General features: G+C 36.3%; 57 protein-coding genes and 1 pseudogene (1 of these 58 running past the window's edge). 43 read left to right on the forward strand and 15 right to left on the reverse strand.

The genetic code is table 11. The features are described from left to right. The first annotated feature begins 721 nt into the window (after positions 1–721). Together VIG73_RS01255 and VIG73_RS01260 are read left to right on the forward strand one after the other, a co-directional pair. Positions 722–1,591 (forward strand): putative RNA methyltransferase, encoded by an 870-nt coding sequence (locus VIG73_RS01255; RefSeq protein ID WP_331638579.1) that lies wholly within the window; start codon positions 722–724, stop codon positions 1,589–1,591. Positions 1,592–1,660: 69 nt separating this feature from the next. Next, positions 1,661–2,260 carry a ribonuclease H family protein gene (locus tag VIG73_RS01260; RefSeq protein ID WP_331638581.1) on the forward strand — a complete coding sequence of 200 codons (600 nt, stop codon included), beginning with the start codon at positions 1,661–1,663 and terminating at the stop codon, positions 2,258–2,260. 435 nt (positions 2,261–2,695) lie between these two features. On the opposite strand, the gene VIG73_RS01265 is transcribed toward VIG73_RS01260, so the two are convergent. Then, on the reverse strand, positions 2,696–3,568 hold the full coding sequence (locus VIG73_RS01265) for a hypothetical protein (RefSeq protein WP_331638583.1): 873 nt from the start codon (positions 3,566–3,568) through the stop codon (positions 2,696–2,698). A gap of 118 nt (positions 3,569–3,686) precedes the next feature. Further along, the gene (locus VIG73_RS01270; RefSeq protein WP_331638585.1) at positions 3,687–4,361 is read right to left on the reverse strand and encodes a peroxiredoxin; all 675 of its coding nucleotides are present in this window, start codon (positions 4,359–4,361) and stop codon (positions 3,687–3,689) included. Positions 4,362–4,508: 147 nt separating this feature from the next. On the opposite strand from VIG73_RS01270, the gene VIG73_RS01275 reads away from it, so the two are divergent. After that, positions 4,509–5,768, forward strand: coding sequence for a cytochrome P450 (locus tag VIG73_RS01275; RefSeq protein ID WP_331638587.1), 1,260 nt, complete (start codon positions 4,509–4,511; stop codon positions 5,766–5,768). 307 nt (positions 5,769–6,075) lie between these two features. Here the strand turns inward: VIG73_RS01275 and VIG73_RS01280 are convergent, their stop codons facing one another. The 3 genes from VIG73_RS01280 to VIG73_RS01290 form a co-directional block, all read right to left on the reverse strand. Next, positions 6,076–6,306 carry a sulfurtransferase TusA family protein gene (locus tag VIG73_RS01280; RefSeq protein WP_331638589.1) on the reverse strand — a complete coding sequence of 77 codons (231 nt, stop codon included), beginning with the start codon at positions 6,304–6,306 and terminating at the stop codon, positions 6,076–6,078. A gap of 20 nt (positions 6,307–6,326) precedes the next feature. Continuing rightward, the gene (locus tag VIG73_RS01285) at positions 6,327–7,385 is read right to left on the reverse strand and encodes a YeeE/YedE family protein (RefSeq protein WP_331638921.1); all 1,059 of its coding nucleotides are present in this window, start codon (positions 7,383–7,385) and stop codon (positions 6,327–6,329) included. A gap of 874 nt (positions 7,386–8,259) precedes the next feature. Then, positions 8,260–8,430 (reverse strand): YfhD family protein, encoded by a 171-nt coding sequence (locus tag VIG73_RS01290; RefSeq protein WP_331638591.1) that lies wholly within the window; start codon positions 8,428–8,430, stop codon positions 8,260–8,262. A gap of 163 nt (positions 8,431–8,593) precedes the next feature. On the opposite strand from VIG73_RS01290, the gene VIG73_RS01295 reads away from it, so the two are divergent. The 10 genes and pseudogenes from VIG73_RS01295 to VIG73_RS01340 all read left to right on the forward strand — a co-directional run bounded on the left by VIG73_RS01295 (position 8,594) and on the right by VIG73_RS01340 (position 18,998). Continuing rightward, positions 8,594–8,731 (forward strand): RAxF-45 family protein, encoded by a 138-nt coding sequence (locus tag VIG73_RS01295; protein ID WP_331638593.1) that lies wholly within the window; start codon positions 8,594–8,596, stop codon positions 8,729–8,731. Between the two features lie 147 nt (positions 8,732–8,878). Further along, positions 8,879–9,649 (forward strand): annotated as a pseudogene (locus tag VIG73_RS01300) (ATP-binding cassette domain-containing protein). Between the two features lie 260 nt (positions 9,650–9,909). Continuing rightward, positions 9,910–10,371 carry a GNAT family N-acetyltransferase gene (locus VIG73_RS01305; RefSeq protein WP_331638595.1) on the forward strand — a complete coding sequence of 154 codons (462 nt, stop codon included), beginning with the start codon at positions 9,910–9,912 and terminating at the stop codon, positions 10,369–10,371. 96 nt (positions 10,372–10,467) lie between these two features. After that, complete coding sequence (locus tag VIG73_RS01310; protein WP_331638597.1) at positions 10,468–11,082, forward strand: peptidase E; 615 nt, start codon at positions 10,468–10,470, stop codon at positions 11,080–11,082. A 141-nt stretch (positions 11,083–11,223) separates the two neighbouring features. Beyond that, a complete protein-coding gene (locus VIG73_RS01315; protein ID WP_331638599.1) occupies positions 11,224–12,495 on the forward strand; it encodes a hypothetical protein in 1,272 nt (423 codons plus the stop codon). Continuing rightward, positions 12,471–13,868: a hypothetical protein gene (locus VIG73_RS01320; RefSeq protein WP_331638601.1), complete on the forward strand. Its 1,398-nt coding sequence runs from the start codon at positions 12,471–12,473 to the stop codon at positions 13,866–13,868. Before VIG73_RS01315 ends, VIG73_RS01320 begins: the two co-directional genes overlap by 25 nt. Continuing rightward, complete coding sequence (locus tag VIG73_RS01325; protein ID WP_331638604.1) at positions 13,828–14,523, forward strand: hypothetical protein; 696 nt, start codon at positions 13,828–13,830, stop codon at positions 14,521–14,523. Before VIG73_RS01320 ends, VIG73_RS01325 begins: the two co-directional genes overlap by 41 nt. After that, on the forward strand, positions 14,520–17,726 hold the full coding sequence (locus VIG73_RS01330) for an AAA family ATPase (protein ID WP_331638606.1): 3,207 nt from the start codon (positions 14,520–14,522) through the stop codon (positions 17,724–17,726). Before VIG73_RS01325 ends, VIG73_RS01330 begins: the two co-directional genes overlap by 4 nt. A 329-nt stretch (positions 17,727–18,055) precedes the next feature. Beyond that, positions 18,056–18,502, forward strand: a complete 447-nt coding sequence (locus tag VIG73_RS01335; RefSeq protein WP_331638608.1) for a hypothetical protein — start codon at positions 18,056–18,058, stop codon at positions 18,500–18,502. Between the two features lie 337 nt (positions 18,503–18,839). Continuing rightward, a complete protein-coding gene (locus VIG73_RS01340; protein WP_331638610.1) occupies positions 18,840–18,998 on the forward strand; it encodes a hypothetical protein in 159 nt (52 codons plus the stop codon). A 71-nt stretch (positions 18,999–19,069) separates the two neighbouring features. On the opposite strand, the gene VIG73_RS01345 is transcribed toward VIG73_RS01340, so the two are convergent. After that, positions 19,070–19,978: a hypothetical protein gene (locus tag VIG73_RS01345; protein ID WP_331638612.1), complete on the reverse strand. Its 909-nt coding sequence runs from the start codon at positions 19,976–19,978 to the stop codon at positions 19,070–19,072. A 21-nt stretch (positions 19,979–19,999) separates the two neighbouring features. Beyond that, positions 20,000–20,863: an aminoglycoside 6-adenylyltransferase gene (locus tag VIG73_RS01350; protein WP_331638614.1), complete on the reverse strand. Its 864-nt coding sequence runs from the start codon at positions 20,861–20,863 to the stop codon at positions 20,000–20,002. A 316-nt stretch (positions 20,864–21,179) separates the two neighbouring features. Between VIG73_RS01350 and VIG73_RS01355 the strand changes: the two genes are divergently transcribed. The 18 genes from VIG73_RS01355 to VIG73_RS01440 all read left to right on the forward strand — a co-directional run bounded on the left by VIG73_RS01355 (position 21,180) and on the right by VIG73_RS01440 (position 40,548). Continuing rightward, a complete protein-coding gene (locus VIG73_RS01355; RefSeq protein ID WP_331638617.1) occupies positions 21,180–22,559 on the forward strand; it encodes a HAMP domain-containing sensor histidine kinase in 1,380 nt (459 codons plus the stop codon). 1 nt (position 22,560) lies between these two features. Then, positions 22,561–23,235: a response regulator transcription factor gene (locus tag VIG73_RS01360; RefSeq protein ID WP_331638619.1), complete on the forward strand. Its 675-nt coding sequence runs from the start codon at positions 22,561–22,563 to the stop codon at positions 23,233–23,235. 64 nt (positions 23,236–23,299) lie between these two features. Continuing rightward, a complete protein-coding gene (locus tag VIG73_RS01365; protein WP_331638621.1) occupies positions 23,300–23,554 on the forward strand; it encodes an SHOCT domain-containing protein in 255 nt (84 codons plus the stop codon). 142 nt (positions 23,555–23,696) lie between these two features. Continuing rightward, positions 23,697–25,148, forward strand: coding sequence for a multicopper oxidase family protein (locus VIG73_RS01370; RefSeq protein ID WP_331638623.1), 1,452 nt, complete (start codon positions 23,697–23,699; stop codon positions 25,146–25,148). 383 nt (positions 25,149–25,531) lie between these two features. After that, on the forward strand, positions 25,532–26,098 hold the full coding sequence (locus tag VIG73_RS01375) for a tetratricopeptide repeat protein (RefSeq protein WP_331638625.1): 567 nt from the start codon (positions 25,532–25,534) through the stop codon (positions 26,096–26,098). 470 nt (positions 26,099–26,568) lie between these two features. After that, a complete protein-coding gene (locus tag VIG73_RS01380; protein ID WP_331638627.1) occupies positions 26,569–27,591 on the forward strand; it encodes a hypothetical protein in 1,023 nt (340 codons plus the stop codon). Positions 27,592–27,608: 17 nt separating this feature from the next. Further along, on the forward strand, positions 27,609–28,538 hold the full coding sequence (gene yhfZ, locus VIG73_RS01385) for a GntR family transcriptional regulator YhfZ (protein WP_331638628.1): 930 nt from the start codon (positions 27,609–27,611) through the stop codon (positions 28,536–28,538). Between the two features lie 160 nt (positions 28,539–28,698). Next, complete coding sequence (locus VIG73_RS01390; protein ID WP_331638630.1) at positions 28,699–29,076, forward strand: PRD domain-containing protein; 378 nt, start codon at positions 28,699–28,701, stop codon at positions 29,074–29,076. Continuing rightward, the gene (locus VIG73_RS01395; RefSeq protein WP_331638632.1) at positions 29,076–29,435 is read left to right on the forward strand and encodes a DUF2620 domain-containing protein; all 360 of its coding nucleotides are present in this window, start codon (positions 29,076–29,078) and stop codon (positions 29,433–29,435) included. Before VIG73_RS01390 ends, VIG73_RS01395 begins: the two co-directional genes overlap by 1 nt. Before the next feature lie 19 nt (positions 29,436–29,454). Beyond that, positions 29,455–30,747, forward strand: coding sequence for a YhfT family protein (locus tag VIG73_RS01400; protein ID WP_331638634.1), 1,293 nt, complete (start codon positions 29,455–29,457; stop codon positions 30,745–30,747). A 76-nt stretch (positions 30,748–30,823) separates the two neighbouring features. Further along, positions 30,824–31,741 (forward strand): phosphotriesterase, encoded by a 918-nt coding sequence (locus tag VIG73_RS01405; RefSeq protein ID WP_331638636.1) that lies wholly within the window; start codon positions 30,824–30,826, stop codon positions 31,739–31,741. Continuing rightward, positions 31,741–32,865 carry an aminotransferase class V-fold PLP-dependent enzyme gene (locus VIG73_RS01410; protein ID WP_414648352.1) on the forward strand — a complete coding sequence of 375 codons (1,125 nt, stop codon included), beginning with the start codon at positions 31,741–31,743 and terminating at the stop codon, positions 32,863–32,865. The genes VIG73_RS01405 and VIG73_RS01410 overlap by 1 nt, the downstream gene beginning before the upstream one ends. Before the next feature lie 28 nt (positions 32,866–32,893). After that, positions 32,894–34,054 carry a YhfX family PLP-dependent enzyme gene (locus VIG73_RS01415; RefSeq protein WP_331638640.1) on the forward strand — a complete coding sequence of 387 codons (1,161 nt, stop codon included), beginning with the start codon at positions 32,894–32,896 and terminating at the stop codon, positions 34,052–34,054. Between the two features lie 4 nt (positions 34,055–34,058). After that, a complete protein-coding gene (locus VIG73_RS01420; RefSeq protein WP_331638642.1) occupies positions 34,059–35,279 on the forward strand; it encodes a phosphopentomutase in 1,221 nt (406 codons plus the stop codon). An 868-nt stretch (positions 35,280–36,147) separates the two neighbouring features. Continuing rightward, the gene (locus VIG73_RS01425; protein ID WP_331638644.1) at positions 36,148–37,347 is read left to right on the forward strand and encodes a DUF58 domain-containing protein; all 1,200 of its coding nucleotides are present in this window, start codon (positions 36,148–36,150) and stop codon (positions 37,345–37,347) included. A 17-nt stretch (positions 37,348–37,364) separates the two neighbouring features. Then, entirely contained in the window at positions 37,365–38,519 is a 1,155-nt protein-coding gene (locus VIG73_RS01430) for a hypothetical protein (protein ID WP_331638645.1), read from the forward strand. Positions 38,520–38,523: 4 nt separating this feature from the next. After that, positions 38,524–39,462 carry a MoxR family ATPase gene (locus VIG73_RS01435; RefSeq protein WP_331638647.1) on the forward strand — a complete coding sequence of 313 codons (939 nt, stop codon included), beginning with the start codon at positions 38,524–38,526 and terminating at the stop codon, positions 39,460–39,462. A 54-nt stretch (positions 39,463–39,516) separates the two neighbouring features. After that, on the forward strand, positions 39,517–40,548 hold the full coding sequence (locus VIG73_RS01440) for a S66 peptidase family protein (RefSeq protein WP_331638649.1): 1,032 nt from the start codon (positions 39,517–39,519) through the stop codon (positions 40,546–40,548). A 45-nt stretch (positions 40,549–40,593) separates the two neighbouring features. Here VIG73_RS01440 and VIG73_RS01445 read toward each other — a convergent pair whose 3' ends face one another. The 3 genes from VIG73_RS01445 to VIG73_RS01455 all read right to left on the reverse strand — a co-directional run bounded on the left by VIG73_RS01445 (position 40,594) and on the right by VIG73_RS01455 (position 41,914). Beyond that, positions 40,594–40,842, reverse strand: a complete 249-nt coding sequence (locus VIG73_RS01445; RefSeq protein WP_331638651.1) for a hypothetical protein — start codon at positions 40,840–40,842, stop codon at positions 40,594–40,596. Between the two features lie 95 nt (positions 40,843–40,937). After that, a complete protein-coding gene (locus VIG73_RS01450; RefSeq protein WP_331638653.1) occupies positions 40,938–41,702 on the reverse strand; it encodes a DUF3784 domain-containing protein in 765 nt (254 codons plus the stop codon). A gap of 29 nt (positions 41,703–41,731) precedes the next feature. Next, positions 41,732–41,914: a hypothetical protein gene (locus tag VIG73_RS01455; protein ID WP_331638655.1), complete on the reverse strand. Its 183-nt coding sequence runs from the start codon at positions 41,912–41,914 to the stop codon at positions 41,732–41,734. 155 nt (positions 41,915–42,069) lie between these two features. Between VIG73_RS01455 and VIG73_RS01460 the strand changes: the two genes are divergently transcribed. From VIG73_RS01460 to VIG73_RS01495, 8 genes are all read left to right on the forward strand, one after another. Beyond that, positions 42,070–43,857 (forward strand): MotA/TolQ/ExbB proton channel family protein, encoded by a 1,788-nt coding sequence (locus VIG73_RS01460; protein WP_331638657.1) that lies wholly within the window; start codon positions 42,070–42,072, stop codon positions 43,855–43,857. Then, a complete protein-coding gene (locus VIG73_RS01465; protein WP_331638659.1) occupies positions 43,847–44,539 on the forward strand; it encodes an OmpA family protein in 693 nt (230 codons plus the stop codon). The genes VIG73_RS01460 and VIG73_RS01465 overlap by 11 nt, the downstream gene beginning before the upstream one ends. Before the next feature lie 216 nt (positions 44,540–44,755). Then, entirely contained in the window at positions 44,756–45,433 is a 678-nt protein-coding gene (locus VIG73_RS01470; RefSeq protein ID WP_331638661.1) for a DNA alkylation repair protein, read from the forward strand. A gap of 165 nt (positions 45,434–45,598) precedes the next feature. After that, entirely contained in the window at positions 45,599–46,495 is an 897-nt protein-coding gene (locus VIG73_RS01475) for an aminoglycoside phosphotransferase family protein (RefSeq protein ID WP_331638663.1), read from the forward strand. Positions 46,496–46,515: 20 nt separating this feature from the next. Then, complete coding sequence (locus VIG73_RS01480) at positions 46,516–47,136, forward strand: uridine kinase (RefSeq protein WP_331638665.1); 621 nt, start codon at positions 46,516–46,518, stop codon at positions 47,134–47,136. 323 nt (positions 47,137–47,459) lie between these two features. Next, positions 47,460–49,331, forward strand: a complete 1,872-nt coding sequence (locus VIG73_RS01485; RefSeq protein ID WP_331638667.1) for an anaerobic ribonucleoside triphosphate reductase — start codon at positions 47,460–47,462, stop codon at positions 49,329–49,331. Then, positions 49,328–49,777, forward strand: coding sequence for an anaerobic ribonucleoside-triphosphate reductase activating protein (gene nrdG / locus VIG73_RS01490; protein WP_331638669.1), 450 nt, complete (start codon positions 49,328–49,330; stop codon positions 49,775–49,777). The genes VIG73_RS01485 and nrdG overlap by 4 nt, the downstream gene beginning before the upstream one ends. Before the next feature lie 116 nt (positions 49,778–49,893). After that, positions 49,894–50,517, forward strand: coding sequence for a DUF3298 and DUF4163 domain-containing protein (locus VIG73_RS01495; protein WP_331638671.1), 624 nt, complete (start codon positions 49,894–49,896; stop codon positions 50,515–50,517). A 1-nt stretch (position 50,518) separates the two neighbouring features. Here VIG73_RS01495 and VIG73_RS01500 read toward each other — a convergent pair whose 3' ends face one another. Further along, positions 50,519–50,911, reverse strand: a complete 393-nt coding sequence (locus VIG73_RS01500) for a ribonuclease HI family protein (RefSeq protein ID WP_331638673.1) — start codon at positions 50,909–50,911, stop codon at positions 50,519–50,521. A 331-nt stretch (positions 50,912–51,242) separates the two neighbouring features. Between VIG73_RS01500 and VIG73_RS01505 the strand changes: the two genes are divergently transcribed. From VIG73_RS01505 to VIG73_RS01520, 4 genes are all read left to right on the forward strand, one after another. Then, entirely contained in the window at positions 51,243–52,256 is a 1,014-nt protein-coding gene (locus VIG73_RS01505; protein ID WP_331638675.1) for an ABC transporter substrate-binding protein, read from the forward strand. A gap of 78 nt (positions 52,257–52,334) precedes the next feature. Continuing rightward, a complete protein-coding gene (locus VIG73_RS01510) occupies positions 52,335–53,333 on the forward strand; it encodes an ABC transporter permease (protein ID WP_331638677.1) in 999 nt (332 codons plus the stop codon). After that, positions 53,326–54,120, forward strand: a complete 795-nt coding sequence (locus VIG73_RS01515) for an ABC transporter ATP-binding protein (RefSeq protein ID WP_331638679.1) — start codon at positions 53,326–53,328, stop codon at positions 54,118–54,120. Before VIG73_RS01510 ends, VIG73_RS01515 begins: the two co-directional genes overlap by 8 nt. A gap of 75 nt (positions 54,121–54,195) precedes the next feature. Continuing rightward, positions 54,196–54,351 (forward strand): hypothetical protein, encoded by a 156-nt coding sequence (locus tag VIG73_RS01520; protein WP_331638681.1) that lies wholly within the window; start codon positions 54,196–54,198, stop codon positions 54,349–54,351. A gap of 113 nt (positions 54,352–54,464) precedes the next feature. Here VIG73_RS01520 and VIG73_RS01525 read toward each other — a convergent pair whose 3' ends face one another. The 4 genes in view from VIG73_RS01525 to VIG73_RS01540 are tightly spaced (at most 1 nt apart) and all read right to left on the reverse strand, a layout consistent with a single transcriptional unit that may run on beyond the window. Next, positions 54,465–55,538 carry an ABC transporter substrate-binding protein gene (locus VIG73_RS01525; RefSeq protein WP_331638683.1) on the reverse strand — a complete coding sequence of 358 codons (1,074 nt, stop codon included), beginning with the start codon at positions 55,536–55,538 and terminating at the stop codon, positions 54,465–54,467. After that, positions 55,535–56,338: an ABC transporter permease gene (locus tag VIG73_RS01530; protein WP_331638685.1), complete on the reverse strand. Its 804-nt coding sequence runs from the start codon at positions 56,336–56,338 to the stop codon at positions 55,535–55,537. The genes VIG73_RS01525 and VIG73_RS01530 overlap by 4 nt, the downstream gene beginning before the upstream one ends. Position 56,339: 1 nt before the next feature. Further along, positions 56,340–57,143: an ABC transporter permease gene (locus VIG73_RS01535; RefSeq protein ID WP_331638687.1), complete on the reverse strand. Its 804-nt coding sequence runs from the start codon at positions 57,141–57,143 to the stop codon at positions 56,340–56,342. Next, on the reverse strand, positions 57,136–57,671 hold the end of the coding sequence (locus VIG73_RS01540; protein WP_331638689.1) for an ABC transporter ATP-binding protein. It continues 568 nt past the right edge of the window; only the last 536 of its 1,104 coding nucleotides appear in the window; its start codon lies off the right edge, out of view; the stop codon is at positions 57,136–57,138. The genes VIG73_RS01535 and VIG73_RS01540 overlap by 8 nt, the downstream gene beginning before the upstream one ends.

Below are 57,671 nucleotides of genomic sequence, written 5' to 3' on the forward strand. Positions count from 1 at the left end.
ACGACAGTTTAACTGAGAAAGCACTTTTATTGGAACAAGAATATGTCGACTTAGTTAATGAATACCATAAAATAATGGAAGAATTAGCAAAAGAACATAGCGTTGAATATGAAGCGAATCAGAATGAATAGTTTATGATACTCAATATGACAAGCAGGATAAATGTCGATGTGACTTTCTCTGCTTGTTTAGTTGCAAACGATTTTTGGATGAACCTTTCAATCCAGCCTCTCGCAATGAAAACTTTCCACGAGACACCGCGTTGCGATTTCAATACGGCCTCTCGCGGTGAAAACTGTCAACGAGACATCGCGTTGAGCCTTCAATGCAGCCTCTCGCGATGAAAAATCACCACGAGACAACGCGTTGAAGCCTCAATGCAGCCTCTCACGATGAAAAAGCACCACGAGACACCGCGTTGAGCCTTCAATACAGCCTCTCGTGATGAAAAAAGCACCACGAGACAACGCATTGAGCCTTCAAAGCAGCCTCTCGCGATGAAAAATCACCACGAGACACCGCGTTAAGATAGCGACTAATGATGAGGTCACTTTGCCGCTTATCAAACTGTTCTCATCTTTTTATTTTCCCTTTATCATATTAAAGTTGAATAAGAAGATTGTTATTGTGAAGTCTGAAATATTGCTTTGAAATGATATAGTTGATAAGAAGTTTGTTTCCCTTTATTCTAAAACATAGAAGTATGAAAGGAAATGAAACCATGACTACTAAAGAAAAAAGTGCGAAATTAGTTAATCAACATGTCCATATATTCAGATGTCCACTGTGCAAAGAACCGATGCAGGTAGTTGAGCTAGAAAGTCTTATATGCATTAACAAGCATACATTTGATTTTTCCAAACAGGGTTATGTCAATATGCTGACGCGTGCTGTTAAGAGTCAATATGACAAAACGTTGTTTGAATCAAGGCAACAGATCATTATGGATAGTGATTTGTTTGGACAAGTACATAAAGAGATTGCGAATGTTGTAAAACAATATATAAATGACACAAATACACATCTCCATATTCTCGATGCTGGCTGTGGTGAGGGCTCACATTTACAACGAATTTTAGATGAATGCAACAATAAAACAATAATAGGAATTGGTCTCGATATTTCTAAAGAAGGGGTTTTACAGGCAGCGAAGAATTATAAGGAATCGATTTGGTTCGTCGGTGATTTGGCAGCTACTCCATTAGTAGATCAGTCGTGTGATATTATATTAAATATTTTATCTCCAGCCAATTATGAGGAATTCAAACGGATATTAGCGCCGGGAGGGCTAGTTGTAAAAGTTGTTCCGCGGAGGAATTATTTAAAAGAGTTGCGTGAAGTGCGATTTGGTGAAACAGAAAAGACATCCTATAATAATGATGAAGCGGTATCGCTATTTAAAAAGCATTTTGACATCGTGCACCAATTTACATTGAGCTATACAAAAGTGCTTAACAAATCAGAGTTAGAAAATCTTGTTCACATGTCACCACTCGCTTGGAATTTAGAAAAAGAAGATATGAAAGCCTTTGTTAATCAAGAGACTAAAGCAATAACCGTAGATTTAGATATATTGATAGGTGAGCTCTAATAACAAATAGTCAACGTATTTTTAAAAGAGTAAGCACGCACGATATGTGTGAAAAATGGAGGAAAATAAATGGCATCACAAAAATATTATGTTGTATGGTCAGGTAAGAACACAGGGATATATAATTCATGGGAAGAATGTAAAGAGCAAGTTCACGGTGTGAAAAGTGCTCGGTATAAATCATTTAAATCGTTAAAAGAAGCCGAAGAAGCATTTGCAAAAGGAGGTGCTCCAGAAAGGCAATCCAATCGACCTAATTCATCATATATTGAAGAAAGTCTAAGTGTTGATGCAGCATGTAGTGGAAATCCGGGGAAGATGGAGTACCGTGGTGTTGACACAAAAACGGGTGAGGAAATTTTTCATTATGGTCCAGTCGACAATGGGACGAATAATATCGGAGAATTTTTAGCGATTGTTCATGCGTTAGCTTTATTAAAAAATGAAAATAAGACGACACCGATTTATTCAGATTCGCAAACAGCGATCAGTTGGGTTAGAAAAAAAAGCGCAAACACGACGCTTCCAAAAAATAAACAAACGGAACATATTTGGCAAGTGATTAAACGTGCTGAAACGTGGTTAAGAAACAATTCATATTCGAATCAATTACTAAAATGGGATACGAATCATTGGGGCGAAATTAAGGCGGATTTTGGCCGGAAGTGATTTGTTTACCTGCAAGCAAAATGTTGAAGCACAAAAAGTTGAAGGGGATCAAATATGAGTGAACAAAATATATATATAATCATTCATAACACCCGTGATAAAATGAGCAAATCGCAACATAAAATTGCTGATTATATTTCGAACCACACTCAGTCCCATTTTTCACAGGTGCAAAGTTAGCTGAATTAACGGGGGTTAGTGAAGCAATTGACATAGAATTACTGAAGTTAGGAATTTATTTAAAACCATTAAATCGCTATGCAACGTCTACTGCTCATACAATTGAAGATATTGAAAAGGCAGTTTGGCTTCATGAATATGCAATTAATCGAGTCTTTCATCAAAGTGAACTACTCTACGAGATAAAATAAGTGAATCATATGACATAGCCCCCACGATGTGATGGGGGCTTTTTAATGCGAAAAACGCAATAATTTATTTTATCCCTTGAACAAATGCCATGTAGTCACGATAATTTTTATCATTTGTAGAAATCAAGCTATTATGTCTCGTCGTTAATAGCCATTCACCATCATCTTTTTTTAGAAAAATGATGTATTGACCGTTTCGCTTTATTTTGTGTGAAGGAAGGAGTAAATCTTCAACATGAAATTTTCCTTTGTATGTTTCTAAAACAGTATAATCGACCACTGAAACACTTCCTTCATTTTCAATTTTTTCAATGGTGATTTCAGCAACGATGTCTGATTCGTCCATTAGGTCTTGTAGATCATAAATTTCATTTGGGATAGGAACATAAGGTGGTTTTGTTTTTATATTTTCGTGGATGTATTGTTTTAGCCCTGTTAATGTATTGTATTGAGTTTCAACAAATGGCTGTTCATATGTTTTTTCAAAGGCATCTTTAAGCCGTAATAACTGATTATTTTCTTCAAGTTTGATAATAAATTCTGGGTGATTAAGATAGAAGAAGTCATCATATATCGGGGAGTCAAATGGTTCTAAAAAGAAAACATATTTTTCATCTTGCTCAATTAACTCTTCATCGAGATAGACAAGAACGGTGTCATCATCTGTCTCTCCATAAATATGCTCTTGAATCTTGACTGAAAAAGCTGGTTTTTCGCCATTGAGCAATGTTGTTCCAACAACTTTTCCGACGACAACTGCATTCGCGTCTTCCATGAGAGAAGAAAAGGTCAATTCTTTTTCTAAAACACCCATGGTAGAAGAAACCATATTGACTTCTGTTAATATTATCTTATCTTTTTTATTGATGACAAAGAAAACAATGATAAGAGCACTTAAAAATCCGAGACTCGCCAACCATAACCATTTTTTCTTCATTTATGAACCTCCTTTGTATATTGACTTAATTTTATTATAATTTAATTTATATGTCGATATATAATTATAAAGTTGCCTTTATTATACGGGCAACTTTATGCTTTCGGGGTATCGTTTGTTAATTTCCAATATCCTTATAACAAAACCACCAATCGAAGCAGTTTATCTCTCCAGCTTCTGCTTGTTGTATTCGCTTGTTTTTCTCTTGAACATCTGAAGGTGGTGGGATAATTCCTTTATTTCCGATAATGCTATTGTGTGGCCAATCAGCTGGTAGAGCAACATGATATTGATCAGCCGTTTGAAGTGCATATAATGTTCGATAAATTTCATGTAAGTTACGTCCTACTTCAGCAGGATAGAAAAAAATTGCACGAATCATTCCTTTATCATCAATAATATAAACGCCACGTACTGTTTTCGTATGTTGTGCAGTGTGTATCATACCTAATTTGTTAGCAACGGTTCCTAAAGGGTCAGCAATAATAGGAAATGTAATAGGTATACCAAGATGTTGTTCAATCCATTCTGTCCATTTCATATGGGGTTGAACTTGATCAATGGATAATCCTAATAGTTCAGTCTTCCGTTCACGAAATTTGGGATATAGTTGCTCAAATGCGACAAATTCTGTTGTACAGACAGGGGTAAAATCACCAGGATGACTAAATAAAATAAGCCACTTTCCCCGGTAATCGTCTGGAAGAGTTTTTTTCCCGTAGGTCGTTTCAACGGTTATTTTCGGGAAAGTATCACCAATAGATGGTCTCCTTTCAAAATGGTTCTCATTCATTTTTAAAGCCTCCTCATTTTCAATACGTTACATTGTATGATAGGCATAAGTTGATGTGACATGGAGAAGAAATATGTGAAAAGAAATTAGAATAATTTGTGACAGACTGTAAAAAATAGGAAGAACTTAATGGTGGGGTTGATTCTAATGGGAAATTATAACAAAATACCACGCGAAAAAGGAATGGATCATAGTTTGACTTTATTTCGCGAAGGTTATATATACATTTTAAATCGACGGCGAACTTTTCATTCAGATCTGTTCGAAACACGTTTACTTGGGGAAAAGGCTATCTGTATGGGAGGGATTGAAGCAGCACAATTATTTTATGATGCTGAAAAATTTAAAAGGAAGGGCGCAGCACCAAATCGAGTTATTCAAACATTGTTCGGGAAAGGCGGTGTACAAGGATTAGACGGAAAATCTCATCAAGAACGAAAAGAAATGTTTATGTCGATTATGTCTCGCAGTGAGCTTAATCGGTTGACTATTATTGCAGAAAGAGAGTGGGAGCGTGCTATAGAAAGATGGCGCAGAATGAAAAAGGTTATTCTCTATGAAGAAGTGAAAGAAATTCTATGTCGAACAGCTTGCGAATGGGCAGGGGTTACCGTTCAGGAAGATGAAATTAAGAATCTGACTAAAAATTTAGGAGCGATGTTTGAGTCTGCTGGTTCGGTCGGTCCAAATCATTGGCGAGGAAGAAGGGCTCGGAATGTTGTCGAAGCGTGGATGGCTAAGCATGTTGAAAATGTACGGCAGGGGATGATGACACCACCTGAACATACAGCATTCCATAAGTTTGCGTTGCATTCCGACCATGGCGACAATTTGCTTGATATCAAAACAGCAGCAGTTGAAATAATAAATATTTTACGTCCTATTGTAGCAATAGCTATTTATATCAATTTTATTGCTATCGCTCTTTATCATTATCCTGATGAAACGAAGAAAATTCAGACGGGTAATGAAAAATATGTGGAAATGTTTATACATGAAGTTCGTCGTTTTTATCCTTTTTTCCCGTATGCAGTTGCACGAGTAAAGAGAGATTTTATATGGGCAGGTTTCCGTTTTCAAAAAGGAACATTAACACTTCTAGATCTTTACGGTACGAATCATGATCCGAAAATATGGGATAACCCTGAAGTGTTTCATCCTGAACGGTTTCATGATTGGGAAGGGGGGCCTTTTGGATTTATCCCTCAAGGTGGAGGAGATTATTTTTTGGGTCACCGTTGTGCAGGAGAATGGGTGACAATTGAGCTCATGAAAGTAGGTCTCGATTTTCTTGTTAATCGATTCGATTATAATATACCTGATCAAGATTTAAGTTACAGTATGGTTAATATACCAAGTATTCCTCGTAGTCAAGTAGTTATTAGAAATGTTAGGAGAAGAGACTAACTTCTGTCTGATTGCGATAAGTATTAATGTGAACTAATGTAGAGAGAAAAGCTGGGATTGGATTAAGTTAAGTACTTCAAAGTGTCCTAATCAGGTGTAGGTTATCGTTATTAGTTCACGTTAAACAGTTTAATATAGCCTAATCTGAAGGGTTATCACGGGGTTACATTACTTTGCCAGGACGAGTGGAACGCAATGTTCTTTGCAAAAGTAATGCTATAACATATTGACCGTTTAGAAGCGGAGAAAGCTGAAGTCTTCTCCGCTTATTTCATAGACAGTCAATTATCGGATTAAAGACTATATATTAAAGTGCACCTTTTTTAATTGTAATTGTCCATGTTGCATCATCTGTTTGTTCAAAGTTCGTTACCTCGTGTCCAGATTCGGCTGCCCACCGTGGAATGCTTTCTGTCGCTTGTGTGCAGTCGAAATCGATGATTAGTTCATCACCGTCATTCATTTGTTCCATTTCTTTTTTTGCTTCAACTAGTGGGAATGGACAAACTTTCCCTATCACTTCTAATTTTTTCTTCATTTATAATACCTCCATTATATTTATGCTGAATAAGCGCTAGATGTTGCGCTCACTTTTTTCTTCACTTGTGGCCTAATAAAGACAAAATATGAAGCAGTCCAAGTTCCAAGTATGATGAATAATAACGAGAACCAGCCTTGCCATGTCATCATTGCTGTCATAACTAAACCATTACCAATTGAACATCCACCAGCGAGACTTGCTCCAAATCCCATTAAGTTACCGCCTATGAAACTAGTAATACCGGTTTTCGCGTCTGGCATTCTAAAGCGAAATTCGTGACTGCCTTTTGCTGCGATATATGAACCGAAAAAGATACCTAGAACTAAAAAGACACCCCAATTAATAAAAGCCATATCGCCTGTGACGGCAAATTGTAAAATATTTGCTGATGGCGTTGTAATTCCAAGCCCATAAACTCTTCCGGTAGCGGCACTCAGTGGCCAGGCGAGCATCGCGATGACTCCAACTAAAATAGCTGTCACAAACGGATGCCATCTTTTCTCAAATAAAAGATGTCTTAATCCCGTATACTTTGACTTTAATGATGGAATTTTGACTTTTGGTTTTTTAAGTTCTTTATAAACGATAAAAGTAACGATGAAAACTAACAGTGCTATTAAAACGCTGGTTGGAATGCCGGTACTTTCAGCCATGGAATTAGATGGTAATGCAATTGTTTTCATAGAAGAATCGACTGGTGCTAGAAAACCTGTTTTCATAACTGCGCTCATAAACATATAGCCAAAAAGTGCAATCCAACTGCCAAGTAATCCTTCACCTGCTCGATACCATGTTCCAGTAGCACAGCCACCTGCAAAAACGATTCCTATTCCAAAAATAAAAGAACCGATGATTGTTGCTAGCCATGAAAACTGTCCAGCAGAAAAATCGAAAAGACCAAAATGAATGAGGGTAAACACACCAACACTTTGTACGGCAATAGCGATTAATAACGCATAGAACATGCGATTATCTTTTGCAATATACATATCGCGGAAGCCACCGGTTAAACAAAAACGGCCTCTTTGCATCACAAAACCTAGTAAAACTCCGCAAATAAGACCTGTTAATAACATCATTATAAATTCACTCCCTTTTTAATCCATACTATATTGATATGAATTATATGATATATGTAGCTAAAATGTCAATGGGACATTAGCACAATATTTTTTAATATAAAGGAGCGAATAGCATCATTACTGAACTCAACGTGTCGTCTCGTAGTGTTTTTTTGTAACGAGAGGCTGTATTAAAGCTTCAATGCGTTGTCTCGTAGTGCTTTTTCGTCACGAGAGGCTGTATTGAGGCTTCAATGCATTGTCTCGTAGTGTTTTTTCGTGATGAGAGGCTGTATTGAAGTCTCAATGCGTTGTCTCGTAGTGCTTTTTCGTGACGAGAGGCTGTATTGAGGCTTCAATGCGTTGTCTCGTTGTACCTTTTTGTGACGAGAGGCTGTATTGAAGCTTCAATGCGTTGTCTCGTAGTGCTTTTTCGTGATGAGAGGCTGTATTAAAGCTTCAATGCGTTGTCTCGTAGTGCTTTTTTGTGATGAGAGGCTGTATTGAAGTCTCAACGCTTTGTCTCGTAGTGCTTTTTTGTGATGAGAGGCTGTATTGAAGTCTCAACGCGTTGTCTCGTAGTGTTTTTTCGTGACGAGAGGCTGTATTAAAGCTTCAATGCGTTGTCTCGTTATGCTTTTTTGTGATGAGAGGCTGTATTGAAGCTTCAATGCGTTGTCTCGTTGACAGTTTTCATCACGAGAGGCCGCATTGAACTCTGTTGAGATTATACATGCTGAAATATTGCATTGAGTGTTAAATGCTAGACATATCCAGCTCTTCTAAGTTACATTATCTTGGTCTCGCAAGGAGTGTATACAAGTTGACTTAAATAAAAAAGAGCGCCTAACAGCCGAAAAGACTGATGAGACAGCTCTTTTACCAGACATTATTTCTTTTTTCTTCGCAAATTAGCTGCACGACTTCTAGCTTGAGCCTGTTTGTCATCATGATCAGCCAAATCCTCAGAAAACTCTACATCAATCCCATCCGACTTTTGATTCTTGGGCGTTTGTGCAAGAAAGTTGTTTTTGGATTTCTTGTGCTCATCTTTTCCCATGGTTTTCACCCCATTTTTGAATGATTTTCATGGTTAGTATGTGTAAATGACAGTGATTTATTTGAAGTAAGCAGTAAGCACATCAGAAATTGTAGATTATATTGGAAATTCATTTCAAAAATGTATTCTTAATATAGAATAATGTTTAATGGAGGTGGTAGAGATGTTTATGCAAGCCGTTTTAGTGCACGCGTTTTGGACTGGATTTTTAATGTTTAACCGTGCAAAATTTGCTGTTTTAGTTGCTAACGGGATAAGTGTGTCCTTTTTTAGCAATTTAATAGCAGATTCAAAACGGTGAAAACATCTCTAAGCCCTATATATATATTTAAGTTAGGTTGAAGGGGAGCTTTTCATGCTCTTCTTTTTTTATATTTATTTTTTGATTAGGCCATGGGAAGTGTTTTTCCTATGGCTCTTTTTATTTTTATAGGTGGCGAAGACAATGATGACATGCAGTGTTCATGAAGTGACTAAAAAGTATGGAGGTAACACGATTTTTAGTCATATTTCATTTGAAATTAAAACGGGTGAACGTGTCGGTTTAGTGGGCCGAAATGGAAGTGGTAAGACGACCTTATTGCAGTTATTAGCTGGAGAGGAGACGTCTGATGCTGGGAAAATTCATTGGAAAAAGGGTTGCCAAACAGGTTATGTGAAGCAAATCCCAGACTTCAATCATCAATTAATCGTTCGGTAAATTTTGAAACAAGTTTTATCAGAACTGATACGAATCGAAGAAAAAATGAAACATACCGCAGAAAAAATGGCGCAAGAAATGAAGGATACGCATTTACAAACACTGATGGAGGAATACGGTCGTTTACAAGAGCTTTATTCGTCAAAAGGAGGATATGGAATTGAAGCAACTATTGAAAAGGTAGCAAACGGTTTAAATATGGATGAATTATTAGAGAAACCAATTTTAACTTTAAGCGGAGGAGAAAAAACAAAAGTCGGCTTGGCTTTTATGCTTCTTAAGAGCCCAGATTATCTATTGTTAGATGAACCAACAAATCATCTGGATATTGAATCGCTTGAAGTGCTTGAAGATGCACTCGAAGATTATGATGGGACGATTTTAGCGGTCTCCCATGATCGCTACTTCTTAAATAAGTTGTTTGACAAAACATACTGGATTCACGAGAACAAAGTCTATGGTTTTGCAAGTGGTTACAGTTGGACGAAGGAGAAGATGGCTGAAAGAATACAGCAATAGATGGTGAATTATTATTCTGAATACATGAAACTATTTCCATTAATAAACGTAAGTCAAATAAAAAGGGGGTGATCTATTTGAACAATATTTTTTATCGAAAGGTGCGAAAAGATTTGGGGTTGATGTATCTGACTTAGAATTAATTGGTGGATCTTTAGATAATGTCTATGAATGCAAAAATAAAAGAGAGAATATTATTTTAAAGTTTTACTTCAGTTCTATGTATGATAAAGATTCACTTACAAAGTTGAGGTGTTATGATGAAAATCAGGATGGCTGAAACAAAAGATATTCCGCAATTAATCAAAATGAGATGGGATTTTACAATTGAATACGATGAAAGTAAAAGGAGTGCATCATACGATGAATTTGTAATAGAATGCCAGTCCTTTTTAGAGAGCGCATTAAGTAATAATCAATGGTTCATTTGGGTTGCAGAAGAAAATGAAAAAATTGTATCACATATATACATACAATTGATACAAAAAGTACCACGCCCTGTTAGGATAACAAAGCCATTTGCCTATATGACAAATGTGTATACATTAAAAGAATATAGAAACAAGGGGATAGGAAGTAAGCTGCTCGCTACAATTCATAAATGGATAAAAGAAAACAAATATGAGTTTATTATCGTCTGGCCAAGTGATGAAAGCATTAATTATTACAAGAAAAATGGATATGTGCATTGTAATGAACCGATGGAATGTTTTTCTAAGTAAAAAGAAGTGATTAATTACATATAAAGCACATCTCTAATCATGACGTTATTATAGTGGACAATCAGGTACGCAGGTGTATGGATGGGAGGATTAATCATGGTAAGGCATATCTTAGCTATATCGGGTGGGGGCTTTTCAGAAGAAGAAAATGCTTATATTGATGAGTATTTATTAAAAATATGTAGGAAAAACACTCCGAAAAAAATTGGTTTTGTTGCTACAGCGAGTAACGATGCGCCAAATTATATTGAAAAATTTTATCGCGCATTTCAATCTGAAAGACCAAGTCATTTAACAATTGAAGATTTTAAATCTGATAAAATCCAAGATATCGTCAATGATTTAGACATAATTTATGTCGGTGGGGGTAATACACAATACATGCTTAAAATATGGAAAGAAACAGGATTTGCTCACGTCCTCATTGATGCTTATTATCACGGTGTTATTTTAGCCGGGATTAGTGCTGGTGCTATGTGTTGGTTTGGAACATGTTATAGCGAAAAGAACGAGCATGAATATGAACAATTTGCAGGGTTAGGTATTTTAAAAGGTAGTTTTTGTCCACATTATAATGATGAAGAACGCCGTATTGCTTTTGACTATTGGGCCAGTAGTCAAAAGGGAGGCCCTATCTATAAATTAAATGACAATGAAAACTTACATTTTAAAAATGAAAAATTGGTGGCGAAAATTAGTTCTTACAAGTAATTGAGGGGGGACAATTGTAAAAAGAGGGAGTATACCTCTCTTTTTTTTACCACTTTTTCTAATAAGGCTATATCCATAAAGCATAGATAAACATGGTATGATAAAGGTATATGACTCTAGTAAAACAACGAGGTGAATAACGTGTACGGTGCAAAGCAATTTATCCAAGACTATATATTAAAAAAGAATGAACAAATCGAGTGGTTAGATACAGATGATTCAGATTTACTATATGGCTATATTATCAAAAGAACACCAAGAACGTATCGCCGTTTAGCTGAATTATGGGTTGGTATAAAACCGTTAGAGCCAACGTCTTCACCTGATAAAAGTTTGCTAGACTTAAAACTATCGATTAATAAAGCGAAACCGATTTCGGTAGATGATGGCACGTTACGTCATTGGCTAGCAGAGGGCTGGATTATTCGTAAAGTAACATTATCTGATGATGAACGCACACCTCTTACTGAAGGTTATTACATGGGTCCAACGTTATATGCCTATATAGAAAGGGAAAGACAGCAGAAAATTGAACAAGAAATTGCGACATTTGTTCAACTTCAGGAACAATTGAGTCATTGCGCAATACCAGATCATATTTCAGCTTCATTTTCACACCACATTAATCACATTCTTTCACTCAATTATGAAGAATTCGAGAAAGGCGACCGATTTCAAGATTGGACAGTACATAAAAGGGTTATCTTTTTAAAATTTTTGATCGCCCTGCTTAAATTAAGAGAAACGAAACCGATGTTTGATTTTAAAGAGATTGGTGCATCATATTTTAAAAAAATCGGTGGTTCAAAAGTATTTGATCGGTATAAGGACGACTTTCTGAATCTACTAGAAACGTGGTTACAAGCCACGCCGGAAGTCATTGGAATGATCAGTCATGGAAGGGTTCATTCCGTCTATTTTTCTGGTAATGTCAAAGGAAGATACGCAAACTTTCAAGCAGGTGCATTACATGCTGTAACAGATGTCGCTTTAGTAAATGAACAGTTTCAGACCGTAGACCATGTGTTATGGCTGGTGGAAAATCGAGCGATGTTAACAAGGATGACAGCTTCACCAACATTTTTGAAGGAGACAGCTTCGATTGTTATTTGTTTAGATGGCCATATTCGTTCAAGTCATCATACATTCACACAACAAATTAGTCACAGCCCAAGTGTTGAGCAGATATTAATATGGACTGATTATGATGAATCAGGCTTATCCATTGCTTACGACGCCTACCGAATTGTTCCAGATGATGTCACGGTTAAATGGATTGCTTCGGATGGTTCGATATTCCGTGATTATGAAGCGTATAAAAATTGGTTACAACATCAACTGTCTATAACAAAACGTGAGCAAGAAGAAGTATTAGGAGATGAAAAACAATGGAAAAAGTGGATCAACCATTAATTTCTGTGTTTAATCAAGAGGCGGAAAGTGCTGAAATGTATCAAACAATGCGTGATATCGTCTCATTAGCCGGTGTTTTTAGTGCGTTGGGAAATGCAAAGACATTTGAGGCACCTTTAGAAATATTAGTGTTTTTACGGGTGATTCATTTTTTCCATCGGGAGTCATTAGGTTTAGATGATCCAGTTGCTGATAGTGATACAGTTTATTATCGTTATTTGAATACGTATCAGGACATTGAACCACCGACAAAAGAGAGAATTGAACGCTATGTGAATATTTTAGTGAAATATAACTGGATTACAAAACAAGCGAAGCGATTAAAAATGAGAAATACAGGGAAGCGGATGATGGATGCACTAATCCGAGCTGCGAATGATTCATTGGCGTATTATATGCAAGATGATATTGGGCGTTCACTTTTTCAAGCGAAACGTGATGCAGAAATTAGTGAAGCTTACGATGATTATGGGATATCGGGTGGTCACGCCATTGCAAGTATGATTCGGCATTTAAATGATGCGATTGAACTACTTAAAGAACGGGAATTAGAATTATTAGCTGACCGAGATGCACTTCCAGAATTAGAACGGATTCATGCGTTGATGGATGAATTAGATGTCAAAATGAAAGAACGCTTAGACCGTTTATCAACGGTAGAAGACGGTTTAATGATGCGCGATCTCATTCAAAAAGGAACAGATGCATTAGCGGAAGGAACGAGTTTAAGTCTTGGCATGATCAATAAATATTTAAAATTTATTAGTATGCAGTCGACAGATATTGGTTCATCGATTGCCCCTGAAAAAGTTAGGCAATTTATAGAAAAGATGTTTCATCCGTCAGTTGATTCGGACATTCCGAATGCACATCAAATTTTAAGTTTCATGGAACAAGATGTTTATCCTGATGAAGCAATAGATGGGATGTGGGTCCCTGTAAAAATGGCACCTTTTTTATCAGGTCAAGCCATTGAGGATGGTATTGATTACTTAGAGCATTATGAACCGTATGTGGATGAAGAAATTACCGTAGAAGAAGAAATCACATATCAGTCAGATACGATTGATGCAATGGATATGGAAGACGTATTCAGTGAAGCTGCCTGGACGATGACGAAAGCGGTTATCGATACAGAAGCGATTGAAGGATATTTAGAAAAGTACCATGAAGCCGAGTTAGAACAGTTAATTATTGAAGCAACGACACCTCAATTCGGGGATGCGATTCGTTCATTAATGGCGACATCTGCTCTAGTAGGCAATAAAAAAGTGGAAATGAAACAGTTAGATGTGACGAAAACATATGAAAAAGAGTGGGAGTGGATAAAAGATGGAGACCGAAAACATAAAGTCCGCCAACGAAAAAAGTAATCACCAACCGTTAGCTAATATGAATGCCTTGCAATCTTATTTAACAGAAAAAGAAGAAATGGTGTTTATGCATCTATTATATTCATCATCAGCTACCATTCGGGCGGGTAATTTTGGTTTATCTCGGAAAGATGTAGCGAAAATATTAGAAATTAGTCCAGACGATGATGATGGTTTTTATTCTTTTATAAATCGTGTCAATCAAGGATTAAGCCGTTACTATAAAGTCATTTATGATAAAAAGCGTGACCAAGTCATCGTCATGTTAAGAGCGACAGCACGTATGGCTAAATCGACTTTATCATCAGAAGCGATGGCCATTTTATTACTGATGTTCTATCAACAAGAAGTGCTCCAACATGAATTTACGTTACTATCACAATTGTTTGAAGCGTTTGGTCATGAACAGTTGAAAGCAAGTCAAAAACTAAAAGTGAATATCGATACATTACGGAAAATTGGTGCGGTTGTTGATTATCATTCTGATTCAGACGAGGAAGCCTATCAATTAACTGCCATTGGTGTCAATATGTTTTCGGATTCTTTTTTAAGACGGGCAGTAGAATTTAGTCAGTCACAACAGTTTAATAAAGATGAAGTTCTGAAATTTTTTAAACGATATAATGTCCAATATTCAGGAGATGATTCAGAGTGATTCCACATCAATTACGCTTCCATGGTATTAGAGATTATGAACCGACATCACTCGATTTATCGGGGATGAATGAACATATTTTAATTGCCGGTCCGAATGGGTCAGGTAAGTCAACGATTACGTTTTGTATGGGAGCTGTCTTAAAATCTAGTAAGGTGGCCATTGAAGGATTACGTTCAAATAATTTACCAGTTGAAAAAACATGGCGTGCAGCTATTCATTTTATGTTTAAAAATGAAGGCGAAACGCGTATTGATGCCCCACTTTATATTGAATTTTCGCTCGACTTAGAACAATTACCAGGCCAGCCGATTAAACAGGTTTATCGTATTTCAGAAGGTGATGAGGTTGATCAGATAGAAACAAAAGCAATTTATCGTTCTGGTGGACAGCCTAACTTTACTGACTACAAACGTGAGCTGCTAGAAAAGTATAAAATTTATCCTGATCATTATTATTTAATTTGGTATCAACAAGAAGTCAATCAGTTCGCGACCATGTCACCAGAAGAGCGTTTTCGTGTGTTTAGTGAAATGCACAATATTACACATATTCAGCAGAATTGGGAAAAGAGTTTAGAACGTGTTAAAGAGAATGAAGCTTCAGTACAAGATGCAGAAATATCCGTTAATAATGATGAATTAAGGATGCAACTTGCATTAAAAAACTATGAGCGCTTAAAACAAAACCGCGAATCAATTCATAAAAATGGGACAAAACTGCTTCAATCATTACATGCTCTTATTGATTTAAATCGAAAAGAATATGATATAACAGAACGGACAATCGAGGATTTATCTATTGATTTAGAGAGAAAAAAAGAGATCAATCACCAGTATCAAATAGATTATGAACAGTTACAACATCAGAAGAAAATGATAACGGCTAGCAGAGAAAAATTACAAAGTGAATGTGATAAAAAGGAGAAAGATTTAGCAACTAATAAAGAGCAGGAACAATTGTTACAAGATAAGCTTGATAAGCTGGAAGAAGAAGTTCAGGATGTTCGCGAAAGTGAGAGAAAATTACGCTTTTCAGAAGCAGAAACGAAAGCACACTTTGAAAAAAATGAAGAAGAATTAACAAAGAAAAACGAACACATCGAAAACATTGAACATACGAAACAGCAATTACATGAAGAAATGATCTTACTTATGAAAGAAGAAGCGCAATTAGAGAATGAGATCAAACAGTTTAAAAAAGAACAGAATAAATATCAAGCATTGCTAAAGCAATATAAAAGTAGTCATGATGTGAAAGAGCAGATTCAACTATTAGAAGAGCAGATGTCAGAGCAACGGGAATTATTGGACGAGATTAAGAAGAATTTGCAAGCATCAGAAGCTCAGCTTCGAGCACTTGAAGCAAATCAACCCGTTTCCAAAAGACAAGAAGACGTTTTAAAACAGATGAAACGTGTAGGTGTACAGGCGTATCCATTGCAAAGTCTTATTGAATTACATGCTGACGCATCCATTGAAGCTGAAAAAAAGCTAGATGCGATTAAATATACGGTGTTTTATGATGGGAAGTACGTTCCTGCAGTTAATGACTTGTACCATGTGTCTTTAAGGAAGATTATTCCACAATATTATTTGGACAGTATTCCGGAATTACAACTTCAAATGAAACTGGATTTAGAAAAACACGAGCAAGCCTTTGCTTCAAAAGTACTTTGGTGGATTAAACAATTGATGTCTAAAGAATACCCGTATATTGATAATGGGCAATTAATTGACTCGCAAGGTGTTCGTGGAACTCAAGAAAGAGAAACATATATTTTAAGTGAAAAAGCATTGAAGATTCAAAAGAAAAACTGCAGAACGCAAATTTTGAATCTTAAAAAGGAATTTCAACAGCTTGAAGAAAAGCATAAACATACAAGGAAGGAATTGCAACATTTACATAGTATTGTTAATCAAGTAGTGGAAGCAGAAGGATTTCAATTGAAAATCCCTGCATTTAATCAAAAAAATGAACAATTAAAAATGGTTCGTGATCGACTTGAAGCCATCGATGAAGAAAACAAACGTTTAGATCTTCAGGCAAAAGAAGTATGGAATGCAATTGCGCGTTTAGAATTTGAAATAGGTCAGCTGCAAAATGAGCTTGATGTGTATGAACAACTTGGACAACTAAAAGATAAAATAGAATTGTTATCAAGTTTGGAAGAAAAGCACCAAGAAATCGAGCAACATATACGTTTATTACAACGTAAAGTTGAAGAATTAGAGGATCAATTAAATGAAATTGAGAGACAAGAAATAAAAATGGGCCGCCAAATAGAAAATTTGCATGCTGATATTGACTTTAAAAAGAATGAACAAAAGGCTATTGAGAGGCAGATAGAAGATAAAATAGATGGGAAGGACATATATCAAGGTAATATTTTAAAATATGAAGAAGAGTTAATCGATATGAAGAACCTTTATCCAAAGCTCTACGAAGAGGTATCGAAACAAGAGCGACTAGGTGCGCGGTCAGAAGTTAAATTACAAAATATGTATACGAAAGCTCGAAATGGTTTACAAATCGCACAGAATGAAGAAGGAATCAATCCAGAAGCAGAAAATATTTATTTTAAAATGAAAGAAACGTACGAACAAAATAAGAAAGAATTGGATCAATTAAAAGCATTACTAGAAAAAAACAAAGCACGTGCTGAAGAAATTGAAGAAAATTTAATGACGAGTATCCGAATGAAAGTTATTCAAATCCATCAATTATTCCAAGGTTATATGAATGAATTCCAATTCGAATGTGAAATTGATTTTGATAAGTATGAAGAAAAGAATGGTAGAATCAATTTCCGTTTATTTATTAAAGTTCGTAAACAAGGTCACCGCGGTAAAATGGAAGATGTCAGCTTAAAAGCGAGGGCTGGACGTGTCGGAAAAGGGGTATCGGGTGGTGAAGAGTCACTTAGTTCTTTATTATTTGCCTTAGCGTTATTGCAAGAACTAGACACGAATCCGAGTTTTATAGTCCTTGATGAATTCGATAGTGCTTTAGACGAAGGACGAAAGGCGAAAGTGTTCGAGTTATATGCCGAAGAACTTGAGCGGAAATTAATTATTATTTCACCAAAAGGGCATGACAACGAATACTTAAATCATTTTCGCAAAGCATATATTACAAGACATGACCCAAACGCACTTAAAACATCGATAGTTGGGATTAGGAATCGAGTTGGCTTAAGCTAGAATTTATGGGCTGCTTTATTTAGTATATTTTTGCGAGGTGGTAAAGTTGTGCTTTCCACCTCGCTCATTTTTTATTCTAATATTTGCAATGGAAAACAGATATACCCTAATGGATTACCGTTGTGAATACCCTAACTTTTATTAATCTCCAATTCTTTAACAGTAAACACTTTTCTCTCGTTTTTTTAATATTTATCGAAAAAGGATTGCTCGATGCCGGTAACTCAATATTATGCTAAAAGAAATATGCAGTTATATAAGAAATAAAAGTAGTTTATTACTTTTTAATGATGTGTCATAATAAGAGAAAAACAAAAGTGGGTGACAAAATGGTGAACTATGAAATTGTTGAAAATCCGAGTGGAGATACGTATCGTCACTTGATACAGATGCTCTGTCAACATTCCGATAGATTTTACTTTATTACAAGGAAAGAATTAAAGTATAATAAGAAGATTTTAAAGCAGTTCAACCCCTTTATAATAGAAAAGTATAAAACAAAAGAATGGGCTAATACAATCACATTAGGTCCAGCGGCAACGGTTTATGTTATTGATGTAAATGAAGATACATGTAGGTTACTACAAAATTTAGCCCAGTCATTGTATGCTTGGCAAGCACCAGAACTACCTGAGGATCTTACATTTATAAAAAATGATTTTGAATGGTTTACATGTACAACACATGAGGAGTTTGCGATGTTTTCTATTCGATCTGAGTTTTATTTGAACTTAGTAAAACAACTACCAGGACTGAAGTTGACGATTTTGGAATAGTACGCTTGAAAATAAAATCGAGCAGTGCGGGGTAGGAATCGAGCGGTGACAGGCGGAAATCGAGCGCCGATGGGTCAAAATTGAGCGCTCTGATTCAGAAATTTAGCAATCCTAAATCAGACTCCCGCAACCTGAGGTGGGAGCCATACCATATAAAATAGGATATGGTGAATGTTTCTAAGACTTTGTCGTTATTCCTATTTAACTAAAACGTATAATGGTGATATGATGAAAGATAAAATTGTTTATTTTATAATCGCTTTAATTGCGTTTGGTGTTTTATCCTCATGTACGGCAGAGTTAGTAACTGAATACCGGGATAGTTATAGTGTGTTACATGGCGAACAAAGCAAAGAGGATTGTTGTTTCTAAACGGGCGAAGAAGGGGCTTTATTCTAGTCCTACATATTATGCAGACGTACTGATGTATGAAGGAAAAGTTGTTCCAGAGCCGATTACAAACGAAGCGCGGGTTACGAAAAAAACAAGGGATTAATCTAGGAATGAAAATAAACAAAAGCCTAAGAGGGTCATCATAACATTTACGTTAAAAACGTTGAAGCTACGCTAAACACCATTTTTTTGAAATGTTATTAATGTTGGAGCGGGTGCAAATGGTAGATGTTTCATCAATTCAATTTGAAATGGATCTGTTGTATCAATCTCGGCATCGATAAATTCATACTGATTGTCTTTTGCGTATTTAATTTGGTTTAAACAGAGTGTTAATAAAGCGCTTCTATCAACTGCATTCTTCGTTCCCCGCCAGCCAAATTCTAATGTTTTTGGCATATCAGAAACATGGAGCAAGGCAAATCCAACAATGTTATCATTTGATAATATGACATAACTTGCTTCTAAAATAGTATCGTCTTCGAAAATGAGTTTACCCCATTGATCTTCATCAATTGTTCCGACTGGATTAGCTGTATGTGTTTTCTTATAGGTATCGTGAACAAGATGGAGTAATTTGCTACATAAGTCATGATTCGCCTCTATATCTTTCAGACTATAAATGAAGCCCTGGGTCGGCTTAAGCTGATTCTTGTATGTTTGAATGTTTATTGGAGCTACGCTTAGCCTCGGCATATAGGTTCTTCTAATTTCCTTAAAACCAGCCAGTTCATAAAACGATTTAAGTAAATACGATGTTTCCCAAACGGTTGTCTGAATTGGATGAATGACGTTATCTTCAATACAATGAAGCAATTTATGAGCGAGTTCATTTCCATAAACTGGATTAATAGCAAGTGCGAAGTAAGTACAATAAGGATGAAAGTTATTTTTCCACGTTGTTAAGAGACCGATCATATTGTTTTCGTTGTATGCTGCAAATGTACATATGTTGTTTTTTATTCTGTATATAAAATCTTCAACTGTGTCCTTATCGTTTCCGAAAATGGAAATGAGAAACGCTTCAGTACTTTCTACGTTTAATGATGGATTGTGTTTTATTTGTATGTTATTTGCCTGCATGGTAATCAACCTTTCGTTCGGCTATTTCAAACCTATCTCATTTAACATCTTTTCTACTAATTGAACAGCATATCGATTGGCCATTAGTGGATATTCAATCCCCATTGAATGACAGACCTTTTTAGCCAGCTTTTCATAGACATTCATTGTGTTAATTAAAGCATGCCAAATTTCTTTCTCATCGTATGGAGCATATAGTTTTTTAAATGATTCTTTGATGTCGGGGTCTGCCCATTGTTCGAAAAAACGAAAGCCATGCCATGTATCGTAATCGGGTCCTTTTCGTAGTTTTATTTCGGTTTTGATGAGAGAGACAAGGAGATTTTTCATATATGAATCACAAATTGACTTACTTAATAATATTTCACCTCGCCGTAGTTTTTTAGCTGTTAATACGGCATGATACCAAAAATCATGCATATCATTCATGATTTTTTCTTTTGATGGTATAACCGGTGTCTGATTTTTTTGCGGAATGATTGACTTGAGGCGATGATCTTTATCTATTAAAACCTGGACTCCTCTAAAAAATACATCCGACACTTCTTTTTGATTGAGCATATTATCTAAAGTAGAGATAGGAAAGATAGCAAAGTCAACATCTAATCCTCCTTCAAATAAAACGCGTCGCTCCATACCACCTCCAACAGCTGTTTTTTCAAGAAAGGTGATCATAGGTTTACTGATGTTATGAATCCATTTATAGTGTTTTAATAGATTGGTATGATCCGTTGAAAAAATAACAAGATCCAAGTCTGACCATTGATCTGCTGGTTTTTCCCGCCTGGCCTGAGATCCGACAATGATGGCAGCTCGTATACTTTCCTCGTCTTTAGCAAAGGAAAGAAAATTCTTAATTATTTTACTGTAATTTAATTTGCTCATGTCATTGCACCTCAAGTTTAAACGTATTTTTTTAGGATTCACTTGTATTTTTTCGATGTGATACGAAATAAATAAATTTCAAGCAAATCATGGTTCTTGAAGTCATTATAGTCTAATGATTTACATTTGTATATTTGCTCGCTAAAACTTTCTGCACACATTCTGGATAAATATTATTTATACTGGAGTTAGGAAGTTGAAATACTAACGTATTAAATTGATATATCTTATCGATATGTTTTATCACATGTAAGTAAATTTTATTGCCATTAGATGACACGATACAAAATGAAGTCATAGTTAAAGAGGGATGAAGATGTTTAATAAAATCTCCTTTAAAATCGGTTTTCTGTTTTTTGTGTTTATATTAATCATAGAAGCGTTTATCTTTTTTACCCTCTATACTAATCTAGCCAATGACCGAGTGGAAGAGGTAATGGAAAGTTTATTGGCTCGTGGTAATACACATCGGGATGTATTGGAAGATTATTATGATCATTCTACTATAAAGCATGTTGGAATTATGGAGTCTGCTTCTGAATTTATCGTGATAGTTACAAATGAACAAGAAGACGTATTGATTTCTTCGGATCCTGTTGAAGAAGAAATGGTATCCATTATTGAAAAAACGGTAGCGAAAAACATACCACCAGAAGGAAAAATCGTTGAAGCGCGTTGGGTCGAACAAAAATATATCGCTACGAGTAGCCCAATAATGATTAATGGGGAAGATAGAGGATTTGTCTATATGTTTGCTCCGACAGATTTTATAAAAAAGACGATTCATCAATTAAGTGAACAATTTACAATTATAAGTGTTATTACAGTAGGACTAACAGTTATCACCATTGTTATTTTATCACGGTTTATTACTCAACCTTTAATCAGAATGAAAGAAGCAACAGAACAGCTAAGTAAAGGCAGTCATCATGTCTCTCTTCACACGAACAGAAATGATGAGCTTGGTGATTTAGCCAACTCGATTACTAAATTATCGAATGAATTAGAGAGAATGAAGTCCGAGCGTAATGAGTTTTTAGGAAGTATTTCTCATGAATTACGAACACCTGTTACGTATATTAAAGGATATGCGGAAATAATGAATCGCCCCCAATTATCGAGAGAAGATATCGTGTCTTTCAGTAAGATTATTCAGGAAGAGGCTGAAAAGTTAGCGGAGTTGATTAGAAATTTATTTGAATTAGCTAAGATGGATCAGCATAATTTTGTCATTGTGCGAGAAAATGTCAAGCTTTGTGACGTGTTATATTCTGTAGAAAAGCGAACTCGACCGGTTCTATCTGAAAAAAATATCCATCTTACGGTTAACTGTCCAGACGGTTTAGAAGCTTATGTTGATCCGAATAGGCTGCAACAAGTTTTGCTAAATATTTTAGATAATGCTAGAAAATATTCTTCTAAGGGAAGTCAGATTATTATAGATGCATTAGAAACGGCTGACCATATGACAATTGCCATCCAAGATGAGGGAGAAGGAATTCCTAAAGATGATCTTCCCTATGTATTTGAACGCTTGTATCGTGTGGAGAAATCCCGCTCTAGACATAGTGGTGGTTCTGGACTTGGCTTACCAATAGCTGAAGAAATTGTTATGTCACATGGCGGAAAGATGACAATTGATAGTGAATTAGGAGTAGGGACAACCGTAACGATTATATTACCTAAGGGTGAGTGACATGGAGAAAGTATTACTCGTTGATGATGAACAGCGCATGTTAGATTTATTAACTTTATATTTGAAGCCACATCAATTTTCGTGTAAAAAAGCACTCGGAGGACAAGAAGCTTTAAACTATTTAGAGCATGAGCATTTCGATATTGTTTTACTAGATATTATGATGCCAGATATGAATGGATGGGAGCTTTGTCAAGAAATTAGATCTACTTCAGACATCCCGATTATTATGGTGACAGCTCGAGAGCAACAAGAAGATATAGTAAAAGGTTTGCGCTTAGGTGCGGATGACTATATAACGAAACCTTTTCATGAAGAAGAATTAGTTGCGCGAATCAATGCTTTATTAAGACGAGTTCAACCGGCATCAGAAATTGATATAAATGGTTTACGTTTTAGAGAAGACGCATACGAGTTATTATATCGGGGACAATTCATTAAATTAACGCCGATTGAATTTAAAATGATCGGTCACTTTATGAAACGATCGAATCGGGTATTTACGCGGGAACATTTAATTGAATTAATCTGGGGATTCGATTCGAATACAGAAGGGCGAACTGTAGACTCACATGTGCGAAATATGCGAGAGAAAATTCGGCAATCAGGGTTTCCGATTGACAAGCATTTTAAAACGGTTTGGGGTATTGGTTATAAATGGGTAGATTCAACATAAAATGCCTTTCCTTTATAAAGCTTCCTAAACTAGGAATCTAAAAATTAAAGAAGGAGGAATTAGCATGATGGATTTTCGACATTATGGACAACACGGAATGATGGGTTACGGCTGGTTTGGAGTCTTTTGGATGATTATTTTTATTTTGTTAATCATTGCCTTAATTTATTTGGTTGTCAAAGTGATACAGAATAATAAACATGAAAATGAAAAAAGCGCACCGAATGATGCCTTAAACATTTTAAAAGAACGGTATGCTAAAGGCGAAATCACAGATGAAGAATATGAACATAAAAAGAGAATTCTAAAAGAGGATTAATTTTGCAAAAGCGTATCTCTAATCATAGGGATACGCTCGTTTTTTTCTTGTTCATCTTCTGTTCAGGGTTTCTGCACAATTTCTGGATGAATTTCTTATAAAATTTGTTTATAACATAATTGAAAACAGTGAGGGATGAACCATGAAGAACAGAATGAATCGAATCACTTTAATAATACTAGTTCTCGCATTGATGGTGGGGGCATTTTATTTATATCATGATGACGAAAGCCAAGCTAGTCATGATACTACAAGTCGTGACAAATCAAAAGAAAATGCCCATTCAACTATTACGACTTTACCTATTCCTGAGATTTTAGAAGATCAAAATCCTGATGAAAAGATTGCGGAATATAATTTAACAGCCCAAAAATCTACAAATGTTTTTGTGAATGGTGTTGAAACAGAAACATATGGCTATAATGGCAATTACTTAGGACCTGTCATAAAAGCGAGAAACGGTGAAGAAATAACAGTCAACATAAAAAATGCTTTAGGTGACGAAGAAACGACGGTACATTGGCATGGATTAGAAATTCCTGGAGATGTAGACGGTGGACCACATCAAGTTATTCAGCCAAATGAATCGTTACAGACAACGTTTACGATTAATCAACCTGCTGCAACATTGTGGTATCATCCACATCCACTTCATAAAACAGGTAAACAAGTTTATAAAGGATTAGCTGGGTTACTCCTTATAGAAGATGAGGTCTCGGACAAACTTCCTATTCCAAAAGATTATGGAAGAAATGATTTTCCGTTAGTCATTCAAGACCGTCAATTAAATCAAAATGGGAAGTTAATTTATGATTTAAATATGATGGATGTTATGCACGGAAAACACGGAGATACTCCTCTTGTGAATGGAGCGAACGATGCGTTGTTAGAGGTACCAAGAGGTAAAGTACGTTTGCGTTTTTTAAATGGCTCTAATGCCCGGACAAATCAACTTCATTTAAAAGATGAATTACGATTTTGGCAAATTGCATCGGATGGTGGTTTTTTAGAAAAACCAGTGAAACGACATGAACTTATACTTGGTGCATCGGAAAGAGCGGAAGTGATTGTTGATTTTTCTTCATACAAAGAAGGAGAACGCATTGAATTGTTTGATCAAAATGTCAGGTTGATGACGTTTATAGTCGGAGAGGAACCAGATAAAGAAACAGATATACCGGAGCAATTAACAACCATTAAAGCGATTAACCCAGAGGAAGCTACAAAGAGTCGTGAATTCGTCCTTCAAGGGATGGGGCATATGGTAAACATTAATGGAAAGCAAATGGATATACATCGAATTGATGAAGAAGTGAACTTAGATGAAACCGAAATATGGGACGTATCCAATCCCAACGGAAGAATGGCAATGGAGCATCCTTTCCATGTTCATGGTGTTCAATTTCAGATACTTGAAAGGAATGGAGAAGAACCACCAGAAAATGAACGTGGTTGGAAAGATACTGTCTTATTAATGCCAGGGGAAAATGTAAAATTGATAGCCACGTTTAAACATAAAGGCACATTCATGTACCATTGCCATATTTTAGAACATGAAGACGCAGGAATGATGGGGCAATTTCAAGTCGATTGAGGTATCGTTCGAATAGAGTACGTGGAACAATCACTCGACAAGGATGTGTTATCGTTCGCTTAGGGCGTGATATTGCTCGATTAGAATCCAAGAAATGAACAAGAAACAGTCCCCCATTTACTTTAAACAGGAACTGAGGGATAGGTGATCAACCCTCTTGATGGGGTATGCCTATCGATGACCGCTACTATTAGCGGTCATTTTATTATAGTCTTTATCAGATTGAAGGATAACATGATAGTGGTTCTATTTTTAAATATTGTAATTTATAAGAATTCATTGTACCCTATGTTTAAGAAATCGATATAAACAATGATTAATATGCTCAAACATAAAGCACAGATGACATCACATATTCAATTATATTTAAAAGGAGACTGATAATGAATTTTTCTGACATACCATTTAATATGAAATTTCACTTTGATGACGATTTAAGAGAAGTTCCAATCTCAAAAGGAGACATGATTAAAGGTATCAATTTTATAAAAGAATCATTGTCTTATGTTCAGACTGAAGGAGAAAAGGCTAAGTTATACGGTCTAATAGGCGTCTATTCAAGAATTGTCCAGCAACTAGATGAAAGTAAAAGGTATTTGGACTTAGCTGTGAAAATAAATGAGAGCCACCAGAATGATAGAGCTCGATTTGTTAATGAATTACGTTTGGCACATACACATCAATGGATGAAAAATTTCACAGTATCCAATAAAATATTTAACAGACTAGTCAATCAAGCTTTGGAAAATGATAATTACAAAACAACGTATTTAGACTTTGTTTATCAGCATGCTGGAAAAAACTTCTTCGATCAAGGGAAATATCATTCAGCATTAACATATTTTGAAGAGGCATTGGAAATTAGAATGCGGAAAGATAATCAAGAGCTTATTGATTCGACGACATATGCTATTCGAGTATGTGAGAAGAGAATGGTGTGTGATAGCTAATCATGTAATAATCTCAATATAATTTTTGGTATCCGATACGTAAAAATGCTATATCAATCGGTGGGGCCATCGGGTACTCAAAGGGCTAAAAAATTGTGACTTCGTATAAATATCCAATATCATATAAGTTTGTGCTGAACGCTTGAGTTACAGCATAGGATAGTTCAACGTCATATAAGTCCGTGCCCACACCTTAAGTGATAACACATTGAAATTCCATTACGTATATAGCATAGAACAATTTAGATAGAGACATGAAAATATTGTGTAAAGATAAATGGATAAGAAAAAGAAAAACCCCACTAAAGTATAGGGGATTAGATTAGATCAAAAGTATTCAATATTTTCATTTGCCACAGCTTAAAAAAGAGGTTATAATTACAATATACAATATAATGTATATTGTATAAAATCAAATACAAATAACTTCATCATTTTTATAGGAAAATGCTTCGGAAGGGGTGTTGAACATGTCAATTTTAGCAAGAAGAATCGAGTTAGCGAATCGAGAGTTAGGTCGCTCGGTTATTCGTGTGTGTGATGTCAACCCTGAGCATATAACTGAAGCAACATGTTATGTCGGAATAAAAGAAGGAATTCCTACTGATATCATCAAGCCTTTATTACAAGCTGATAACTTTATTCAGTTAACGGTTGATAAGGCGGCTGATAAAGGAAGAGCGATTGATACAGATCTCATAAATCCACTAACATATCGTGTGATGACTGGTTCATCTAGCGGGGGACCGATAAATCTCTTAAAAGGAATCACCGATGTTGCCGTTGGGACAGATGGTGGTGGGTCTGTATTGGCACCAGCGATGAGTTGTCAATTGCCAGCTGTTATTGGTGCAGGATTAGGACTGGTCACGAAAGAAAAGAAACTGTCGACAGATAGGATTTCGTTTTCTCCAAGTATTGGTGTGATAGGAAAGCGTATCATTGTCATCAAAGAAGTTTTGGAAATATTGTTGGGACAAAGTTTGACAACTGAAGAAGAACATTATGCCATTGCTATCCCAAAAAGAAGAACTGTAACCCGTCCAGATGGAACAGACATGTTTGAGGTTGTCATGACATACTTAAGTCAACTTGATTCTGAAAACATAACAATTCATGAAGTAGATATGTCAGGAATCGATAACCGACAAATGGCTATCCAAACAATTAAAACATGTTTTGAAAGCGCTGACTTCATTTTGACGTGTGAAGGACCTGTCGATGTATTCGGTTATGGAGAAACGATTCCACAACAATTCGGCATAGTTGGTAAAAACATCACAGCTCAGCATGGGAAGTATTTAATCCGTGCAGCTAATATGTGTCAAACAACGGCTATAACGCTTCCAACAGAGCATTTAGCGAGTGGATTTGTTATCATAGCAAAGAATGGACTAGATTTTGCAAGAAGAGCATTTCTTCTCGCGGAGCAAATAGAACAAATCATCGAATTGCCTGATGTATGGCATAGATATTTTTTACAAGATGGTTAAAGGGGGCGTGTATAGGGATGAGTCGAATTTGGGAAAGCTTATTTTCAAAAAACGGTCTTGCTGCAAAGCAAATTGCTGAAGAACTTATTCCTATTGAAGAAGGGGGAAGAATTCCTCGTGTTGAAGACTTTGTTAAAAAGTTGTCCCTTGGTAGGGGAACAGTTCAGGGAGCATTAAAGGTTCTAGAAAATTTACATGCTGTTGAGTTAGAGTCAAGAGGGCATCTAGGGACCTTTATGATTAAGAAAGACACCCATCTTCTCAAGGAAATTGCAGGTGTTGGTGAATTAATTGGTGCCATGCCACTACCATATTCACGACTTTACGAAGGTTTAGCAACTGGTTTAATAGAAATATCAGAGCAAATGCTAAACAGGATTAATTTAGCATATATGCGTGGAGCGAAACAGCGGATCGAAGGTTTAAAATCAAGGCGTTATGATTTTATCGTCTTGTCTCAATTAGCGGCTGAAGAGGCAATGTTAAAAGATGATCAATTAGAAATTATCGTCAATTTTGGCCCGAGGACATATGTTACAGCTCATAAAATATTTTTAGCTGATTCAGCTTATAACAAAATTGAAAATGGGATGCGTGTTGGTATTGATTATACATCACTCGATCAATCAAAAATCACATTACTTCAATGTAAAGATATAGATGTTGAATATGTTTCCTTAAATTATATGCAACTTTATGAAAGTCTTTTAAACGGTTCGATTGATGCGGCCGTTTGGAATGCCGATGAGGCAAGAGCTAAAGCATTTAAACAAGTTGAATTTACAACAGAAGATGCGAGATCAAACGCTCTTAAAGCTTCGACGGCTGTTATTTTAATTGAAAAAGAACGCCATAGCGTGAGAGATTATTTAATGTGGTTAGATAAAGAAAAGATTATAGCCATTCAAGAGCTTGTTGTTAATCATCAGAAAATCCCCTATTACTAAATATTTTTAAACTTATTATGTTTATTTTAGTATATTGTCTTACCAATATACAAAATATGATATATTGTATCAAATCATTTTCTTAAATCCTTATAAATTTATGGTAAGGGGGATTCTTTCTAATAATATACAGAAACTAGTGACAATCGAGGAGGTAATTATGAATAAGGCAGAATTATTAACGAGATTAGACATTTTACTAGAACAAGAAGTGATTGCGAAAGAAGCGTATGACATCACAGTTTTAGCATTTGAACAGTTGGTGGAGACAATACAAATGAATAACTTAGAACAAGCAGAAATGTTATTCACTCATTTACCATCTGCATTAACACGAATGAATACGGATGAAGAGGTTGAACGTCCTGCGCAAGTCATCATGGAAGAGATTGAAAGCTCACCCCATTTTCCTAAAGCGAAAGCTCAAGTTGATTTTGTTGAAAAGAAATGGGGAAAAGAGTTTCCAATAGGAGAAAGAGAATATCTCTATATGCATTACACAACAGTTATTCAAATGAATCAAGGAGGAGAAGAATAATGAAAATTGTCATTGGTGGTCAAGTTGAAAAAAAGGCAATCGAGCAATTGGTGAAAGATTTTGATTCGTCGATTGAAACATCGGTGAAATCAGATTTAGAGGCAGCAATGGCTTTAAAAACAGGTCAAGCTGATTATTATTTAGGGGCTTGTCATACAGGTGGTGGTGGGGCGTTAGCCATGGCAATTGCGCTTGTTGGTAAAAGTCAATGTGAAACAGTATCCATGCCAGGACGTAAACCTGTTGAGGAGAAAGTAATTGAAGCGGTTAAGTCAGGAAAAAAAGCATTTGGTTTTACGGGTGATCATGCTGAAGTAGCTGTTCCAATGATTCTTCAGGCTATTACAAACAATAATTAACTAAAAGGATGTGAACAAGATGGAAATGGTATTTGTTGTTCTAATTGGTGCAGTAGCAGCTGTGTTGGCGAATCGGAATATTGCTGTGTTTAATGATGGCTTACGTCCGATTGTATCTGAACATATTGAAGGAAACTTAAAGCGCCGTGAGCTTGGTTTAACTGCATTTGCGATGAGCTTTGGTTTAGTCATTGGTTTTGGTATCCCCTTTACATTATCAGCGAGCATTATTTTAATTCATAGTATTTTATTAGGGACTGACATTATCGGTTTAGTGACGCCTAAAAATAAGTGGGGAACACCAGTAGCAGCTCTTGTTGGTGGTTTATACGGTTGGGGATTACTTGCTGGATTAGAAGGTTTTGTGAAATTATTTGAACACTTGCCAGTTAATTTCCTTGAACCACTTGGTGAAGTAGGAGCACCCGTTGTCGTTACATTTATGGCGTTTCCTTCATTAGCAGTTGCCATGCAATTTGGGGTCAAAAAAGGTGTGCTTACATTTGTTGTCGCTGCATTAATTAGACAATTAGCGATTTTCGTTAATACATCAGAACTGATAAAAATAGGTGGAAATGTCGTTAACTTGAACCAAGAAGGTATGGCCTTAATCGTTGGGATGATATTCTTATTTGGTTATGCAATGAAGGAAAAACCAGCAGAAGGTGCTTCGATTGACTTAGCTTCAGTATTTAGTGACAAAGTGAAAGCCATTAGAAAAAATGTTGTTTTCTTTATGGTGATTGGTGGATTAATTGCCGGGGCAACCAACTTACTTATTCTAGCAGGGGATCCGATTTCATTAAATTTATTAGCTGAAGGAAAGCAAACTGATGCAGGAATTGCGGCCGCTGCACGTGCAATTGGGTTTATTCCGTTAGTAGCAAGTACCGCAATCGCAACAGGTGTTTATAGCCCAGTTGGATTTACGTTAGTTTTTGTTGTCGGTTTATTTTCGCCAAATGTGTGGGTTGCTGTTATTATTGGTGCGCTTGTCATATTAACAGAGGTTGTTTTACTAAGTTCAATCGCTCGCTTCTTAGATAAATATCCAGGTATTCGTAATTCTGGGGAGAATATCCGTAATGCAATGACGAAATTACTTGAAGTGGCATTGTTAATAGGTGGAGCAAATGCTGCCAATGCGATTGCACCAGGGTTTGGATTCTTCTTTATCGCTGGATTCTATCTATTAAATGAGGTGGCAGGTAGACCGATTGTCCGCATGGCAATTGGCCCGGTTGGAGCGATAGCTGTTGGTATTATTGCCAATATCTTAGTGTTAATCGGCATAATGGCACCACCGGCATAATTCGTCACGTTATTATACAGACGGGATAATATATGGATTTTCCGTGATTAAGTTCACATCTTAGGAGTGAATCGGAATGATACAAACTGTTCGAGGAAAAATAAAAAAAGAAGACTTAGGTATTTGTGCCGCACATGAACATTTATCGATTGATTTATCTCGAATTAAAAATGATCCAGACACAATTTTGGATGATGAGGCAGGTATGCTTTCTGAATTAGAGCACTTTTATAAAGCGGGCGGGCGGTCGATGATTGAGTTAACGAATGATGGGATGGGAAGGGACGTACAACGTCTTAAACGATTAAGTGAGCAGACGAATGTTCACATTGTCACCTGTACTGGCTTTTATAAGGATCCATTTATTCCAGAATTCGCACATGGTTGGGACCGCGATGAATTCGCTAAACATTTTATTGACGAAATAGAAAATGGGATAGGAGAAACAGGAATCCTTCCCGGAATAATTGGTGAGGTTGGCACGAGCTTAAATGAAATTAAACCAATTGAAAAAGAATTAATTATTGGTGCCGGAAAAGCTTCTATCGCGACAGGAGTGCCTGTAACTACTCATACAACATTAGGAACGATGGGAATTGAACAAGTCGATATGCTATTTTCCTTACGTGTTCCTAAGAATCAGATTATTATTGGACATCAAGACTTAAATACGAGTAAGGAAGAAGTATTAGAAGTTTTAAAAACGGGTGTGTTTATTGGATTTGATACGATTGGCAAAAATAACTATCGTCCAGATGAAGAACGCATCGATTTTTTACTCGATTTTGTCTCTCGAGGCTTCCATAAGCAAATCTTGTTATCTGCTGATTTAACGCGTAAATCACACTGGAAAAAACATGGTGGTCCAGGTTATGATATCGTCCTAAAAGAATTTATACCGGCGTTAATCGAGCGAGGTGTATCGGACGAGGTGATTCAAGATTTATTAGTTCATAATCCAGCTCATGCTTTTTCCATAAAGGAGCGTTTATGATGACGTTTGATTTTTCCAAATTGAAGTATGCAGAATCTGTTATTCCAACGATGTCTATTGAAGAGGCAAAAGAAGCGCAAATTAAACTAGTCGACTGTATGAGTCGTCATTTTACTGGAGAACAGTTCTTGTCACTGGGTGATTTAGGGGTTGTCCCGAAGTATCAAAGACCAATACAAACAGCACGTGTTGAACGTGTATTAGCAGAATTCTTTTCAACAGAAGAGGCGGCATTAGTAAGAGGTGCAGGAACTGGTGCCATTCGAACAATTTTAAGTAGATTATTAAATCCAGGAGATACGATGTTTGTTCATACGGCACCGGTTTATACGACAACTAAAGAAACAATTCGGATGCTTCATATTCATACGAAGTCAGTAGATTACAATGACTTGGAAGCCGTCGAAAAAGCATTGCGGGAAGACGAAACATGTCGTGTGTTTTATATTCAACATGCGCGACAACAGCCTACTGATACGTATGATTTAAAGGCTGTTATCCAGCTAGTAAAACGGATTCGTCCCGATTTAACGATTGTTAGTGATGATAATTATTGTGCTTTAAAAGCCCGCGGCATTGCGGTTGAATATGGAGCTGATTATTCAACATTCTCTGGTTTTAAAGTATTGGGACCAGAAGGAATTGGTATCATTGTTGGTAAAAAGCAAGGCATCGAATGTCTGCAAAAGCATAATTATTCAGGTGGTGGACAAGTACAAGGTTATGAAGCAATGGAATTAATTCGCATGATGACCTTTGCACCAGTGATGCTTGCGATTCAAAATGAGCAAGTTCAAGAAGTTTGCCGGCGTTTAAATGAAGGCGAAATACCTGGGATTGAAACAGCCTACATGGTTAATGCTCAATCGAAGGTCGTTATAGTTGAATTGACCGAACCCATTGCTGAAAAAGTGATAAAAATGAGCAATGAACTCGGAGCTGCAACCCATCCAGTTGGTGCAGAGTCTAAATATGAAATATTGCCGATGATTTATCGCGTATCAGGAAGTTTTATCGAAGCTCAACCTCATTTAAAACAATATGGTTTACGAATTAATCCGATGAAGTCGGGAGCAACAACAGTACTAAGGATTCTAAAACAAGCGATGCAGTTCGTTCAATAGATTTTAAAAAGATACAGGAGGACACTTCATGTTTTTGAATGTAACAAAACGAAGAAATCCTGAGCTGATTAAAACAGGTGTGATGTTGCATCAAGGGGGATCTATTCCCCCTAATACGTATATTATTGATGTAGATATTTTAAAAGAAAACACAACAAAACTTGTTAAAACAGCAACAACACATGGTCTAGAACTTTATTTTATGTCAAAACAATTGGGACGCTTTCCTGCATTAGCAAATATCATTGTTGAAGCAGGTTTAAAAAAAGCCGTTGCAGTTGATTTTGATGAAGGAAAAATACTAGCTGATCATGGCATTCAAATCGGTCATATCGGCCATTTAGTACAGCCAGGTAAATATCAATGGGAAGAAATATTAAGTTGGAAACCAGAAGTGGTAACTATTTTTTCCTATGAGCGTGCGAAACAGTTATCTGATACCGCAGAACGATTAGGGATCAGACAAGATGTCTTAATTAAAGTGTTTTCTGATGAAGATAAGATTTATCCGGGTCAAGAAGGAGGGATTCATTTACATGATTTGCCTCCAGTGATTGATAAGGTGAAGACTTTGAAAGGTATCAGGATTGTCGGCGTGACAGCTTTTCCTAACTTACAAATCAATGATGCACACACAAAAATGGTGCCAACCCCTAATTTATCAACGTTGTTAAAGGGAAGGGATGTTTTAATTGATAAGGGAATCACGGTAAAACAAGTGAACGGTCCAAGCGGCACAAGTTGTGCAACGATTCCTTTTTTGGCTGAAAAAGGTGTGACACATGGCGAACCAGGTCATGGATTAACAGGAACAACTCCTTTACACGCAACAAGGGATTTACCTGAGAAACCAGCAATGATTTATGTTTCAGAGGTGTCTCATCAATATAGAAATCAGTATGAAGTGATAGCTGGAGGATATTATGGGCGTTCGAATATGGAAGGGGCGTTCGTTGGGCATAACCCAGAAACGATTTTGTCACGCTATGTGAAAGCTTATAATAATAGCCCCGAAGCAATTGATTATTATGGTGCCATTGAGGTACCAAAAGATTTTTCAATTGATATTGGAGACACAGCAATCTTTGCTTTTAGAACACAAATTTTTGTTACGCGTGCGCATGTAGCGTTAGTAAAAGGTATTCAGTCTGGAGCTCCGAGAATTATCCATTTTGAAAGGAAGTGGTGACATCATGGGGAAAATGATGTTACTCGTGATTGATAGCTTTGGAATTGGGGCAATGGCAGATTGTAATGAATTTAATCCGTCTGATTGTGAAGCAAAAACATACCAGCATATTCGTGATGTCTTGCACGACCAATTACACATACCAACAATGTATGCTGGTGGTTTAGGAGCACTTGTTGATGGTGCTCCCGAACCTAATAATGCATTTGGCTCTTCCAAACTTGCCCATCATGGTGCGGACACGTACTTAGGACATCAAGAAATTGTTGGGAGCTGTCCGAAGAAATCCAATAAACGCCTGATGAAAGATATCCATACAACGATTAAACATGCATTGGAACAAGCGGGATATACGGTTGAATACCCATTCATAGAAAATAAAGTCCTATTAGTTAATGGTGCGGCAGTCGTAGGGGATAATTTAGAATCAGCTGTAGGTAATATTATTAATGTCACAGCAGATTTTAAGAAAATGTCGTTTGAAGAAGTGAAAAAAATTGGCCGTATCGTTCGTCATCATGTCGATACAACTCGTGTTATAGCATTTGGTGGACCATATACGTCAATTGAAAAGATCCTCTCCTGTGTTAAAGAGAAACATCCAGGACAATGGGGTGTTGACACACCGAAAGCAGATGTTTATGGCAAAGGCTATGAGGTTTATCATATGGGATACGGTGTTGAAGTTAATAAGCAGTTTCCGATGATTGCAGCTAAACATGGATTGAAAGTATATCGCTTAGGAAAAACGGCAGATGTTTTACATGGGGAAGGTCCAGAAGAACCAATTGTTGATACAAGGACTTTATTATCCAGAGTGACTGAAGCCTTTATAAAAGAAAAAGAAGATGCTGCTTTTCTTGTCAATGTTCAAGAAACAGATTTAGCAGGACATGCTGAGAACGTAGAATGGTATGGTGAATTGTTAAATATAACAGATCACTGGTTAAATGAGTTTATCCCGTTGTTAGATGAAGATGACCTACTGATTGTCATGGCAGATCATGGAAATGACCCGACGATTGGGCATTCAAATCATACACGCGAATATGTACCAATGATGATTTTTGGTCCAAAAGTAAAAAAAGCTAACATTGGGGTTCGTGAAACAATGTCAGATGTTGGTGCGACATTTTGTGATTACTTTAATTTACCACGACCAAAAGAGGGGACAAGTTTCCTTGATGAAATCATTGACCGTGCGGATTTCAAGGATTTACATTAAGGAATGGCACTCTGTAATATGGGGTAGATTGCAAACCCATTAAATAAACAAGCTGAGAAAAAGTATACTTTCTCAGCTTGTTTTTTTATATTATTATTGTTTTTAAAAGCCTATCAATAATTAGCTCTTGTTCGTTAGTTACTTAATCTCATGTAATTACTTAGAGTGGAGTCTGGAAGGGTTCAATGCGATGTCTCGAATTGTTTTTTCATGTTGAGAGGCTGCATTGGCGCTTCAATGCGTTGTCTCGTTATGATTTTTAACCGCGAGAGGCTGCATTGAGACCTCAATGCGTTGCCTCAGGATAAAATTCGCACGCGAGAGGCCGCGTTGAGACTTCAATGCGTTGTCTCGTTATGATCTTTAACCGCGAGAGGCAGCATTGAGACTTCAATGCGTTGTCTCAGGAAAAAATTCGCACGCGAGAGGCTGCGTTGAGACTTCAATGCGTTGTCTCAGGATAAAATTCGCCCGCGAGAGGCTGCGTTGAGACTTCAATGCGTTGCCTCAGGATAAAATTCGCACGCGAGAGGCTGCATTGAGACTTCAATGCGTTGCCTCAGGATAAAATTCGCCCGCGAGAGGCAGCATTGAGGCTCTAATGCGTTGCCTCAGGAAAAAATTCGCCCGCGAGAGGCTGCGTTGAGACTTCAATGCGTTGTCTCGTTATGATTTTCAACCGCGAGAGGCTGTATTGACTCATCAATGCATTGTCTCATTGCTTTTCCCACAAGTGAGAGGCCGTATTGAAGCTCCATTGTGATGTGCTGGCCACGCCAACTATATCAAAACTTATTGCACTATTTCTAAATAATGATAAAATCTAGTAAAGTGTTAATTTTACATCATGAAAATAGGGGGAATGCGCGTGTCATGGAGAAAAGACCATGAAACATACCATCATAATCGGTTTATTGATTATTTTCTAATGAGCTTGATTGTTTTAGTTGTTAGTGCTGTTATTTTCAGGCAAACGATGCTTTTTGTAGCAATCGGTTTTATGGTGACATATTTAATTTTGTATTATTTATATGAAAAAACATTGACTAGGAAATTAATGCTTATAAATTCATCCACTTCGGTTCGACTTTTTCAAAGAGAAAAAATGGAGCTGTCTTTTGAAATAGAGAACCGTTCCTTATTTCCTATTTTTAATGGTAAGTTAACATTGCAAATTGCATCTCCTGTTCAAGCCTATACATATATTTCGGATGTGGAAGAGTATTGGAAAGAACCTGTTCATATTTATGGTTCTATCCCACCACGAAGTCAAATAAGAATTAAACTGCCGCTACTTGCAAAAAAGCGCGGTGTTGCAAAAGTGAATCATATCCAGTATTCATTACCACATCTATTTAACTATCGATTAATGACATTGCAATATGGAAAAAGACATGAAACGGAAATCATTGTCTATCCGGAGTTACTTCCGGTAAGTGGTATTCAGATTTTAAATCAGATGACTCCGGGGATGAGTCGTTATCAGACATCGCCCTTTGAAGATATACAAGATCCGGTAACAATCAGAGATTATCAGCAAGCAGACCCATTTCATCGGATAAACTGGAAAGCCTCGGCAAAGTCATTGACATTACAAACAAATGTCTATGAGCGAGTGATTAATCGTTCATTTTTATTTTTAGTGAATGTCGAGTCTCCACCGAATTATTATGTTGATATTGAACATGTTTTATCTTACACAGCTTATTTAAGTGAATATGCGACCAAACAAAACATTCCATTTGAGATTTATTTGAATGCTTTTAAGGTAGGTGAAATACCTTTTATTCATTTGCCAATGAGTGAAGGGAAGGTACACTTTCGGAATACTTTAGAAATGTTAGCTAGACTGAAACGAATGCCTGTCACATACTCATTTGAACAGATGGTGCAGCATGTCCTACGATATAATCAGGGTTTCCATACAATTGTGATAATCGGACTAGTCTCTGAAGAAACACGGACTGATTTGAGCCGAATAGGTGCAAGGGTGTTTCACATTCATGAAGTGGATGATGGAGCATACTTAAAACCATTGGTTACAAGTGAAGTAGTGAAACATGCCTAAAAGGTGGGGGTGTGAACATGCAAAATAAATCTATCAAATACGGATCGCATCTATTAAGTGAAGTAACAGTCATCTTTTTATTAGCGCTCCCGATTGCCAATTCTCTGTCACATGGAATCTATTATTTACTCTTTTTAGCTATTTGGGTATTTTTCATTATTCTCGGTCGCTGGGTTGGAGACACGCATACTTATTTTTTTCTTGGGTTCGTTCCAGTATTTATTTTCTATTTTATGGGATTTCCACTATTACACACTTTCATTCTTGCACTGATTTTGACGTGGCGCTTTGCAATGATACGCCGTGAAACGCTCGAATATCCTGAAATCATTTATCTAGGTTTAACCGTTATTTTAATGATTTTTAATATGATACAGAAGAATGATCCCACACTTATTATATATTTATTTATTCAGTTTTTTGTCGTTTCAATAGGTTCGGCATTGAGTTATATGACAAATATGAAATCAACGAAGCATTATGTTCGCTATTTATTATCCTATATAGGTTTGTTATTGAGTGGTTCGGTTGTTACTTTAATTATATTTTTCGGGCTAAAGAAAATCTGGGATGTTGTCTTCCCTTACCTAGCCATGGCGCTTGGTCATATCGTTGGAATATTTTCGTTTTTGGATTCACTTTTCAAAGATATTGAGATACCTGAGTCAGAAGAAGACCCCGTTGTTTTTGAACCGGAAGAGGATATCTCTGAGCTCCCTTCGATGTTTGACGCACTTGCTCCAGGATTAATCCTTAACTTCATCATTATCGGATTATTGATTTTATTTGTGTTTTGGCTCGTACTTAAAAAGCGAAGAGGCCCAGAAAGTAAGATTCGCCAAGTTAATCAACCACATGTCATCGAACCGTTAAAACAGAAAGAAGAAAAAAATGTATCTCGCTTGTTTAACTTTTTGAGAAGAAAACCTGTACATCCAGTTAGAAAAGCTGTTTATGATTTAGAACGGAAAGCTCTTAAGCATGGCCAAGGTCGCTTGCCGTTCGAAACAGTCGATGAGTGGTTTGAACGATTAGAAATCGATTTACCTAGTGACATTTATCAGATGATTCGCTATGGAGATATCGATGTGGACAGAGAGAAAATTTCTCTATTTAAGAAGCAAATTAAAGAAGCTGAACGAAAAATATTAGCAAATGAATCTGGAGGGTGATGGTATGAAAAAAATACATAAAGCAAAACAAGCATTACAACAAGTCATCTATGGGAAAGAAACTGAAATTGATCTATTATTTATCGCAATTATTGCTGGTGGGCATATCTTATTTGAGAGTGCACCAGGAACAGGGAAGACAAAATTGGCGAAGAGTTTTGCCAAGGTGATGCATGGTGATTTTAACCGAGTTCAATTCACACCTGACGTATTACCAAGTGATGTCACGGGTATTCGTTATTTTAACCCAAAACATGAGACGTTTGAATTAAGAGAAGGGCCAGTTGTGACGAATGTATTACTGGCTGACGAGATTAACCGGGCGACACCGAAGACACAGTCGAGTTTATTAGAGGTGATGGAAGAACATCAGGTGACGATTGATGGAGAAACGGTTACCGTGCCACAACCTTTTATCGTCCTTGCGACACAAAACCCAGTTGAGAGCAATTATGGGACGTTCCCACTTCCAGAAGCACAGCTAGATCGTTTTCTGTTCAAAATCAATCTCGGTTATCCGACGCGAGAAGAAGAGAAGGAAATTTTACAAAATTATCGTCTCCAAGATCCATATAATGAATTAGAAGTTATTTTAGAGCCGGAAGATATTTTAGAGTTACGACGTCAAGCAAAAGAAGTCGTTTTGACGGATATTGTGACAGATTATTTATTAGATATAGTCCATGAAACACGAACACATTCGGAAATTGAACTTGGAATTAGTCCACGTGGGGTGTTAGCGTTGATGCGGGCGGCACAAGCGAAAGCATTGGTGGAAGAACGTGAGTATATTACCCCACAAGATATTAAAACTTTAGCGTCTTATGTCTTTCCACATCGTCTCATTTTAACGATGGAAGGAGCGATTAAGAAGACAGTAGATGATATTGTGGGACAGATTTTAAATCAAATTCCTGTTCCAGTAGAAAATGTAATGAATTAATTTAAATGAAGAATTTGATCGAGTCCAGAATATGGGGAAAGGAAGAGATAGTCGATGTTAATAAAACCGAAAAAGCTAGAGCGTGGCGATCTTGTTGCAACTGTAAGCCCATCTTGGGGTGGAGCAGGAGAGCCAGAACTGAGATGGCGTTATGAGCAAGGGATTAAACGTTTGCAAGATGTGTTTGGATTAAAAGTTATTGCGATGCCAAATAGTTTAAAAGGAGAAGACTATCTTTATCAACACCCAGAAGCACGAGCTGAAGATTTAATGCAAGCTTTTAAAGATGATAATATTAAAGCGATTATCGCCAATATTGGCGGTAACGAAAGCATTCGTTTACTTCCGTATATTGATTTTGATGTCATTCGTAAACATCCGAAAATATTTATGGGTTACTCAGATGTGACAATTACCCACTTATTTTGCCTAAAAGCCGGTATATCATCCTTTTATGGGCCAGCGATTTTAACTGATTTTGCGGAAAATGTGGAGATGAATCCGTATACGATTGAGATGGTTGAGCGCTTTTTGTTTTCAAGTGATATGGTTGGTGAAATTGCACCAGCTAAACAGTGGACGAGTGAATATTTAGAGTGGGATATTAAGAATAAAGATACACGTCGGACGATGCAGCCGAATCAAGATTATGAATTGCTCCAAGGGGAAGGTGTTGTTCAAGGACATTTAATGGGGGGATGTATTGAGGTGCTTGAATTTGCCAAAGGAACAGCTATCTGGCCAAATCAAGAGATGTGGGACGGAAGCATCTTGTTTTTTGAAACATCGGAAGAGAAACCAGATCCAAGTAACATCACTTATTGGCTTCGTAACTATGCGGCACAAGGCATTTTAGAACGAGCAAAGGGAATGATTTTTGCGAAGCCACAGGGCGAGACTTTTTATGATGAATATAAAGATGTGATTTTAACAGTTATGCGAGAGTATGATTTAGATATGCCAATTTTATATAACTTAAATTTTGGGCACACAGAGCCTAAGTTTATTTTACCTTATGGGGCAAAAGCGGAAATTGATTGTGAACGAGTCTCCTTTTCGATTATCGATCAAGCTGTCACATCGTAGAGAATAAAAAGAAGCAGCACCTTATTGGTAGGTGTTTGCTTCTTTTTATTTTGATTTAAGACTCTTTTGTGCTTCAAACCATTCTCGTAACAGATAGAGTAAACCGAGAAGAAGCAGGAGCAAGAAGACGATCACATGTTGGATAATATCAAAAATAAACAGCCCTGTAAGAATGATCATATAAATAATTGGTACGATAAGTGCAGCAAATGGATTCGGATGTTTTGATAAAAAATATTGAATCGCTAACATAACCGCGATAGCAAGTATGATGAAGTAGTTGCGATCTCCCATAATATCACCTCAATATGTGGAAATTTGCCTCCAAAAGTACATTTAATTTATATGTTACTATTTAATGGGAGATTTGTCATAGATGTTTTTATTGACTATTCATAGGATTCGTTGTTAGCTAGTCGATTTTTTTCTTGAATAAGTAAGTCGTGGAGCACTCTCGTTTCATTCGCATCTTTTCTAGCAATCATCACATAATCATCCTTTGTTTGGATATATAAAACTGGATTAGTTCGTTTCTGAATAAATAATGTACATGTGCCATATGGTTCCACAAGTTGGAAACGTCCCTTTAAAAGATTCGTCGTTGCAAAACCATTCGTTTTCATGATGACTTCAGGGAGTTCATCAAGTAGAGTGATATGCTCGATGTCGTCGATATCCAATTCTAGCCCATACATACCAGTAATCTCAAATATATCTTGATTGACTTTAATTTCATTATCAATATAACCAACAACGAAAATAGCAATGATAAAGCCAAGCGTGACAATGCTAATGATAGCAGTCGTCCAAGTCGCTCTTTTTCTTCTATATGGTACTTCATAACGTTGTATCCATATCATTCCACCTAGTAATACAATAAGAAATATTCCTATCCCAATTTCAAAACCATAAGGGATAGGTAATAAGCCGACGATAAATGTAAGGGTGAAGATCCAAAACGAAATGGTCATTGCTTTGGCCATCGCATTTAAATAACCACTTTTTTGTAAATAGACTTTTTCTTCTTCAGAACGCTTATAAAAGCCACTGATTAAAAAATAATCTTTCTTCTTTACAATTAGATATGTTAGTCCACCGAAAATAATCAGTGTCCAACCCATTGTGATGATATAAATGATTGTACCTGTATCCATAAGAATCACCACCAAAATAGATTCTATTATTACATACGATTGATTTTTACTTTAGTTTCAAAATCGCTCGATCTCATGGAAAAATCGAGCGGCGGCAGGCCGAAATCGAGCGGTAGCAGGTGGAAATCGAGCGGTGACAGGCTGAAATCGAGCGGCGACGGTCCGAAATCGAGCGGTGGCAGGTGGAAATCGAGCATCGATGGGTCAAACACGAGCGCCTCAGCCCTTTTACTCTCGCTAGTCCATACTTCAGAATCACTCTATCACAGTTTAAGTGATACAAACCGATTTCTATACATGATTTGTCCAAGTCTAGAATATGTATTAAAAAGGGCACTTGATTTCTTCATGTATAGGAGGAAAAGGAATGGTACAAGCAATCCTCGAATTATTTGCGAGTAAGGAAAAAGTAGCAGCGATTCTCGTTCATCCCATGATTGAATTTATTTTCTTGACGCTATTTATCGCTTTTATATTAACGGTGACAATTCATCTTGTTTTGTTTTTGAAGATTAATAGAATAAGGAAGTATTTAAAAGAAACAAACCGTGTGGATATCGAGCCGTTGCAAACTTTTAAAGAACAATTCGATTTAAGACAAAAAGAAGAAGCATTGAACGTAGAGACATTTGTGCAAGAGAAATTTTCTAGTTGGCGGATGTTTCGTGTCCCAGTGATTGCTGCTATGAAGCTCATTCAAATGATGGTATCGGTGTTTATTTTACTCGGTGTGTTAGGGACATTTATCGGTTTAACGATTTCTTTAAGTGGTATGAATATGAGTGGAGACTTTCTCATTGAAAATGTCGTTGGCGTGTTATCTGGTATTGATGTCGCTTTTTACACAAGTATTGTTGGGATGACTTTTTCACTTTTTACGACAATCCTTCGTAGAGTCCTAAATACAGAATATATGATGACAGATTTAATGCTTATGGTAGAGTCTCACTTTGAAGGTGACGAACAACATGGCATGAATCGTTTAATAGAAGTATCTGAAGCCATTCACCAATCCCTTCATGAAGTAGTTAAATCTTTTGTCGGATTTAGAGAATACACAACTGGATTACAGCAGTCTGCAAAAGATTTAGCGGCTTTTGATGACGGACTTTCAAGTAATTTACGAGATTTTCAAACGTTGTTTCAACAGATGAAGGCGGTGACAGATGGATTTGCGGACGGTACAACGGCGTTAAATGAAAATTTTTCTACATTATTTGCTTATTTTAAAAAAGCGGATCAACGGAATGAACGGGTAGCGAATATTATCGAACAAATATTTGAAAAAGCACAAGAAACATCGTCTGCACAAATGCAAACCTTGAAGCATATGGAGGTTACCTCAGAAGAATTAAAAAACTTTGTCACATCAGTCGTGGAAGAGCAGCAGCAAGTTCGTCAAACTTTTGAACAAGTTGTTAAGGAGCAACAACAAATGGTAGCTGTGATTGCGGAGCATCGTGAAGAGTTAAAGAAAATCTTTGGTCATCAGGTCAGTGAAAAATTAGGCAATCTATCTAATGATTTAAAAAATCTGCGCCATGGTTTTGAACATGTAGGGGATGGTGTCAGTAAATTACCTCAATACTTAGAAATGACGAACCGAACACAAGAAGAAGCTAGCCATATTTTATCAGAGAGAATGCGTAAATTGGCAGAATTTAGTACAAAGTTTAATCAGCATTTAGACAACCATGCTAACCAGTCAGTGACATTTGAAAAACATATGTTAAAGGCTTCTGAAACCTTCGAGCAACTTGGAACGAAAAACGAACAGCTTATTCAAGAAATAAACGCAACTGTTTCGCAAATCAATCAATCATTCCAGCATCGAGAAAGGGAACTGGATAGAAGTGTAGATGTGTTAAAAGATGCTCTTATAAAACATGTTGATAGTTTAGAAGGACAACTAAATCATCGCCTGCATGATGTCGTGCACCAGTTTGGTGATGCAATGAGTCGAACGAGCGAAGGTATGAAGCGAGAATTAGTAGATATTCGTCGGATGACGGAAGAGATGCAACGGAACTATTTCCGTTCTATTCAGCAGCTATTGCAAGAGATTGGTCGCGAGTTTCAATCCTATAATCGAGGAGTTCAGACAACCAGCCAACAAAATGCCACTCATATAGGGATGGATAGAAATGAATTCTAAATATCAACGCTTGTTTAAGGGAGAGCAGGAAGAAGGACAATTTTGGCCATCTTTTACTGATTTATTAACGACGATTCTACTCTGTTTTATGTTATTTTTTATTGTGATGATGGTGATTAAATCATATCAAATTAAAGAAATGAAAAAAACATTAGACCAAATTATGGGCGTGCGTACACAAATAGTTCATGACTTGAAGGAAGCATTTACTGATTCAGAGCATGGAATCGAGGTAGATGAAAAGACAGGAGCAATTATTTTTAATACAGAAATATTATTCGCTTATGATGAAGCGGAACTCCATCCGGATTCTTATGGACTATTAGATGACTTCATCCCACAGTATTTAGATATCTTATTAAAAAATAACTATGAAGACTATATTGCAGAAGTGATTATCGAAGGTCATACAGATATGGACGGGTCGTACTTATATAATTTAGAGCTTGCTCAGAAGCGTGCGTATCGTGTTGCAGAATATATTTTAGGTGAAAAATTCCCAAATCGTGGTCTACAAGCACAACTTGAGAAAAAATTGACTGTCAATAGTAAATCATATGCTGACTCACGTACTAATAAAAAGGGAAAATATAGTGCTCAGGAATCAAGGAGAGTGGAATTTAAATTTCGCTTAAAAGATGAAGAGATTTTAAATAAGACGAGAGAACTGTTAGGAAATTAAGCTAATGAGGATTTTGTTTTTGACTATGTTAGGTTTGTTTTAGCTCGTCATTCAGCTAAACTGTGCTAGTTTCATAACTCATTGCCGGATATGGTATAGTTGAATTAACATTCTATCATTTATGCCGTTTTCTAATCGATTCTTTATGGAAATCTATTTATGATGAATCACATAAATAGTAATAGGATGAAATGAAAAAGTGTTTGGGGTGTTAACATGTCAAAACAATCCATAGCATCATTACATACGGTATTTGAAGCGAATAGAAATGAAGAAAATGCTATCCATATGGAAAAATATATGAGAAATCAATTTCCTTTTATCGGATTAAAGGCAAAGGAAAGAAGAGATTTATCTAAACCCTTTCTCCGAGAAGTCGATTACGATAGTGAGCATGTCAGCGAAATGATTCGTACATTATGGGAGATGCCAGAACGGGAGTACCAATATGTTGCTGTTGATTATTTAGTAAAGCATAAAAAGCGGTTAACAGATCACCACATCGAATTACTAGAATATATGATTACGACCAAATCATGGTGGGACACAGTTGATGCGATAGCAAGTCATTTAGTAGGCAATGTTTTTCAGACGTATCCACAGCTTATATTAGAAAAAGGTGATGAATGGCTTTCTTCCAATCATTTGTGGTTGCAACGAACGATGATTCTCTTTCAATTAAAATATAAAGATCAAACGGATGAAAAGCGTTTATATTCGATTATTAATCGCTTAAAACAGATCGATGAATTTTTTATTCAAAAGGCGATTGGCTGGGCTTTAAGGGAGTATTCCAAGACAAACCCAACATCAGTAGCTGAATTTATTGAAAAACAATCGCTTTCTAAGTTAGCGATACGTGAAGGGTCGAAGTATTTGGAGCGAAAAAAGTGATTGGAAATAAGTATACTTTCTTTAAAAAAATCAGTCGAATACTGGTTTTTTTTATGATAAAAGATAGTAACTGTCTTCCATTATAAAAAACTTTTGCTAAGATATTAATATAAATAAAATTCTTAATAAAATGATATATCATTAAGAATATAAAGGAGGGCTATAATGAAGCCGGAATATTTACAACAGATACCAATTGCTCAAAAGGGAGGCCAGATTAAAGAGTTAACGAAAGGCTTTTCATCTGATAAAAAATATGTCATTGATGACCAGTACTTATTAAGATTGTTCCCGAAAAAAGATAAACAAGAACGCCAAATTGAGTATGACACGATTTCGCGATTAAATGAGCTATCGGCTTATGTTCCGAAAACGTTCGAATTCGGCACACTAGACTCGGCTGATATGTCGTATATGATTCTATCGTATTTACCTGGTCAAGATGGAGAGGTAGCTTTAAAAGATATAACGCAAATTGAACAATATGATGCAGGTTTTCTTGCAGGGAAAGAACTGAAAAAATTGCATCATTTAAATGCTCCTGAGGGTACACCAAATTGGTACAATCATAAAAAGCATAAGAGTGACAGTTATTTAAAGCGTTTAAAAAATGTTCCTCTTGATGAGCATATTAAATCACTTCTTAAAAATTATATACGTTTACATGAACATTTATTGATAGAAAGACCAAATACGTTCCAACACGATGATTTTCATCCGGCTAATTTACTGATTCACGAGCGAACATTGTCTGGTATTATTGATTTTCAACGGATGGATTGGGGAGATCCTATTCATGATTTAACGAAATTAGGCTTTTTCTCTGTCAAGGCAAGTGTTCCGTTTACGATTGGGATTGTAGACGGTTATCATGATGACATAGGTGGTGTCACAGATTCGTTTTGGGAGTTGTACACACTCTATAGTGCGATGCATATCGTGTCAGCACTCGTATGGGGGGGCCCATTAGGAATTTATGAAAAAATGCTACGATATTCACTCGATGTTATAGTAGATCATGATGAATTTTCCCAGCTTGTACCTAAATGGTATATAGACTAGTCTAAAATGGTTGTGTTGATATGGAAAATATAATCAGAAATATTCAACAACGACAGGCCAATAAAACGTTTATCATCGGAATCGATGGCCTTGGTGGAGCTGGTAAAACGACTTATGCCCAAAAGCTAGAAGATGCTCTGAAGTTAGCAGACATGAAAGTCGCTTTGCTTCATATGGATGATTTTATCCATAAAAGATCCGTTCGATATAATAAAAACAAAGCAGAATGGGATTGTTATTACAACATTCAATGGCGATATGATTATGTCTTAGAAAATATATTCATCCCCATTCACAAAGGAAAAGAAATACATCATATGATTGAATCTTATGATAAAACTCAAGACGTTTATCATCAACGACGACTCGATATAGATGCAGATACCATTCTAATGATAGAGGGTGTTTTCATCCAACGACCTTTGTTAAGAAATTATTTTGATTATGTTATTTATTTAGATGTTCCGAAAGATAAAAGATTGTCTCGCGTGCTTAATAGAGATACATATATAGGAAACCGAGATATGATTTTGAAAAAATATATAAATCGTTATTTTCCTGCAGAGGATAAATATGTGACTGAAATTCACCCGATTGAACAAGCTGATTATCTTGTCAAATATAATGAGGAAATTGAATGATTTACATCTAATAAACCGAAATGATAGTTTTTTTATATCTTTTTAATGTGCAATAGATTTTGTTAAAAAAGTCACGGAATTTGAGTTGGTATTTATCGTATATAAAAGATATCTTATCCTCGAAAATCTCAAGTGAAAACATGCCAGATAAAGCGGTTATACCATTCGAAAATTTAAAAAATATTTCCCTAAGACTTTCAAAAATCATTCACATTAAACAGTCTCTCTCTATGTTATGATTATTTACGACACCATATGTAGTGTATAATTATTAAATGAATACTATATATGGCAAAAAAGCGTGAGGCATAGGGGGAAATGAAATGGTTTTGCTTAAAGAAGAACATGATGTGGAAGCACGCTTAATGGACACTTTCTCACAAATTGTAGAGGTGAAAAATCGTAATCTACTACAAGAAAATGCGAATGTTGATGGGCAGTCGCCGATGGGGCAAATGGGAAAATTTGCTTCAGAAAGTGGGAAGTTTTATGGAATGGAAAAACTACTCCAACCAAGTGTGAAGCGTGCGATTGAGGAAAATTATCTTCATCCGCATGATTTCGATTTTTATCCAACAGGAACGACAACTTGTTGTCAAATTCCGTTAGGGGAACTACTTAAAAATGGATTTAATACAGGTCATGGGCATATGCGAGAACCGTCTTCGATTACAAGTGCGCTTGCATTAGCGTCTATCATTTTTCAGGCGAATCAAAATATGCAACATGGTGGTCAGAGTTTTCCAATGTTTGATTTTGATTTGGCTCCGTATGTACGTAAAACATATGAAAAGCATTTAATAAAGTTAAAGTCATATCCAACATCGTGGGTAGAGGAAGAAGTTAAAGAACACGCCTGGATTGAAACAGAGCGTGATGTCTATCAAGCATGTGAAGCATTTATTCATAATAGTAATAGCATGCATTCTAGAGGTGGAGGACAAGTTCCGTTTGTGTCAATTAACTACGGAACGGATACGTCTAAGGAAGGTCGGCTTCTCGTTAAAAATCTGTTATTAGCAACACAAGCAGGGTTAGGTAAAGGGGAAACACCGATTTTTCCGATTCAAATTTTTAAGATGAAAAAAGGAATCAACTTTCATGAAGGTGATCCGAATTATGATTTATATCAATTAGCACTCGAAACGACTGCTAAGCGATTATTTCCAAATTTCAGCTTTATTGATTCTACCTTTAATGCTCAGTACTATGATGGGACACCGGAATCAGAAGTATCATATATGGGATGCCGTACACGTGTTATGTCTAATATTCATGGTGATGAAAATAGTATTCGTCGTGGTAATTTATCGTTTACATCCATTAATCTCGTCAAAATTGCCTTATCGACGAAAACAGTTGAAAAATTTATGGAGAAGCTACATAACTATATTGATATTGCTATTCTCCAGTTACTCGAACGATTCCGTTTTCAGGCAAGAAAGAAAGCCAAGCATTTCTCCTTTCTATATAGACAACATGTTTGGAAAGATAGTGAAAAACTTCAAGATGAGGATACACTTGAAGAAGTGTTAAAACATGGGACATTAAGTATAGGTTTTATCGGTTTGGCAGAAGCGCTTGTAGCTTTAACGGGTAAACACCATGGTGAAAGTGAAGCTGCATATGAACTAGGATATCGTATTGTAAAACAACTGCGTGAACGGATGGACGAGGCAACTCAGCAATATCAATTAAATTTCACACTTATTGCAACACCTGCTGAAGGATTGTCAGGCAAGTTTACGAAGCGTGATCAGCAAGACTTCGGAAAAATTCCGGGTGTGACAGAGCGAGATTATTATACGAATTCTTTCCATGTTCCTGTATACTACCCAATCAAAGCAATTGATAAGATTAGAAAAGAAGGTCCATTTCATGAATTATGTAATGCCGGCCATATTTCATATATCGAAGTGGATGGAGATGTTTCGAAAAACATTCCAGCATTGGACAAGCTCGTGAAAGCGATGGCTACAAGTAATATGGGATACGGTTCAATTAATCATCCCGTTGACCGTTGTAAAGTTTGTGGTCATTCAGGCATAATTGACAATGCATGTCCTGATTGTGAAAATGATGATGAACAATTGATTGAACGAATTAGACGGATTACCGGATATTTAGTTGGTGATATGACGAAATGGAATGAAGCGAAATATCAGGAAGAAGCGGAAAGGGTCAAGCACCAATGAAGGTCATGAACATTATCCATGACTCAGTTGTTGATGGCGAAGGCTTACGGACAGTTATCTTTTTCGCAGGTTGTCCACATCAATGTCTCGGATGCCATAACCCATCAAGTTGGAAGATGACGAATGGAAAAAACATGTCAGTCGATGATATCTTGCAAGAAGTGGCAGATAATCCATTAACAGATGTGACCTTTTCTGGTGGAGAGCCGATGATTCAAGCGAAAGAACTCGTAAAGCTTGCCAAAGAAATTAAGAAGCTTGATAAAAATATCTGGATCTACAGTGGTTTTACGTATGAGAAAATTATAGCTTCGAATGACCCATATAAAAAAGAATTATTGCAAATTTGTGATGTGCTTGTCGATGGTAAATTTGTTATTGAACAGAGAGATTTATCATTAACCTTTAGAGGAAGTCGCAATCAAAGAATTATTGCTTTAAATTAAGAAATGTATCATATCCCTGTCCAGTCGGCGTACTGTGGCAGGGAATTTTTTATGTTATAACATTTTTATGGGCATTGAATAAAGTATTATTAACAAAGTTTACGAGGAGGAGCCGTATGTTTCAGCCCATTTTACCTGTATCACTTCAGACATTTGTCATAAAGAGCTCTGGAGAGCAGATTTATTATCCGCAAATCATTCATTTGCAAAATATAACCGCTCAGCAAACAATGAATCAAAAGATTTATCAACAAGTACAAAATTTACGAAGAGAGCAGTATGAAAGTCAGCAGGCAGGTCTTTTTCAAGAGATGTTAGGACAGTATGAAGTAAAAACAAATGAACGTAACGTCCTTAGCCTATCATTAACTAATTATGCATATGCACCATATCATGCTCATGGCTTAACATTAATGAAATCGTTAACGTTTGATGTGAAAACGGGAAAAAGCTACCAACTTCATGAACTGTTTAAGCCAAATAGTCATTATCAAGACGTACTTAAAAAAATCGTTGAAAGACAAATAAAAGAACGAAATCTCGATACATTTGATGAGCCCATTACAATTTCATCGAAACAAGATTTTTATCTTGCTGATAAAGCGCTTGTTATCTATTTTCAACTTTATGAAATCACACCATATTATGTCGGCTTTCCGATGTTTCCAATATCTATCTACGAGATTCAAGACATCATTCGTGAAGATGGACCACTTGGGAAAATGTTAGAAAACGGATAGTTTAGTGTTGCTGTTGAATCGCTTGTTTCGCTAATTGATCAGCCTTTTGGTTGGTGCGATTTGGAATCCATTTAATAAAAACATATGGAAACGACTTTCCTTCTTGCCTTATTTTTTCTAATAACGGCTGGAAGGCTTTATTATTTGTATAATCTTTTTCTATCGTATCAACGACTATTTTAGAATCTGAACGAAAGGAGAGAATGTCTCCGGGAAATTTATCTTTACAAATTTCCAATGCTTTAATGACCGCGTAGAATTCGGCTTCATGGTTTGTACAAACTCCAAGTGGAATGGCGAATGTGTAAACGAGCCCATATGCTTTTATGTAAATACCAGCGCCACTGATACCGGGATTTCCACTTGATGCACCATCTGTGTAAATTTCAATCAATTGTCATACTCCTTTTTCATGGTCATCTTTATTATATCGAATAAATACAGACCATAAAATAAAATATTTCTAAAAAGCTTTTTTTAAAAAAAATTACATAATGGGAAAATTAACCACTTTTTAAAAACATAGACGTAACAATACTTGTAAACGGATACAAATAGGTTCTAATGAAATGTTATACAACAGGATATAAATTAAATTATTTTATGATAGCGTTTTCAGTTTAAAACTGTATCTTGACTAACAAAACGCCTGTGGTATAATAGTCGCTAATTATTTAGAAAAATGTTAATAATATCACAAGGAATTAGAGGAGTGGAGTAGAGAGATGAGGAAGAGAATAATTATTTTATGTATGCTGCTTATGAGTTTAATCATGTTAGGTGCTTGTGGAAATTCAGAAGATAAGGCTGGAGGTAGCTCTAATGGTGGATCAAGCAAAAAAGGAAAAACATTTAAAATCGGTGCGACACAAATCGTTGAGCATCCCTCATTAGATCAGGCGTATAAGGGATTTCAAGAGGCCTTAAAAGATGCAGGATTAGATGTCGAATTTGATTTGCAAAGTGCTCAAGGAGAACAAAACAATGTAAAGCCAATTGCTGATAACTTCGTAGCAGATAGTGTTGACCTAATTTTTGCTAATTCAACTGCAAGTACATTAGGAGCATTGCAAGCAACAGATCAGATTCCAATTGTATTTACGTCTGTTTCCGATCCAGTTGGAGCAGGAATTGTCGAAGCGATGGATCAACCAGGAGATAATATAACTGGAGTTGTCGACTTACATCCTGAAGCAATAAAGGAAACAGTTCAGTTTATCGATAAATATTTTAATGGGGCGAATGTAGGACTTATATATAATGCAGGAGAACAAAATTCAGTATCTCAGATTGATACGGTGAAAGAAGCAGCTGAAGGAACGAGCTTAACGCTAACTGAGCGAACAGTAGCCAATACGTCTGAAGTACAACAAGCGACAATGACTATTGCAAGTGAAGTGGACGTTCTTTATATCGTGACAGATAATATGGTTGTCTCAGCACTCGATAGTGTTGTTGGCGTTGCAGAGGATCAGAAAATTCCATTAATCGTTGGGGAACCTGATTCATTAGAAAAGGGTGGATTCGCTACATTTGGCATTGACTATATTAAGATTGGTTACCGTACGGGCGAAATGGCGGTTGAAATCTTAAAGGGAGAAAAAGACCCGAGCGATATCCCGGTAGAATATCCTGAAGAGATAAAATTAATTATTAATAAAGAAGCGGCTGAAAAACAAGGTGTCAAGTGGCATGATGAGTGGGATGAATTGGCTGAATTTCTAGAAACAAATGAATAACAGTTCATGTAGACATCAATCACAGGAGCTATTCGTTCCTGTGATTTCTTTAAAACGAGTTGGAGAGGAGAGATTCATTTGTTTTTATCAATGTTCGGTGCAGTAGAATCTGGCATTATATATGCGATTATGGCTTTAGGTGTTTATTTAACATTTCGTATTTTAGACTTTCCTGACTTAACTGTAGATGGGAGTTTTGTAACGGGTGCAGCTGTTGCAGCTATTTCGATTATTCATGGTGTACCACCGATTGTTGCGAGCTTATTAGCATTAGTGGCTGGTTTTCTTGCAGGCTGTATAACAGGACTTCTTCATACAAAAGGAAAAGTCAACCCTTTATTATCAGGAATATTAATGATGACAGCGCTATATTCCATTAACTTACGTATTCTTGACAAACCGACTGTATCATTTTTAAATGAGACGACATTTTTTAAGCAAGTTCAGTCTGTATGGGAAAAAACAGGAATTGATTCATTAATAAACGGGTTGTTGAGTTCAGTTGGTTTGACACAGGTTCCAAAAACATGGGCGATCATCGGTGTGATGCTTATTATAACGACAATTGTGAAACTCTTAACTGATTTTTTCTTAAAAACAGAAGTTGGACTTGCTTTACGTGCAACAGGTGATAACAAAAAAATGATCCGCAGCTTTTCTGCTAATACCGACTCACTTATTATTTTAGGAGTTGGTATATCGAATGCCCTTGTTGCCTTTGCAGGTGGTCTTATTGCACAGCACGGTGGGTTTGCTGATGTTGGAATGGGCATTGGGATGATTATTATTGGTTTAGCCTCTGTCATTATCGGTGAAGCTATTTTTGGTACGAAAACAATTGCCCGAGCGACATTGGCAGTTATTGGCGGGGCGATTATTTACCGCATGGTTGTCACTTTGGCATTACGAGTCGATTTCTTAGAAACAGGCGATATGAAATTAATCACAGCGGTCCTCGTTATTGCGTCATTAGTTTTACCCAATGTGTTAAAGTCTCGAAAAGAAAGGAAACGGCGCTCAGAAAAACGCTTGCAAATAGAGCTTCGTCGTAAGGAAGAAGGTGTTACGGATGCTTAAATTACAGCATTTATCTGTTACATTCAATGAGAACACACCAAACGAAAAGAAAGCATTAAAAGATATTAATCTCTCCTTAAAAAAGGGTGATTTTGTCACAGTTATTGGGAGTAATGGAGCAGGAAAATCGACATTAATGAATATGGTCTCTGGAAGCTTATTTCCTGATGTTGGTGAAGTTTTTATAAATGGAAAACAGGTTGTTCACTTACCGGAATATAAACGTGCACGTATGATTGGACGCGTTTTCCAAGATCCAATGGCGGGAACGGCTCCAACTATGACAATCGAAGAAAACTTAGCGATCGCAATTTCCCGCTGTAAAAAACGGCGCCTTACATTCGGTGTAACTAAAAAACGTCGAGAGCTTTTCAAGGCATATTTAAGCAAATTGAATGTCGGGTTAGAAAATCGATTAACGACAAAGGTCGGTTTTCTATCTGGTGGTGAACGTCAAGCTTTATCTTTATTAATGGCAACATTTACTGAGCCGGATATTTTACTATTAGATGAACATACAGCTGCTCTTGACCCATCACGTGCAGAACTAATCACTCAGCTAACAAAAGAATTGATAGAAACATACGAACTAACAACACTTATGGTGACACATAATATGCAACAAGCAATCGATTTAGGTAACCGACTCATCATGATGGATAAGGGAGAAATTATTCTTGATATATCTGGTGACAAGAAGAAAGCTGTAACGATTGAGGACTTATTGGATGAATTTAAACGCTTGCGGGTTGAAGAGTTTGAGAGTGATCGGGCATTGCTTGTGTAAAAGTTTGTCTATATATGACTTAGTGAAATGTATCTAATAGTAGTATATTAGTATCATTAATAGAGGAGAGATAAAATGATTAAGCCAGAACGTTTACTCCCAGGAGATAAGATAGGAATTATAACACCATCTACTCCAGCTCCAGTTATGTTTAAAGAACGTTACGAGCGGGGAATTTCCGTACTAGAAGATTTGATATGGAGTAATTTCGGTAACGCTACAGCTAAATAGCACATGTTTAAAACGAGTAATCTCTCTTTAGGCTTTTGATGTGATACAAGCATAACAGGTAAAAAAAAGAGCATCCAGTTGTCAAGGCGACTTACTGGATGCTCTTATTATTTTTACTTCCGGTACATTTTAAATTCCAAAAACAAATCGTTATATATAGATAAGTTCTTTTTACCGAGATTTTCATATACTTCAAGTTTATCGGTTAGCTCAGGTGATGGATAGAAGCGTTCATCTTGAACCATTTCTGGGTCCATATATTTGAGTGCTTCTTTATTCGGTGTAGAATAGGCGACATATTCGGTGTTTTGGGCGGCGATTTTTGGATCAAGCAAAAAGTTGATAAACTGATGAGCTGCTTCTACATTTTTGGCTGTTTTTGGGATGACGATATTATCAAACCAAAGATTTGACCCTTCTTCTGGAATGACATAATCAATATCCTCATTTTCCCACATAATATCAGCAGCATCGCCGGACCATAGAACAGCGACAGCCGCTTCATTATTTTGCATGAGTAGTTTATTTTCATCACCGACGATCGCTTTAATATTCGGTGTTAGTTTTTGTAATTTATTATAGGCTTCTGCTAAGTGTTTTGGATCTGTATCATTTAAGGAATATCCGAGACTGTTTAACCCCATACCGATAATTTCCCTTGCACCATCAATCAAAATAATTTCATTTTTTAAATCAGGATCCCATAAATCATGCCAACTTTTGAACTCTTTATTAGGCAGTAATGTTGGATTATAAGTGATACCGACCGTTCCCCAAAAATAAGGAACAGAGTATTTATTGTCAGGATCAAATGGTAAATCCATAAAACGATCATCAATATATTGTAAATTCGGTAATTTATTATGATTTAAGGGGATAAGTAAATCTTCCTGTCGCATCTTATCAATCATATATTCAGAAGGGACTGCTATATCATATGATGTACCGCCTTGTTCAATCTTTGTCATCATGGCCTCATTCGAATCAAATGTTTCGTAAACGATTTTTATGCCGGTTTCTTTTTCAAATTGTTTAACGAGATCCATATCGATATAGTCGCCCCAATTAAAAATTGTTAACGTATTTCCAGATGAATAACCTTCCGATTGATTTAAACTAGAAATCGCATATAAAATGATCCCTGATACGAGAGCACTTACTAGAAAAAATCGGATTAATTTCTTCATTTTCTAACCCCCATCGTTTTAACGTGACTGCGTTGTTGAAGGAAGTAATATATGACAATAAGGATCATTGTAAATAAGAATAATACGGTTGACAAAGCATTAATATTTAATGAAATACCACGTCGTGCTAAAGAATAAATTTCTACAGATAATGTAGAAAAACCATTTCCTGTAACAAAGAAAGTCACAGCAAAATCATCTAGTGAATAAGTGAGTGCCATAAAGAATCCAGCGAAAATACCAGGTGTAATATATGGAAAGATAACTCTAGTAAGCACTTGCCACTCAGTTGCTCCAAGGTCTTTCGCCGCGTCAATTAACGATGGTTGCATCTCGTTTAATTTTGGTAGAACAAGTAGGACAACAATCGGTATACTAAAGGCAATATGGGATAATAAAACAGACATAAAACCTAAATGGATGCCCGCGATTGTGAACAAAATTAAAAAAGATGCGCCCATAATAACGTCTGGGCTGACGATTAAAATATTATTTAAAGATAGAACTGTATTTTTTGTTTGTCTCTTTTTAAATGAATAAATGGCTAATGCGCCAAACACACCAACAATAGTGGCGATTAAAGCAGAGATTAAAGCAATCGCAAACGTGTTCAAAACAATGATGAGTAGCCTTTTATCATCAAGTAGGGAACGATACCATTCTAAAGTAAAACCTTTGAAATGACTCATTGTGCCCCCACTGTTAAATGAATAAAAAATCAAGAAAAATATTGGTGCATATAAAATAATAAAAATAGCAATTAAATAAATTTTTGCAAAAGGTGTTGTGCGCCGTTCCATATTAAACACCACGCTTTCTTGTCCCAGTTAAAATCATAATGATAAACATGAAAATAATTAAAAATACAGCAATCGTTGCTCCCATTCCCCAATCCTGTGTCACGAGGAAATGTTGCTCAATAGCTGTGCCTAGTGTAATGACACGATTTCCCGCGATGAGCCTTGTTAACATAAATAAAGATAGGGCAGGAATAAAGACAATTTGGCAGCCTGTTTTTACCCCATCGATTGTTAATGGAAAAATAACACGCTTGAATGTTGTCCACTTTGACGCACCTAAATCGGTTGCTGCATCCATTAAGCTTGATGGTAATTCATTTAATGCATTAAAAATAGGTAAAATCATAAAAGGGATGAAAATATAAACCGATACAAAGATAAAACTGAAATCAGTAAATAAAATTTGTTTTGTACCAATACCTAGCCATTCAAGGAATTGATTAGGTGGACCATATTTTCCAAAGATCCCAATAAACGCATATGCTTTCAGTAATAAATTGACCCAAGATGGGACGATGATTAGTAAGAGCCAAAGCTGTTTATGTTTTGTGCGTGTTAAACATAAAGCCGTTGGATATGCAATAATAAGTGAAAAAAACGTAATTAGAAATGCATACCAAAAAGAACTTAAAGTCATTTTTAAATAAACAGGTGTAAAGAATTTTTTATAATTAGCAAAAGAAAAATATCCTTCGATATCAAAAAATGAATAATAAGCGACTAGAATAATTGGTGTCACTACAAATAGAATGATCCATAAAGCGTAAGGTATCATAAATAGGTTTCGCATTTTTCTATTATTCATTTGTCTGATCCTCCGAATATGATTGGAGTCTTAAGTCAAATTCTTCTTCTGTCTCACCGAGTCGCATGACATGAATGGACTCAGGTGTAAAGAATAAACCAATTTCTTCACCAACGAACGCCTTTTTTGTCGTATGAATAAGCCATTCATTCCCAGTTTTATCTTGGCATACAATTTCATAATGAACACCACGGAATAAGACAGACTGGACATGCCCATGTATCTTTCCTTTTTCTAATGTTGTTATTTCTATATCTTCTGGTCGAATGACAATTTCAACAGATTCATTAGCACGTATACCTTGATCGACACATTCGAATTGTTTGCCGACAAATTCGACTAGAAAATCTTCTATCATTTTCCCTTTAATAATATTAGACTCTCCAATAAAATCTGCTACAAAACGATTAATAGGCTCATCGTAAATATCGAGTGGTGTTCCTCGTTGTTGAATTTTCCCTTCATTTATAACGAATATTTCATCAGACATAGCTAAGGCTTCTTCTTGATCATGCGTGACAAATACAA

The organism is Cerasibacillus sp., from assembly GCF_036516575.1.
Classification (GTDB): domain Bacteria; phylum Bacillota; class Bacilli; order Bacillales; family Amphibacillaceae; genus Cerasibacillus.

What these genes read in the sequence shown, in the direction of transcription:
- VIG73_RS01255 (WP_331638579.1), top strand. Translation starts at nt 722, where the DNA reads ATGACTACTAAAGAAAAAAGTGCGAAATTAGTTAATCAACATGTCCAT.
- VIG73_RS01260 (WP_331638581.1), top strand. Translation starts at nt 1,661, where the DNA reads ATGGCATCACAAAAATATTATGTTGTATGGTCAGGTAAGAACACAGGG.
- VIG73_RS01265 (WP_331638583.1), bottom strand. Translation starts at nt 3,568, where the DNA reads ATGAAGAAAAAATGGTTATGGTTGGCGAGTCTCGGATTTTTAAGTGCT.
- VIG73_RS01270 (WP_331638585.1), bottom strand. Translation starts at nt 4,361, where the DNA reads ATGAATGAGAACCATTTTGAAAGGAGACCATCTATTGGTGATACTTTC.
- VIG73_RS01275 (WP_331638587.1), top strand. Translation starts at nt 4,509, where the DNA reads ATGGGAAATTATAACAAAATACCACGCGAAAAAGGAATGGATCATAGT.
- VIG73_RS01280 (WP_331638589.1), bottom strand. Translation starts at nt 6,306, where the DNA reads ATGAAGAAAAAATTAGAAGTGATAGGGAAAGTTTGTCCATTCCCACTA.
- VIG73_RS01285 (WP_331638921.1), bottom strand. Translation starts at nt 7,385, where the DNA reads ATGTTATTAACAGGTCTTATTTGCGGAGTTTTACTAGGTTTTGTGATG.
- VIG73_RS01290 (WP_331638591.1), bottom strand. Translation starts at nt 8,430, where the DNA reads ATGGGAAAAGATGAGCACAAGAAATCCAAAAACAACTTTCTTGCACAA.
- VIG73_RS01295 (WP_331638593.1), top strand. Translation starts at nt 8,594, where the DNA reads ATGTTTATGCAAGCCGTTTTAGTGCACGCGTTTTGGACTGGATTTTTA.
- VIG73_RS01305 (WP_331638595.1), top strand. Translation starts at nt 9,910, where the DNA reads ATGAAAATCAGGATGGCTGAAACAAAAGATATTCCGCAATTAATCAAA.
- VIG73_RS01310 (WP_331638597.1), top strand. Translation starts at nt 10,468, where the DNA reads ATGGTAAGGCATATCTTAGCTATATCGGGTGGGGGCTTTTCAGAAGAA.
- VIG73_RS01320 (WP_331638601.1), top strand. Translation starts at nt 12,471, where the DNA reads ATGGAAAAAGTGGATCAACCATTAATTTCTGTGTTTAATCAAGAGGCG.
- VIG73_RS01325 (WP_331638604.1), top strand. Translation starts at nt 13,828, where the DNA reads ATGGAGACCGAAAACATAAAGTCCGCCAACGAAAAAAGTAATCACCAA.
- VIG73_RS01335 (WP_331638608.1), top strand. Translation starts at nt 18,056, where the DNA reads ATGGTGAACTATGAAATTGTTGAAAATCCGAGTGGAGATACGTATCGT.
- VIG73_RS01340 (WP_331638610.1), top strand. Translation starts at nt 18,840, where the DNA reads ATGGCGAACAAAGCAAAGAGGATTGTTGTTTCTAAACGGGCGAAGAAG.
- VIG73_RS01345 (WP_331638612.1), bottom strand. Translation starts at nt 19,978, where the DNA reads ATGCAGGCAAATAACATACAAATAAAACACAATCCATCATTAAACGTA.
- VIG73_RS01350 (WP_331638614.1), bottom strand. Translation starts at nt 20,863, where the DNA reads ATGAGCAAATTAAATTACAGTAAAATAATTAAGAATTTTCTTTCCTTT.
- VIG73_RS01355 (WP_331638617.1), top strand. Translation starts at nt 21,180, where the DNA reads ATGTTTAATAAAATCTCCTTTAAAATCGGTTTTCTGTTTTTTGTGTTT.
- VIG73_RS01360 (WP_331638619.1), top strand. Translation starts at nt 22,561, where the DNA reads ATGGAGAAAGTATTACTCGTTGATGATGAACAGCGCATGTTAGATTTA.
- VIG73_RS01365 (WP_331638621.1), top strand. Translation starts at nt 23,300, where the DNA reads ATGATGGATTTTCGACATTATGGACAACACGGAATGATGGGTTACGGC.
- VIG73_RS01370 (WP_331638623.1), top strand. Translation starts at nt 23,697, where the DNA reads ATGAAGAACAGAATGAATCGAATCACTTTAATAATACTAGTTCTCGCA.
- VIG73_RS01375 (WP_331638625.1), top strand. Translation starts at nt 25,532, where the DNA reads ATGAATTTTTCTGACATACCATTTAATATGAAATTTCACTTTGATGAC.
- VIG73_RS01380 (WP_331638627.1), top strand. Translation starts at nt 26,569, where the DNA reads ATGTCAATTTTAGCAAGAAGAATCGAGTTAGCGAATCGAGAGTTAGGT.
- yhfZ (WP_331638628.1), top strand. Translation starts at nt 27,609, where the DNA reads ATGAGTCGAATTTGGGAAAGCTTATTTTCAAAAAACGGTCTTGCTGCA.
- VIG73_RS01390 (WP_331638630.1), top strand. Translation starts at nt 28,699, where the DNA reads ATGAATAAGGCAGAATTATTAACGAGATTAGACATTTTACTAGAACAA.
- VIG73_RS01395 (WP_331638632.1), top strand. Translation starts at nt 29,076, where the DNA reads ATGAAAATTGTCATTGGTGGTCAAGTTGAAAAAAAGGCAATCGAGCAA.
- VIG73_RS01400 (WP_331638634.1), top strand. Translation starts at nt 29,455, where the DNA reads ATGGAAATGGTATTTGTTGTTCTAATTGGTGCAGTAGCAGCTGTGTTG.
- VIG73_RS01405 (WP_331638636.1), top strand. Translation starts at nt 30,824, where the DNA reads ATGATACAAACTGTTCGAGGAAAAATAAAAAAAGAAGACTTAGGTATT.
- VIG73_RS01410 (WP_414648352.1), top strand. Translation starts at nt 31,741, where the DNA reads ATGACGTTTGATTTTTCCAAATTGAAGTATGCAGAATCTGTTATTCCA.
- VIG73_RS01415 (WP_331638640.1), top strand. Translation starts at nt 32,894, where the DNA reads ATGTTTTTGAATGTAACAAAACGAAGAAATCCTGAGCTGATTAAAACA.
- VIG73_RS01420 (WP_331638642.1), top strand. Translation starts at nt 34,059, where the DNA reads ATGGGGAAAATGATGTTACTCGTGATTGATAGCTTTGGAATTGGGGCA.
- VIG73_RS01430 (WP_331638645.1), top strand. Translation starts at nt 37,365, where the DNA reads ATGCAAAATAAATCTATCAAATACGGATCGCATCTATTAAGTGAAGTA.
- VIG73_RS01435 (WP_331638647.1), top strand. Translation starts at nt 38,524, where the DNA reads ATGAAAAAAATACATAAAGCAAAACAAGCATTACAACAAGTCATCTAT.
- VIG73_RS01440 (WP_331638649.1), top strand. Translation starts at nt 39,517, where the DNA reads ATGTTAATAAAACCGAAAAAGCTAGAGCGTGGCGATCTTGTTGCAACT.
- VIG73_RS01445 (WP_331638651.1), bottom strand. Translation starts at nt 40,842, where the DNA reads ATGGGAGATCGCAACTACTTCATCATACTTGCTATCGCGGTTATGTTA.
- VIG73_RS01450 (WP_331638653.1), bottom strand. Translation starts at nt 41,702, where the DNA reads ATGGATACAGGTACAATCATTTATATCATCACAATGGGTTGGACACTG.
- VIG73_RS01460 (WP_331638657.1), top strand. Translation starts at nt 42,070, where the DNA reads ATGGTACAAGCAATCCTCGAATTATTTGCGAGTAAGGAAAAAGTAGCA.
- VIG73_RS01465 (WP_331638659.1), top strand. Translation starts at nt 43,847, where the DNA reads ATGAATTCTAAATATCAACGCTTGTTTAAGGGAGAGCAGGAAGAAGGA.
- VIG73_RS01470 (WP_331638661.1), top strand. Translation starts at nt 44,756, where the DNA reads ATGTCAAAACAATCCATAGCATCATTACATACGGTATTTGAAGCGAAT.
- VIG73_RS01475 (WP_331638663.1), top strand. Translation starts at nt 45,599, where the DNA reads ATGAAGCCGGAATATTTACAACAGATACCAATTGCTCAAAAGGGAGGC.
- VIG73_RS01480 (WP_331638665.1), top strand. Translation starts at nt 46,516, where the DNA reads ATGGAAAATATAATCAGAAATATTCAACAACGACAGGCCAATAAAACG.
- VIG73_RS01485 (WP_331638667.1), top strand. Translation starts at nt 47,460, where the DNA reads ATGGTTTTGCTTAAAGAAGAACATGATGTGGAAGCACGCTTAATGGAC.
- nrdG (WP_331638669.1), top strand. Translation starts at nt 49,328, where the DNA reads ATGAAGGTCATGAACATTATCCATGACTCAGTTGTTGATGGCGAAGGC.
- VIG73_RS01495 (WP_331638671.1), top strand. Translation starts at nt 49,894, where the DNA reads ATGTTTCAGCCCATTTTACCTGTATCACTTCAGACATTTGTCATAAAG.
- VIG73_RS01505 (WP_331638675.1), top strand. Translation starts at nt 51,243, where the DNA reads ATGAGGAAGAGAATAATTATTTTATGTATGCTGCTTATGAGTTTAATC.
- VIG73_RS01515 (WP_331638679.1), top strand. Translation starts at nt 53,326, where the DNA reads ATGCTTAAATTACAGCATTTATCTGTTACATTCAATGAGAACACACCA.
- VIG73_RS01520 (WP_331638681.1), top strand. Translation starts at nt 54,196, where the DNA reads ATGATTAAGCCAGAACGTTTACTCCCAGGAGATAAGATAGGAATTATA.
- VIG73_RS01525 (WP_331638683.1), bottom strand. Translation starts at nt 55,538, where the DNA reads ATGAAGAAATTAATCCGATTTTTTCTAGTAAGTGCTCTCGTATCAGGG.
- VIG73_RS01530 (WP_331638685.1), bottom strand. Translation starts at nt 56,338, where the DNA reads ATGGAACGGCGCACAACACCTTTTGCAAAAATTTATTTAATTGCTATT.
- VIG73_RS01535 (WP_331638687.1), bottom strand. Translation starts at nt 57,143, where the DNA reads ATGAATAATAGAAAAATGCGAAACCTATTTATGATACCTTACGCTTTA.